At 38.5% G+C, this 57671-nt stretch carries 57 protein-coding genes and 1 pseudogene (2 of these 58 cut by a window edge); 20 read left to right on the forward strand and 38 right to left on the reverse strand.

Annotated features, from left to right (window positions below; translation table 11 throughout):
* From Q2T41_RS08910 to arfB, 3 genes are all read left to right on the forward strand, one after another.
* Positions 1–1852, forward strand: partial view of a prolyl oligopeptidase family serine peptidase gene (locus tag Q2T41_RS08910; RefSeq protein WP_304435783.1) — the 3' portion only. The gene continues 305 nt to the left of window position 1, outside the view; the window shows 1852 of its 2157 coding nt (coding positions 306–2157); its start codon lies off the left edge, out of view; its stop codon occupies positions 1850–1852.
* 87 nt (positions 1853–1939) lie between these two features.
* A complete protein-coding gene (locus tag Q2T41_RS08915) occupies positions 1940–2929 on the forward strand; it encodes an ABC transporter ATP-binding protein (protein ID WP_304435784.1) in 990 nt (329 codons plus the stop codon).
* A gap of 227 nt (positions 2930–3156) precedes the next feature.
* Positions 3157–3582 (forward strand): alternative ribosome rescue aminoacyl-tRNA hydrolase ArfB, encoded by a 426-nt coding sequence (gene arfB, locus Q2T41_RS08920; protein ID WP_304435785.1) that lies wholly within the window; start codon positions 3157–3159, stop codon positions 3580–3582.
* On the opposite strand, the gene Q2T41_RS08925 is transcribed toward arfB, so the two are convergent.
* The 13 genes from Q2T41_RS08925 to pdxA form a co-directional block, all read right to left on the reverse strand.
* The gene (locus tag Q2T41_RS08925) at positions 3579–4415 is read right to left on the reverse strand and encodes a fumarylacetoacetate hydrolase family protein (RefSeq protein ID WP_304435786.1); all 837 of its coding nucleotides are present in this window, start codon (positions 4413–4415) and stop codon (positions 3579–3581) included. The two genes, arfB and Q2T41_RS08925, sit on opposite strands and share 4 nt — an antisense overlap.
* 10 nt (positions 4416–4425) lie before the next feature.
* Positions 4426–5754, reverse strand: a complete 1329-nt coding sequence (locus Q2T41_RS08930) for a GntP family permease (RefSeq protein ID WP_304435787.1) — start codon at positions 5752–5754, stop codon at positions 4426–4428.
* Positions 5755–5757: 3 nt separating this feature from the next.
* Positions 5758–7479, reverse strand: a complete 1722-nt coding sequence (locus Q2T41_RS08935; RefSeq protein WP_304435788.1) for an IlvD/Edd family dehydratase — start codon at positions 7477–7479, stop codon at positions 5758–5760.
* Positions 7480–7542: 63 nt separating this feature from the next.
* Positions 7543–8013, reverse strand: coding sequence for a 3-oxoacyl-ACP synthase (locus tag Q2T41_RS08940; protein ID WP_304435789.1), 471 nt, complete (start codon positions 8011–8013; stop codon positions 7543–7545).
* Positions 8000–8611, reverse strand: a complete 612-nt coding sequence (locus Q2T41_RS08945; protein WP_304435790.1) for a hypothetical protein — start codon at positions 8609–8611, stop codon at positions 8000–8002. Before Q2T41_RS08945 ends, Q2T41_RS08940 begins: the two co-directional genes overlap by 14 nt.
* Positions 8608–8847: a hypothetical protein gene (locus tag Q2T41_RS08950; protein WP_304437485.1), complete on the reverse strand. Its 240-nt coding sequence runs from the start codon at positions 8845–8847 to the stop codon at positions 8608–8610. Before Q2T41_RS08950 ends, Q2T41_RS08945 begins: the two co-directional genes overlap by 4 nt.
* On the reverse strand, positions 8771–9886 hold the full coding sequence (locus Q2T41_RS08955) for an NAD(P)/FAD-dependent oxidoreductase (RefSeq protein WP_304435791.1): 1116 nt from the start codon (positions 9884–9886) through the stop codon (positions 8771–8773). Before Q2T41_RS08955 ends, Q2T41_RS08950 begins: the two co-directional genes overlap by 77 nt.
* Positions 9887–9968: 82 nt before the next feature.
* Positions 9969–11321, reverse strand: a complete 1353-nt coding sequence (gene accC / locus Q2T41_RS08960) for an acetyl-CoA carboxylase biotin carboxylase subunit (protein ID WP_304435792.1) — start codon at positions 11319–11321, stop codon at positions 9969–9971.
* A gap of 86 nt (positions 11322–11407) precedes the next feature.
* Positions 11408–11905, reverse strand: a complete 498-nt coding sequence (gene accB, locus Q2T41_RS08965) for an acetyl-CoA carboxylase biotin carboxyl carrier protein (RefSeq protein ID WP_304435793.1) — start codon at positions 11903–11905, stop codon at positions 11408–11410.
* Positions 11906–11935: 30 nt separating this feature from the next.
* Positions 11936–12931 (reverse strand): beta-ketoacyl-ACP synthase III, encoded by a 996-nt coding sequence (locus Q2T41_RS08970; RefSeq protein WP_304435794.1) that lies wholly within the window; start codon positions 12929–12931, stop codon positions 11936–11938.
* Between the two features lie 235 nt (positions 12932–13166).
* A complete protein-coding gene (rpmF, locus tag Q2T41_RS08975; RefSeq protein WP_089261118.1) occupies positions 13167–13364 on the reverse strand; it encodes a 50S ribosomal protein L32 in 198 nt (65 codons plus the stop codon).
* Between the two features lie 7 nt (positions 13365–13371).
* Complete coding sequence (locus Q2T41_RS08980) at positions 13372–13902, reverse strand: YceD family protein (protein WP_304435795.1); 531 nt, start codon at positions 13900–13902, stop codon at positions 13372–13374.
* Positions 13903–14020: 118 nt separating this feature from the next.
* Positions 14021–15073, reverse strand: coding sequence for a 4-hydroxythreonine-4-phosphate dehydrogenase PdxA (gene pdxA / locus Q2T41_RS08985; RefSeq protein ID WP_304437425.1), 1053 nt, complete (start codon positions 15071–15073; stop codon positions 14021–14023).
* 60 nt (positions 15074–15133) lie between these two features.
* Between pdxA and Q2T41_RS08990 the strand changes: the two genes are divergently transcribed.
* Complete coding sequence (locus Q2T41_RS08990; protein ID WP_089261121.1) at positions 15134–15718, forward strand: riboflavin synthase; 585 nt, start codon at positions 15134–15136, stop codon at positions 15716–15718.
* Here the strand turns inward: Q2T41_RS08990 and Q2T41_RS08995 are convergent, their stop codons facing one another.
* A complete protein-coding gene (locus Q2T41_RS08995) occupies positions 15719–16804 on the reverse strand; it encodes an acyltransferase family protein (protein WP_304435796.1) in 1086 nt (361 codons plus the stop codon).
* 10 nt (positions 16805–16814) lie between these two features.
* Positions 16815–18625 (reverse strand): annotated as a pseudogene (locus Q2T41_RS09000) (sodium:solute symporter family protein).
* Between the two features lie 75 nt (positions 18626–18700).
* Between Q2T41_RS09000 and Q2T41_RS09005 the strand changes: the two are divergent.
* The 3 genes from Q2T41_RS09005 (at position 18701) to Q2T41_RS09010 (ending at position 21094) form a co-directional block, all read left to right on the forward strand.
* Entirely contained in the window at positions 18701–19222 is a 522-nt protein-coding gene (locus Q2T41_RS09005) for a TSUP family transporter (RefSeq protein ID WP_367186846.1), read from the forward strand.
* On the forward strand, positions 19195–19455 hold the full coding sequence (locus Q2T41_RS20765) for a TSUP family transporter (protein ID WP_367186847.1): 261 nt from the start codon (positions 19195–19197) through the stop codon (positions 19453–19455). The genes Q2T41_RS09005 and Q2T41_RS20765 overlap by 28 nt, the downstream gene beginning before the upstream one ends.
* Positions 19456–19570: 115 nt before the next feature.
* A complete protein-coding gene (locus Q2T41_RS09010) occupies positions 19571–21094 on the forward strand; it encodes a GH3 family acyl-acid amido synthetase (RefSeq protein ID WP_304435797.1) in 1524 nt (507 codons plus the stop codon).
* A 7-nt stretch (positions 21095–21101) separates the two neighbouring features.
* Here the strand turns inward: Q2T41_RS09010 and Q2T41_RS09015 are convergent, their stop codons facing one another.
* Both Q2T41_RS09015 and cls read right to left on the reverse strand, forming a co-directional pair.
* Positions 21102–21707, reverse strand: a complete 606-nt coding sequence (locus Q2T41_RS09015; RefSeq protein ID WP_304435798.1) for a hypothetical protein — start codon at positions 21705–21707, stop codon at positions 21102–21104.
* An 18-nt stretch (positions 21708–21725) separates the two neighbouring features.
* Complete coding sequence (gene cls, locus Q2T41_RS09020) at positions 21726–23150, reverse strand: cardiolipin synthase (RefSeq protein ID WP_304435799.1); 1425 nt, start codon at positions 23148–23150, stop codon at positions 21726–21728.
* A gap of 132 nt (positions 23151–23282) precedes the next feature.
* Between cls and Q2T41_RS09025 the strand changes: the two genes are divergently transcribed.
* From Q2T41_RS09025 to Q2T41_RS09035, 3 genes are all read left to right on the forward strand, one after another.
* Entirely contained in the window at positions 23283–23699 is a 417-nt protein-coding gene (locus Q2T41_RS09025) for an arsenate reductase family protein (RefSeq protein ID WP_144803465.1), read from the forward strand.
* Between the two features lie 85 nt (positions 23700–23784).
* A complete protein-coding gene (locus Q2T41_RS09030) occupies positions 23785–25044 on the forward strand; it encodes an AsmA family protein (protein ID WP_304435800.1) in 1260 nt (419 codons plus the stop codon).
* Between the two features lie 5 nt (positions 25045–25049).
* A complete protein-coding gene (locus Q2T41_RS09035; RefSeq protein WP_304435801.1) occupies positions 25050–25340 on the forward strand; it encodes a hypothetical protein in 291 nt (96 codons plus the stop codon).
* Between the two features lie 63 nt (positions 25341–25403).
* Here Q2T41_RS09035 and Q2T41_RS09040 read toward each other — a convergent pair whose 3' ends face one another.
* A complete protein-coding gene (locus tag Q2T41_RS09040) occupies positions 25404–25586 on the reverse strand; it encodes a hypothetical protein (RefSeq protein WP_304435802.1) in 183 nt (60 codons plus the stop codon).
* A gap of 266 nt (positions 25587–25852) precedes the next feature.
* Between Q2T41_RS09040 and Q2T41_RS09045 the strand changes: the two genes are divergently transcribed.
* Positions 25853–26899, forward strand: coding sequence for a helix-turn-helix domain-containing protein (locus Q2T41_RS09045; RefSeq protein WP_304435803.1), 1047 nt, complete (start codon positions 25853–25855; stop codon positions 26897–26899).
* Positions 26900–27059: 160 nt separating this feature from the next.
* Positions 27060–28088 (forward strand): helix-turn-helix domain-containing protein, encoded by a 1029-nt coding sequence (locus Q2T41_RS09050; protein WP_304435804.1) that lies wholly within the window; start codon positions 27060–27062, stop codon positions 28086–28088.
* Here the strand turns inward: Q2T41_RS09050 and Q2T41_RS09055 are convergent.
* From Q2T41_RS09055 to Q2T41_RS09065, 3 genes are all read right to left on the reverse strand, one after another.
* A complete protein-coding gene (locus Q2T41_RS09055; protein WP_304435805.1) occupies positions 28085–28834 on the reverse strand; it encodes an SOS response-associated peptidase in 750 nt (249 codons plus the stop codon). The genes Q2T41_RS09050 and Q2T41_RS09055 overlap by 4 nt on opposite strands.
* Positions 28835–29014: 180 nt before the next feature.
* Positions 29015–29464 carry a ferritin-like domain-containing protein gene (locus Q2T41_RS09060; RefSeq protein WP_304435806.1) on the reverse strand — a complete coding sequence of 150 codons (450 nt, stop codon included), beginning with the start codon at positions 29462–29464 and terminating at the stop codon, positions 29015–29017.
* Positions 29465–29514: 50 nt separating this feature from the next.
* Positions 29515–29763 (reverse strand): hypothetical protein, encoded by a 249-nt coding sequence (locus tag Q2T41_RS09065; RefSeq protein ID WP_304435807.1) that lies wholly within the window; start codon positions 29761–29763, stop codon positions 29515–29517.
* Between the two features lie 275 nt (positions 29764–30038).
* Here Q2T41_RS09065 and Q2T41_RS09070 point away from each other — a divergent pair, with 275 nt between their 5' ends.
* Positions 30039–30248: a hypervirulence associated TUDOR domain-containing protein gene (locus Q2T41_RS09070; protein ID WP_304435808.1), complete on the forward strand. Its 210-nt coding sequence runs from the start codon at positions 30039–30041 to the stop codon at positions 30246–30248.
* Between the two features lie 42 nt (positions 30249–30290).
* On the opposite strand, the gene Q2T41_RS09075 is transcribed toward Q2T41_RS09070, so the two are convergent.
* Positions 30291–31367 carry a DNA topoisomerase IB gene (locus tag Q2T41_RS09075; protein WP_304435809.1) on the reverse strand — a complete coding sequence of 359 codons (1077 nt, stop codon included), beginning with the start codon at positions 31365–31367 and terminating at the stop codon, positions 30291–30293.
* Between the two features lie 264 nt (positions 31368–31631).
* On the opposite strand from Q2T41_RS09075, the gene Q2T41_RS09080 reads away from it, so the two are divergent.
* Together Q2T41_RS09080 and Q2T41_RS09085 are read left to right on the forward strand one after the other, a co-directional pair.
* Positions 31632–32237: a DUF2652 domain-containing protein gene (locus tag Q2T41_RS09080; protein WP_304435810.1), complete on the forward strand. Its 606-nt coding sequence runs from the start codon at positions 31632–31634 to the stop codon at positions 32235–32237.
* A gap of 111 nt (positions 32238–32348) precedes the next feature.
* On the forward strand, positions 32349–32825 hold the full coding sequence (locus tag Q2T41_RS09085) for a Dps family protein (protein WP_089261138.1): 477 nt from the start codon (positions 32349–32351) through the stop codon (positions 32823–32825).
* Positions 32826–33034: 209 nt separating this feature from the next.
* On the opposite strand, the gene Q2T41_RS09090 is transcribed toward Q2T41_RS09085, so the two are convergent.
* The 3 genes from Q2T41_RS09090 to Q2T41_RS09100 are packed head-to-tail and all read right to left on the reverse strand — an operon-like array spanning position 33035 to position 33922.
* The gene (locus tag Q2T41_RS09090; RefSeq protein WP_089261139.1) at positions 33035–33229 is read right to left on the reverse strand and encodes a hypothetical protein; all 195 of its coding nucleotides are present in this window, start codon (positions 33227–33229) and stop codon (positions 33035–33037) included.
* 9 nt (positions 33230–33238) lie between these two features.
* Positions 33239–33586, reverse strand: coding sequence for a hypothetical protein (locus tag Q2T41_RS09095; RefSeq protein ID WP_089261140.1), 348 nt, complete (start codon positions 33584–33586; stop codon positions 33239–33241).
* Positions 33587–33589: 3 nt separating this feature from the next.
* The gene (locus Q2T41_RS09100; protein WP_304435811.1) at positions 33590–33922 is read right to left on the reverse strand and encodes a YtxH domain-containing protein; all 333 of its coding nucleotides are present in this window, start codon (positions 33920–33922) and stop codon (positions 33590–33592) included.
* A gap of 199 nt (positions 33923–34121) precedes the next feature.
* On the opposite strand from Q2T41_RS09100, the gene Q2T41_RS09105 reads away from it, so the two are divergent.
* From Q2T41_RS09105 to Q2T41_RS09120, 4 genes are read left to right on the forward strand one after another with little or no spacing between them, the layout of a single operon-like run.
* Positions 34122–35483, forward strand: coding sequence for an NAD-dependent succinate-semialdehyde dehydrogenase (locus tag Q2T41_RS09105; RefSeq protein WP_304435812.1), 1362 nt, complete (start codon positions 34122–34124; stop codon positions 35481–35483).
* A gap of 5 nt (positions 35484–35488) precedes the next feature.
* Complete coding sequence (locus Q2T41_RS09110) at positions 35489–35659, forward strand: hypothetical protein (RefSeq protein ID WP_304435813.1); 171 nt, start codon at positions 35489–35491, stop codon at positions 35657–35659.
* 36 nt (positions 35660–35695) lie between these two features.
* The gene (locus Q2T41_RS09115) at positions 35696–39424 is read left to right on the forward strand and encodes a ShlB/FhaC/HecB family hemolysin secretion/activation protein (RefSeq protein WP_304435814.1); all 3729 of its coding nucleotides are present in this window, start codon (positions 35696–35698) and stop codon (positions 39422–39424) included.
* Positions 39425–39478: 54 nt separating this feature from the next.
* On the forward strand, positions 39479–40690 hold the full coding sequence (locus Q2T41_RS09120) for a Pycsar system effector family protein (protein WP_304435815.1): 1212 nt from the start codon (positions 39479–39481) through the stop codon (positions 40688–40690).
* 13 nt (positions 40691–40703) lie between these two features.
* Here the strand turns inward: Q2T41_RS09120 and Q2T41_RS09125 are convergent, their stop codons facing one another.
* From Q2T41_RS09125 to cobA, 13 genes are all read right to left on the reverse strand, one after another.
* Positions 40704–41144, reverse strand: a complete 441-nt coding sequence (locus tag Q2T41_RS09125) for a nucleoside deaminase (protein ID WP_304435816.1) — start codon at positions 41142–41144, stop codon at positions 40704–40706.
* A 23-nt stretch (positions 41145–41167) separates the two neighbouring features.
* A complete protein-coding gene (locus tag Q2T41_RS09130; RefSeq protein WP_261375021.1) occupies positions 41168–41293 on the reverse strand; it encodes a hypothetical protein in 126 nt (41 codons plus the stop codon).
* A gap of 236 nt (positions 41294–41529) precedes the next feature.
* Complete coding sequence (locus Q2T41_RS09135) at positions 41530–42966, reverse strand: rubredoxin (RefSeq protein WP_304435817.1); 1437 nt, start codon at positions 42964–42966, stop codon at positions 41530–41532.
* Positions 42967–42977: 11 nt separating this feature from the next.
* Complete coding sequence (locus tag Q2T41_RS09140) at positions 42978–46508, reverse strand: molybdopterin-dependent oxidoreductase (protein WP_304435818.1); 3531 nt, start codon at positions 46506–46508, stop codon at positions 42978–42980.
* Positions 46509–46738: 230 nt separating this feature from the next.
* On the reverse strand, positions 46739–47401 hold the full coding sequence (locus Q2T41_RS09145) for a response regulator transcription factor (protein WP_304435819.1): 663 nt from the start codon (positions 47399–47401) through the stop codon (positions 46739–46741).
* Positions 47402–47528: 127 nt separating this feature from the next.
* On the reverse strand, positions 47529–48812 hold the full coding sequence (locus Q2T41_RS09150; RefSeq protein ID WP_304435820.1) for an alginate export family protein: 1284 nt from the start codon (positions 48810–48812) through the stop codon (positions 47529–47531).
* Between the two features lie 35 nt (positions 48813–48847).
* Complete coding sequence (locus Q2T41_RS09155) at positions 48848–49672, reverse strand: ABC transporter ATP-binding protein (RefSeq protein ID WP_304435821.1); 825 nt, start codon at positions 49670–49672, stop codon at positions 48848–48850.
* A gap of 11 nt (positions 49673–49683) precedes the next feature.
* Positions 49684–50523: an ABC transporter ATP-binding protein gene (locus tag Q2T41_RS09160; RefSeq protein ID WP_304435822.1), complete on the reverse strand. Its 840-nt coding sequence runs from the start codon at positions 50521–50523 to the stop codon at positions 49684–49686.
* 18 nt (positions 50524–50541) lie between these two features.
* Positions 50542–51642 (reverse strand): ABC transporter permease, encoded by a 1101-nt coding sequence (locus Q2T41_RS09165; protein ID WP_304435823.1) that lies wholly within the window; start codon positions 51640–51642, stop codon positions 50542–50544.
* A 32-nt stretch (positions 51643–51674) separates the two neighbouring features.
* A complete protein-coding gene (locus Q2T41_RS09170) occupies positions 51675–53060 on the reverse strand; it encodes a CmpA/NrtA family ABC transporter substrate-binding protein (protein ID WP_304435824.1) in 1386 nt (461 codons plus the stop codon).
* A gap of 258 nt (positions 53061–53318) precedes the next feature.
* Entirely contained in the window at positions 53319–54071 is a 753-nt protein-coding gene (locus tag Q2T41_RS09175) for a Crp/Fnr family transcriptional regulator (RefSeq protein ID WP_304435825.1), read from the reverse strand.
* Between the two features lie 12 nt (positions 54072–54083).
* Complete coding sequence (locus Q2T41_RS09180) at positions 54084–55511, reverse strand: MFS transporter (protein WP_304435826.1); 1428 nt, start codon at positions 55509–55511, stop codon at positions 54084–54086.
* 231 nt (positions 55512–55742) lie between these two features.
* Complete coding sequence (gene cobA, locus Q2T41_RS09185) at positions 55743–56522, reverse strand: uroporphyrinogen-III C-methyltransferase (RefSeq protein ID WP_304435827.1); 780 nt, start codon at positions 56520–56522, stop codon at positions 55743–55745.
* Between the two features lie 117 nt (positions 56523–56639).
* Here cobA and nirB point away from each other — a divergent pair, with 117 nt between their 5' ends.
* Positions 56640–57671: the start of a nitrite reductase large subunit NirB gene (gene nirB, locus Q2T41_RS09190; RefSeq protein WP_304435828.1), read on the forward strand. It continues 1485 nt past the right edge of the window; 1032 of the gene's 2517 nt are visible here — the first part of the coding sequence; its start codon is at positions 56640–56642; its stop codon lies beyond the right edge, outside the window.

Genomic DNA, 57671 nt, shown 5'->3' on the forward strand with positions numbered 1-57671 from the left:
TAAAAAAAGGGGAGATTATACCTATTTTTATAAAAATGACGGATTGCAGAACCAATATGTAGTCTACAGGGAAAAAGATGACGAGGAGCCAGAAGTTTTTCTTGATCCCAATACATTTTCAGAAGATGGGACCACTTCACTGGCAGGGTTGACCTTTACCAAGGATGGCTCTTTGGCAACCTATTTAATTTCAGAAGGAGGAAGCGATTGGCGCAAGGCAATCGTTATGAATGCCATAACTAATGAAATTATTGAGGATACTCTTGTAGATATCAAATTCAGTGGTATTTCTTGGCGTGGTAACGACGGTTTCTATTATTCCAGCTATGATAAGCCCAAAGGAAGTGAACTCTCCGCAAAAACTGACCAGCACAAGGTTTATTACCATAAACTAGGCACTTCACAACAGACGGATAAATTAATATTTGGTGGAACACCTTTGGAAAAACACAGATATATAGGAGCAAGCGTTACAGATGACAATAAATATTTGATTATTAGCGCATCTGTATCCACTTCTGGTAACAAATTGTTCATCCAAGACTTGGAAGACCCTAATGCACTATTGATTCCTATTGTAGAGGATACCTCTTCTGACAACTATGTTATTGACAATGTGGGCTCAAAGCTTTATATCGTAACCGATAGGAATGCACCCAATAAAAAAATTGTCACCGTAGATGCCAATAATCCACAGGAGGAGCTTTGGGAAGATTTTATCCCTGAAACAGAAAACGTACTTAGTCCCAGTACGGGAGGTGGCTACTTCTTTGCAGAATATATGGTAGATGCAATTTCAAAAGTTTTTCAATATGATTATGACGGTAAACTTATACGGGAGGTAAAGTTGCCGGGATTAGGTTCCGCAAGTGGTTTTGGTGGAGAAAAAGAAGATAAGGAGTTCTATTTTTCGTTTACGAACTACAATACGCCCGGATCAACCTATAAGTATGATGTTGAAAGCGGTTCATATGAACTTTATTGGAAACCTGAAATAGATTTTAATCCAGAGGACTATGAGTCTAAACAAGTGTTCTATGATTCTAAGGACGGCACCAAGATTCCTATGATGATCACCTATAAAAAAGGTCTGGAACTTAATGGTAAAAACCCAACGATATTATATGGTTATGGCGGATTCAATGTAAGTTTAACCCCCTCTTTCAGCATTACAAATGCCGTCTGGATGGAGCAAGGAGGTGTTTATGCGGTTCCTAATTTACGAGGCGGTGGAGAATACGGTAAAAAATGGCATAATGCGGGTATCAAAACTAAAAAACAGAATGTATTCAATGACTTCATTGCCGCAGCGGAATACCTTATTGCCAACAAGTATACATCAAAGGATTATTTGGCCATAAGGGGCGGATCCAATGGTGGTTTGTTGGTCGGTGCAACCATGACACAAAGACCGGATTTAATGCAAGTGGCATTGCCTGCTGTTGGTGTTATGGATATGTTACGCTACCACACCTTTACCGCCGGCGCAGGCTGGGCCTATGACTATGGTACGGCAGAAGACACTAAAGAAATGTTTGAATATCTTAAGGGATATTCACCGGTACACAATGTAAAGGCCGGTACTGAATATCCTGCTACATTGGTAACCACAGGTGATCATGATGATAGGGTAGTACCCGCCCATAGTTTTAAATTTGCGGCAGAATTACAGGAAAAACAAACAGGCACAAACCCTACCTTGATCCGTATTGAAACCAATGCTGGTCACGGAGCAGGCACTCCGGTAAGCAAAACCATTGAACAATATGCCGATATTTATGGCTTTACCTTGTTCAATATGGGATACACCGAACTGCCGAACAAAAGTGTACTTAAAGATTTTAAAGAGTAAGTTTTTTTCTAGGAATCAATAAAATATTGAAAAATCCGTTTCAAATAGAAGCGGATTTTTCAATTTTGCACATCAAAGATCAAATACATGCTACGAGTAGAAAATCTTTCCTTTTCCTATGATGATTTAGAGGTCCTGTCATTCATAGATATCCGTATACAACGCGGAGAACATGTTGCCATTATTGGGGAGAGTGGTTGTGGTAAGAGCACATTGCTCAAACTTATATATGGTCTAATGGATCTGGAACATGGTGAAATATTTTGGGAAGATGAGCAGATTCTTGGACCTGCCTATAATTTGGTGCCAGGCGCACCTTTTATGAAATATCTTTCCCAGGACTTTGATCTGATGCCCTTCATTACTGTGGCAGAAAACATTAGTCAATATTTATCCGTTTTTTATCCTGATGAGCTCAAACAAAGAACACAGGAACTTTTGGAATTGATAGAGCTTACGGATTTTGCGAATAAAAAAGTAAAGACCTTAAGCGGTGGGCAACAACAACGTGTAGCCTTGGCAAGGGTATTGGCACAAAAGCCAGAAGTTCTGTTATTGGATGAACCTTTTGGACATATTGACAATTTTTTAAAAAACAGCTTACGACGGAATATTTTCAATTACTTAAAGGAAAATAGGATTACGACTATCGTTGCTACCCATGATGTGCACGACGTTTTGCCGTTTGCAGACCGCGCCGTTGTACTTAGTAATAAAGAAGTTATAGCTAGGGCCAGACCTATGGAACTTTACCGCAATCCAAAGTCTCTCTATGTAGCTTCTTTATTTGGTGAGGCCAGCATGATCGCTATAGACGTACTGAAAACCTATGCAAACACAAAACGAAAAATTATTGTCTATGCCCATGAATTTAGGGTATCACCATCTTCAGGGTTACAGGTTACAGTAGAAAAAGCATATCCCATGGGAAGCCATTATTTAACCGAAAGCAAGAACGAAGATGGAGAAACCGTTTTCTTCAATGCAGAACAATTACTGCCCAAAGGCAAAGTGGTCTATTTAAATGTTGCCATTGAAACCATTAACCAGCGAATTCAAGAGGCCACAAAGATTTAATATTTAAGACCACATCTACTATTTAATACGTTTTGTTGTAATACACTATTTTTCAATGCAATGCGTTAGTGTCCTGAATATTAAATTTATCCCATGAAAAAATTACACTTTGTATTGGCCTTGGTTGTTTTTGCAATGCTGCTTTTACCACTGTTATAGACCATAAAAAGTCTTTGAGATATACTACTGTTCCTATTTTTCAATGAAATTTAGGAACATTTGTTTTTATGTACTTTTGTGAAAATGAAATTGTGGACCAAAATCAAATTCTTACCGAATTACAATACAAGGCTATTAGAAGTGGTGGTCCAGGTGGACAACATGCCAACAAGGTTTCTTCAAAAATTGAACTTACATTTAATTTAAACGATTCCGCCGGATTAACGGATAAGGAGAAAAAAAGAATTTTACTTAAACTAAAGAGTAGATTAACCAATGATGGCTTGTTAATTTTACAGTGCGATGAAACTAGAAGTCAGCATAAGAACAAGGAATTGGTTTTAAAGCGTTTTTTTAAATTGATGAACAGTACTTTAACCATTCCAAAACCCCGGAAAAAAAGTAAACCCACAAGATCTTCAATTGAAAAAAGACTAAAAAGCAAAAAAATAGCTTCGCTCAAAAAAGAACAAAGGAGCAAGCCCACATATTAACCAACCGTATTTACCAAACTTCCTATACCATCAATTGAAATAATTACCTCATCACCGATAGCCAGCGTAAATTCGGTTGGGGGAATAATACCCGTACCGGTCATCAATATACTTCCGTTTGGAAATGAACATTCCCTATATAGATATGCTACGATATCACCTAATTCCCGCTTTATCTGATCTATTCCAATTTCCTTTTTGAATGCGATTGTACCTGCCCTTTTGATTATTAATCCAATTTGGGTGTTTTTAGGCAGCGGGTCATAGCTTAACAATACACAAGGACCTAATGCAGCACACCCATCATACGTTTTTGCTTGGGGCAGGTACAAAGGATTTTCGCCCTCAATACTTCTAGAGCTCATGTCATTACCTATAGTATATCCAATTATTTTGCCTGTGGAAGTAATGACCAAACTCAATTCCGGTTCTGGCACATTCCAAGTTGAATCTTTCCTTATTCTCACAGTACCCCCGTTACCTACGGTACGGTGTGCCGTTGCCTTAAAGAACAATTCTGGCCGGTCCGCCTCATATACCCGGGCATAAAAACTACTTCCACCAGACTCCTTGGATTCTTCTTCCCTACCTAGTTTACTGTTATAATAGGTTACTCCACTTGCCCATATTTCTTGACTTTTAACCGGTGCTTTCAATTGGTTGAGCAGGATAGCATCCACCTCGTTAATTTTATTGCCTTCGTTCAGTTTTGAACGGGTATTGGCAATTATATGATCATCGTTTATAAACGAATCCCAATTTTCTTGTTCAAGTAAATGAAACATGGCATTTTCCTCGACCAATATTCCTTTTTGTGTATGATATACCTTCATTTAACTAAGATTATGCAAAAATTGTATAGAAAATAAATACGGCAATCGCTCCTGTAAGTCCAAGTAGACCACTACCTAAACTAAATAGCCTATACCCGGTATTTACATTCATGCCGCTCATTTGGGTCACTACCCAAAAAAAACTATCATTGGCGTGGGACACGACCGCCGATCCCGCACCAATTACAATAACCACTAGGGCCTTTTGTATTTCAGAATCAAAACCAAGCGAACCCATCATAGGCATAATAATGGATGCTGTTGTGACCAAAGCAACCGTTGAGGAACCCTGGGCGGTTTTTATGGCCGCTGCCAAAACAAATGGCAGAAAAATACCCATATTATAATCTGTCAAGGTCTGTCCCAAAATATCCGCTATGCCGGAATTCTGTAAAATTTTACCAAAAATTCCTCCCGCACCCGTAATGAGAATAATAGATGCAGCATCTTTGATGGCCTTACCTACCCAACCCGAAGAAGACAACATATCCTCATTTAATTTTTTAGGCAATAGCAGGCATAACAGGATTCCGATCAATAGGGAAATTACCGGTTCTCCCACAAAATTTATTAGTTCAACAAAACCGTTGTTTAATCCAGTTTTTACAGGATTTAGGACAGACTTCAATACAATTAGTACAATGGGGACCAAAATAGGAATAGAGGCCTTAAATGCGCTTGGGGTGTCATTTGATGCCGCTATGGTTTCCTCTGCGATTTCTATACCTGGTTCTATATAGGTTTTGGAGGCATGCTTCCTGGCAAAAATAATTCCTACGACCAATGCAATTATACTTGTTGGAAAACCAAAGGCAATTACCAATCCTAAATCTGCTTCCAAAATACCAGCTGCCGCAATAGGACCTGGAGTTGGTGGCACCATAGTGTGAGAGGCCATTAGACCTAAGCCCAAGGCAATGGCGGGACCGGCAATGGATATTTTTGCTTTTTTGGAAAGGCTTTTGTTCAATGGATGTAACAACATAAAACCACTATCGGCAAATACCGGTATAGAAACGATATACCCAATTATGCCCATGGCGGTTGGTACTCTTTTACTACCAATAATCTTTAGTACTTTTTCTGCAATGGCATATGCTCCACCCGTATTTTCCAAAAATGCACCTATAATAACGCCAAGGACTATGATCAAGCCTATTTTACCTAACGTTCCCCCAAATCCGTCATTTATGGAAACTATGATATCTGGATACGGCATACCGGCAAAAACCCCGTATAATATAGAAATGACGAACAAGGCCAAAAAAGCATGAATTTTTAGTTTGGTCGTTAATATAATAATGGCAACGACAGCAATAATGAGATAAAATATTTCCATAGTCTAGTGTAAATCTCGTTCTACTTTAGACCCAGAACCACCCACAAGAAAATCCAAATCTGCACCTTTATCCGCTTGTTCTACATGGTCAATATACATTTTAACATATCCTCGTTTTGCCAAAGGTTCCGGAGCAACCCATTCCTTTTTACGTTTGAATAGCTCTTCCAATTCTACATCTAGATGTAAGGTACGGTTGGTAACGTTCAACTCTATCATATCGCCATTTTTAACCAATGCCAAGGTACCCCCTATGGTAGATTCCGGTGAAACATGCAGAATTACTGTTCCTGCAGCTGTTCCGCTCATTCGCCCATCAGAAATACGAACAAGATCCGTTATTCCCTTTGCCAATAATTTTTTGGGAAGGTCCACATTACCTACTTCAGGCATTCCCGGATATCCTTTTGGTCCAACTCCTTTTAAAACAATAACACTGTTCTCATCTATTTCTAGATTAGGGTCGTCTATACGTTCATGGTAATCTTCCATGCTTTCAAAAACTACCGCTTCTCCACGATGGTGCATTAACCTTGGCGTAGCCGCAGATGGTTTTATAACGGCCCCTTTTTCACAAAGATTTCCTTTTAATACAGCAATACCGGCCTTTTCTTGAAAAGGTTTGTCCAAGGTGGCAATTACATCTCTCTCATAACATGTTACATCATCGTAATTATCAGAAATTTTCTTTCCGTTCACCGTATTGGCCCTTTGATGTAATAAGGGACGTAATTCTTTCATAACAACCGGCAATCCTCCCGCGTAGAAAAAATCTTCCATTAAATATGTTCCCGAAGGTTTTAAGTTCACCAACAAAGGTACCTTACTGCCCACAAGATCAAAATCTTCTAAGTTTAATTGTACCCCAATTCTACCCGCTATGGCTATAAGATGAATGATAAGATTGGTAGAACCCCCTACCGCTGCATTGGTAATAATAGCATTTTCAAATGCCTCTCTTGTCAATATTTTAGAAAGTGTGAGGTCTTCCTTAACCATTTCCACAATTCTTCTTCCGGATAATTGTGCGTGTAGCTTTTTTCTGGAATCCACAGCGGGTATCGATGAAAACCCTGGCAAGGTCAGTCCAAGGGCTTCACACATTGTAGCCATGGTGGAGGCAGTGCCCATAGTATTGCAATGCCCAATACTTCTGGCAACACAAACCTCGGCTTCGCGTATATCCTTGGTGGTATAACCCCCAATTTCCTGGCGTTCCTTTATCATCCAGTTCATGGAACCGGACCCTATTTTTTCCCCTCTAAACCTACCGCTCAACATTGGCCCTCCTGGAACCACAATGGTAGGCAGGTCAACACTACAGGCACCCATGATTGTAGAAGGAGTTGTTTTGTCACATCCCGTCAATAACACAATACCGTCCAAAGGATTGGCGCGTATGGACTCTTCCGTATCCATACTTGCCAAATTGCGAAATAACATGGTGGTGGGTTTCATTATGGTTTCGCCCAAAGACATCACCGGAAATTCCAAAGGAAAGCCCCCTGCTTCTAACACCCCCCTTTTTACAACTTCGGCAAAATCACGTAGATGACCATTGCACGGTGTCAATTCTGACCAGGTATTACAAATACCTATTACGGGTTTTCCTTCAAAATAATCATCTGGGTAGCCTTGGTTTCTTAACCAAGATCTATGCACAAAACCCATTTTATCATTACCACCAAACCACTCGCTACTACGTAATTTCTGCTTCTTATCCATATTATCATTTAGGCAATAAAACGAACCCCGGGATTAAGATAGCGAAATAATTTATACGAAAAATTAGTGAATTGTTAGTATCGTAATGGTCTTACCGTTAAAACTGAAATGTTGACCTATAGATTTCCCAAAAAGTAATTGTCCAATAGGTGTTCCGGCAGAGATACAATAGACCAACGATATACCTTGCCCATATACTCCGGCAGAAATTCCTATATAATACAGGGCCGCATCGGTAACCACCAAATTACCTAGACCAATATTTGTGCTACCCGAGTCTTTTGGAATTTTAGAAAATACCTGTTTTGTTTTTTCCAATTCTGCCAAGCGTTGGCCCAATTTTTCGCGTTCCAATTGGATCATAGCCCTACCAGTTTCGTGTTTATCTCCCGCACTACTCTTGGTCTCTGTAGTTAAAGCCGCTTCTAATTCTGTTATCTGCAAATGAATTTTATCAAATTTATCAGCCACAAATTGACCACAAAATTGATATGCATTGTCTTTTAGTTCCTGGAAATCGTTAGTTTTCTTCAACGTGGTATAAATCTGCCAATTTATAAATCAGATAATTGACCATTTGGTGGTCCTGCTCACCTGAACGCATCATTTTAAGAATTGCCCTTTCGTTCTCCGCCTTAAAATACTTCAAATCTCCAGAGCGATCTTCACTAAAGATATTCCAAGATTTTAATCCGCTCAACATGGCTTTATGGGCATTATATTTCTTGGTGATTTCCTGTGCCCTTTTTTTATAATGGCCATTGGCTAAATCTTCTGACTGTATTAATTTGTATTCGGCAGTAATAATTGCATCAGCTTTTTCCGCCTCTGTTATAATCTTAAAATAGGCTTTTGAAACCAGTTCTTGATATCTATTATCAAAATCAAGGGCAGCTCTATTATCTTCTGCCAAAGAAATAGTTTCCTCCGCGCTAGTATAAAAATCAGTAGCACCATTGCTAGCGTTGGTCATCAATGATTCTTTCCATGCCTGTGATTTTATCAATTCTTTCCAGACTTTGGCATATTCTCTTTGATAGTGTGTCTTGGACGCTCCACAGCCCCAAAGACCACAACTTAAAATGGCAGCCAACAATACACCAAGATTAAACCTAACAATTAATTTTTTCATATAGTTTCCAGTGCTTTCCACAATACATAACCTATTGTTACATATAAACTATCATAATCCGCTTGGATAAGTTGTGGAGCGCTACAATTTAGATATAATTTATAGAGTACAACGCTCTTTTGGACAAGATCAAAAAAAACGGGATGAACGGATAAACGCCTATTTAAACAAGTCTGCCAATTGATGCCCAATACTTGTTCCAATGGCAATTCCCATACCTCCCAAACGTACCCCACAGGCTACATTATCGGTCATTTTTTTAACAATTGGTTTCTTTTGAGCACCTACGCCCATAATACCGCTCCATTTCATATCAATTTCAAAAGAAGTATTGGGCAATATGACCGTTTTCAATAAGTGAATTAATTTACGTTCAACCAAATTAGTCATTCCAAAATTGGTAGTTTCCTCAGCTTTAAAATCTAAATTTCTACCTCCGCCCAAAAGAATTCTATTATCAATGTTTCTAAAATAGTAAAACCCTTCGTCTAAATGAAAAGTACCTTTTATTGTTTGTCCAAGTATAGGTTTTGTTAGTATTATTTGGGCACGGGCAGGTTGCACCTCTTCTTGTATCAATTGTTTTGCGAAACCGTTGGTAGCTATAATTAGTTTTTTAGTGTTGAATTCTATATCATTTGTACGTACCAACACATTAGTGCCTATATCCTCAAAAGAGCGCACAGTAACCGAATTGATTATCGTTATATTCTTTTTTAATACCAATTGCACCAAGGATCTCATCATGCCCCCCGTATCTATTTGCCCTTCATGCGCATGAGTGATATAATGGTCCTTTACTCCCCCAAAATTAAAAAGATTGGAAGTAATTTTGAATGCATTATCCTGAAATACAGGATGTAACAACTCATTGACCCGCTTTATCTGCTCCTTACAAGTTTGGAACAAGTCATCCCTATCTTCCAAGAAAAGTTCATGACCGCCATAATTCTGGAATCCTAATACGGTATCTCCCAAAAGGCTGCGTAATAGTTGTATTCCTTGCCATCTATTGAACACCAATTCCTGCACCTCCTGTTCTGTATGGTTTTTTAAATCCGATAGAATTTCCGAAATACTGCCAAAGCAGGCAAAACCAGCATTTTTTGTACTGGCACCTTGTGGCAGACTTCCTTTCTCCAAAACCAGAATCCGAGCCTTGGGATAGCGATGATTTAAGGCCAAGGCACAATTTAACCCTACAATACCACTTCCTATAATGGTAAAATCTATATTTGAAAACCAAGATTTACGCTCCCAGTAACTGAGGTCCATATTCTTTGTGTTTTATTGATGCAACCAAAGATCAGTAAAATAAACCATAAAAAAACTCCAACAGCAATGTTGGAGTTTTTTGTTAATCTTCTTTTGGCGGATTCATTTTCCAGTCGTTCATAAATGCCGTTGTATAATTACCGGCCAAATAATCTGGGTGATCCATCAACTGCCTATGAAAAGGAATAGTGGTCTTAATACCCTCAATTACAAATTCATCCAAGGCACGTTTCATTTTATTGATCGCTTCTTCCCTTGTCTGGGCCGTTGTAATTAATTTTGCGATCATAGAATCATAGTTTGGCGGAATGCTATACCCACTATATACATGAGTATCCATACGCACCCCATGACCTCCCGGTGTATGTAAGGTTGTAATCTTACCAGGCGATGGCCTAAAGTTGTTGTAAGGATCTTCCGCATTAATTCTACATTCTATAGAATGTAATTTCGGAAGGTAGTTTTTACCTGAAATCGGTACTCCTGCCGCAACCAAAATTTGCTCACGAATTAAATCATAGTCAATTACTTGTTCTGTAATTGGGTGCTCTACTTGAATACGCGTATTCATTTCCATGAAATAGAACTTGCGGTGTTTATCAACCAAAAATTCTATAGTTCCTGCGCCTTCATATTTTATATATTCAGCAGCTTTAACCGCAGCTTCGCCCATAGCTTCCCGTAGCTTATCGGTCATGAAGGGTGATGGAGTTTCTTCCGTTAATTTCTGATGACGACGTTGTATTGAACAATCCCTTTCAGATAAATGACATGCCTTGCCGAATTGGTCACCTACGATTTGAATTTCAATATGTCTAGGCTCCTCGATAAGCTTTTCCATATACATACCCCCGTTACCAAAGGCCGCTGTAGCCTCCGTTACGGCACTATTGAACAGCTCTTCCATTTTGTCCTCTGACAAGACGGCACGCATTCCTTTACCACCACCACCGGCAGTAGCTTTTATCATTACCGGGTAACCCATTTTCTTGGCTACCTTCTTTGCGTGTGCTACATCCTTTAATAGTCCGTCCGATCCGGGAACACATGGTACACCAGCTTGTTTCATGGTTTCCTTGGCCGTAGCCTTGTCTCCCATTTTATCGATTTGATCGCCGGAAGCCCCAATAAATTTTATATCATGCTCGGCACAAATGCGGGAAAATTTTGAGTTTTCAGAAAGAAAGCCATATCCAGGGTGTATGGCATCTGCATTGGTAATTTCCGCTGCAGCAATTATATTGGGTATTTTCAAATAAGATTCGCTACTTGCGGCAGGTCCTATACAAACGGCTTCATCAGCAAAACGCACGTGTAAGCTTTCTTCATCTGCCTTACTATACACCGCTACAGTCTTTATACCCATTTCCTTACAGGTACGTATAACACGTAATGCAATTTCTCCCCTATTTGCAATCAGTATTTTTTTAAACATCTTTTAAATTTTAAGTTCTAGGTTCCACATGATTCTTACATACCATTAAATTCAATGATATCTAACAATTATTACTCAAAATTTAGTTAAGAAGGGTCTACCAAAAACAATGGCTGATCAAACTCAACTGGTGATGAATCATCAACCAAAATCTTGACGATGGTTCCCGATACCTCTGATTCGATATCGTTGAACAATTTCATAGCCTCTATAACACAAAGCACATCACCGGCCCCAATAGTATCACCAACTTCAACAAAAACTGGTTTGTCCGGAGATGGTTTCCTATAAAAGGTTCCAATAATTGGCGATTTTATTGTAATATATTTATCATCTTCTGCCTTCTTCTTATCGGCTTCCGCAGTGCTGTCTGCAACCGGTTTTGGCTGTTCTGCCTGTATAGGTGCTGCCTGCATGGCAGGTTGGGCCATAGGCATAGTATGAACGTAAGTAGGCTCCGAGCTGCCATTGCCAAGGCTACCGGTACGTATGGTGATCTTAATATCGTCCGTTTCCAATTTTACCTCGCTTGCACCAGATTTGGCCACGAACTTGATAAGGCTTTGAATTTCTTTAATATCCATAGTAAATTAAGTTATATTGGTAGTTATATGTTAGTTGTAAGCCCATTTTAAATAAATAGATCCCCAAGTGAAGCCTCCTCCAAAGGCGGCGAACACCAAGTTATCTCCTTTTTTAATCTGACTTTCATAATCGTTTAGCAATAAAGGCAACGTAGCCGATGTAGTGTTGCCGTAATGTTGAATGTTCATCATGACCTTAGAGTCGTCCAAGCCCATTCTTTTGGCCGTTGCATCAATAATACGTTTATTGGCTTGGTGCGGTACCAACCATTTTACATCTGTTTCGGTCAAATTATTTCGCTCCATTATCTTTGCGGCAACATCTGCCATATTGGATACTGCAAACTTGAATACGGTTTTACCGTCCTGAAAAATATAATGCTTTCTGTTCTTTACACTTTCTATGGTAGCAGGCATTAGCGAACCTCCGCCTTCCATTCCCAAGAACTTTCTTCCTTTTCCGTCTGCACGCAAATACTCGTCCTGTAGGCCCAATCCTTCCATGTTTGGTTCAAAAAGTGCCGCACCGGCCCCATCCCCAAAAATAATACATGTGGTACGGTCCGTATAATCTATGATCGAGGACATTTTATCCGCACCGATCAACAATACCTTTTTATATCGCCCCGTTTCAATGTGTCCCGCAGCGGTTGAAATCCCGAACAAAAAACTGGAACAAGCTGCCAATAGATCATAGGCAAATGCATTTACGGCACCTATTTCCGAGGCAACGAACGCCGCTGTTGACGATACCAAACTATCTGGAGTTGCCGTTCCTACGATTACCAAATCTATCTCTGCAGGGTCAATATTCTTTTTTCTTATTAGGTCCTCTGCCGCCTTGATCGCTAAATATGATGTGCCTTCTCCTTCTTCCTTCTTTAAAACCCGTCTCTCCTTAATACCTGTACGCGTGGTAATCCACTCGTCATTGGTATCTACCAACTCTTCGAGTTTTTGGTTTGTCATTACAAATTGGGGAACATAGCCTCCTACAGCGGTAATAGCTGCTGTTATTTTGGTCATACTTAATTTTCTTTCTTATAAAAAAACTTAAAAAACGAGACAAAAGTCATGAAAATTAATGATTTTCAACGACTTTTTGCCCAAAGTTGTCTTGTTTTTGAAAATTTACACCCTTAATTGAAATTGCCCGTAAAACCTTAAACATTTGAAATACAAAGCACAAAAGAACAAATAAAGGATAAAAAAAGCTCCCTACTTCATACGAAATGGGAGCTTTATATTTTTAAAAAAGGTCTTAAGCCTCTGCTTCTTCAGTTTTATCTACCAAAACCTGACCTCTGTAGTGAAGTTTACCTTCATGCCAGTGAGCTCTATGATACAAGTGCATTTCTCCTGTTGTGGAGTCTTGCGCCAATGTTGGGGCTACCGCCTTATAATGTGTTCTTCTCTTGTCTCTCCTTGTTTTGGAAATTTTTCTTTTAGGATGTGCCATTTAAACCTTATTTATCCGTTAATAGTTTTTTTAATTCATCCCACCGGGGATCGTTCTCTTCTTTATCTGTTCTTTTCTCTTTTGGCCGAAGCTCATTTAACCTGTCTAAAACCTCTGACTGTAACGTGCCATCTTCTATACCAGGATGAATTCTTTTCTGCGGAACTGCCAATACCAGCATTTCATACACATACTGCGCAATGTTCAATTGGTGTTCCCCATGGGGAAGTATCAAAATTTCATCATCCTCATCATTGAACTCCTCCCCAAATTTTACAACCAGATGTAGCTCTCCATCTATAGGTTGCTCATAAGGCTCACTAGTAATATCACAATTTACATTTACCGTTCCAGATGCCTCTAAATCAAGCTCTAACATTGTACTTGATTTATAAAGCACAACGTCTAAATTGACATTTGCAGCATTGAACTCATCGTATCCAAAAGAATCAAAGAACGTATTATCAATCTGGTAATTAAAGTGGTGTTTTCCCTGCTTCAATCCTGAGAAAGGAATATTAAACTCCTTTTGCTTCATCACGTACACACTTAATTTAACAATATTGGCCCATAAAAGGCGGGTGCAAAGATACTATTATTTTAATAAAAGGCAATAGTTATCAACTATTTATCTTTATAACTTTTTAACCTTAAAATTACCGCTCTCTCTTTAATCGTTGTTTCTTTAAAACATCCTTGGTAAGCTCTTGATATTCCGTCCTGTTCTTGAAAATCTTTAACGCCATAAATACCGCCTCTTTGAAGGAACTGGCATCTGCCAAGCCTTTACCGGCAATTTCATAAGCGGTACCGTGATCCGGAGACGTCCTAATCTTATTTAGTCCTGCCGTAAAATTAACCCCCTGTCCAAAAGATATGGTCTTAAAAGGTATTAATCCTTGATCATGGTAAGCAGCTAAAATGGCATCAAATTTTTTATATCCGTCAGAACCAAAAAAGCTATCTGCAGAATAAGGTCCGTAAACCAGATGCCCCATATTGGCCATTTCCTTAATTACCGGTTTCAACACCTCATCATCTTCCTTGCCAATTACCCCATTATCCCCACTATGCGGATTTATGCCCAGCAATGCAATTTTAGGTTTGCGAATACCAAAATCTACCATGAGCGATTTTTCAATGGTGTTCACCTTATCCCTTATCAATCTTGGTATAATCGCTGAGGAGACATCCTTGACAGCTACGTGATCTGTAAGTAGCCCAATTTTTAAGGTATCGGTAACCATGAACATCAAACTTTCCCCTTCAAGCTCCTGAGCCAGATAATCTGTATGACCGGGAAATTTGAAATCATCTGATTGTATATTGTTCTTGTTGATGGGGGCAGTGACCAACACATCTATTTCACCTTTTTTAAGCGCATCTACGGCAGCGAACAACGATTTTAAGGCATATTTTCCCCCGTCTTCGGTGGCTTGTCCAAAATTAATTCTCGGTACTTCTTTCCATACATTTACAATATTCAACTTATTATCAATTGCCTTGGATGCGGAGGGTACCCCATTAAATATAATGTTAAGTCCCAACACCTTCATCTGATGGGAAACGGTTTTGTTCGATGCAAATATAACCGGGGTGCAGAAGTCTAACATTCTATTATCCTCAAAGGTTTTCAAAGCCACTTCACAGCCTATTCCATTTAAGTCTCCTATTGAAATCCCTAACTTGATTTTACTATTTTCCTCCATGATAATCTGTACCTTTGCACTGAATTTTGAATATCCAAAATTACTTAAATTAAACGACACATGTTTACTGGTATTATTGAAACATTAGGTAAGGTTACCGCTCTTGATCCCAAAGGCGGCAATTTAGATATCACCATAGAATCTACCCTTGCCCAAGACTTAAAAATTGACCAAAGTGTTGCTCATAACGGTGTATGCCTTACAGTGGTAAGCCTAACGGATACTACCTATACGGTTACCGCAATTGCGGAGACCCTTAAAAAAACAAATTTAGAATTCCTTAAGGTAAACGACCTCGTTAACCTGGAACGCGCTATGATCCTGGGGTCAAGATTAGATGGCCATATTGTTCAAGGCCATGTGGACCAAACCGGTAAATGTACCGGTGTTAAGGAAGAAAACGGTAGTTGGATATTTTCCTTTAGCTATGATGCCGCAACCGGCAACCCTACCATAGAAAAAGGATCCATCACTATAGACGGAACAAGTTTAACGGTCGTTAATTCAGGAACAAATACTTTTGATGTTGCTATAATACCGTATACCTATGAACATACCCGATTCAATACATATAAAGAAGGAACTATCGTTAATTTGGAGTTTGACGTAATAGGAAAATATGTGGCAAAATTGATGCTCAAGTAATTACACCTTGATGAAAATTTTTCTTTGATATAGAATATACCCTAATAAACTATAGAATAGGACCACACTTAACCCATATAATAACGAGGAGGTTTTTAGGGCAAGGAAATCATGGACAAATATATTCTGGAACAACCAACCATGCAATGAGGTCTCCCCTATTTTTATTTGGCCCATTACCTTACTGATAAAGCTAGAAAGAAAATAAATTACGATGGCATTGGCACCTGCATATCTAAAAATAGACCCAAATTCTAATTTTTTTACATCGGTCAAATAGTAAATAAGAGCAAGAATAAGGTTAGCCCAACCTGCGGTGACCAATACAAAGCTACTGGTCCATAAAGCCTTGTTTATTGGAAATACAATATCCCACAAATGACCTAATATCAAAAAACTGCCCCCTAGACCCATTAATATTGTAGCCTTCTTTTCTTGATCGGAGGTAAGGATCAATCCCGTAAATACTCCCAATAATGCACTGGCCATTGCAGGTATGGTACTTAGCAAACCTTCCGGGTCATAATCGGCCTTATAGTTATGGGAACCAAATACTTTTACATCTATCCAATTTGCCAAATTATTGGGTGCTCTATCTAAAGTTGAAGCAACACCTTCTACGGGAACAAAGGTCATTAATAACCAATACCCGATCAGCAATATTCCGGTAACCCAAATTAACTTTTTCCAATTTAGGTTAATGAACAAAATCGCGGTAAAGAAGAATACCACACCTATACGCTGCAACACGCCGGGAAACCTAATGTCACTGAAATTTTTAAAAAATGGATAGTGAATTAAAAATGCTCCCAAGAAAAGCCCCAACGCTACTAACTTAAAGGCCCTTATCGCAATTTTTCTATAAGCTTTGGCATCAACGGTTCTGTTTTTATAAGAAAAGGCAATAGATGTTCCTACAATGAAGAGAAAGAAAGGAAATACCAAATCGGTAGGGGTATACCCATGCCAATCTGCATGAAGGAGGGGGGCATATACATTTGACCATGTGCCCGGGGTATTTACCAATACCATGAGCAAAATGGTTGCGCCCCTAAATATATCTACCGATAAAATTCTATTGCGCATTATATCTTCATTATAGTATGTTTCCTTTTAGTTTGTTCCATGCCTTGACCAATAACAGACCGGCAACAATTGATATTACGGTCAATACCATTGCCTGTGTTGTTCTACCGTAAATCCAATACCCCGTAGCAAACATTATGGCATAAATAAGGACCACTCCCAGAAGCATGGCAGAGATGCCTGCTGGCACACTCCATTTTTCCTTTGTTCTTACGATTTCTACAGATGCATCATTGGCTTCGGTTACCACTTTGGCCCAACCTGGTCCGCCCGGCTGGATCTTTTTATAAAATCCACGTAATGTTTCATTGGATTCCGGTTGTGTCATAAAGGTTGCTATTAACCAAATAATAGTGGTCACTACTACAATAAAGATATATTCTGACCAATCTGGCAACACCCCGGTGTCCGCAGCAAATAGAAAAGCCCCTACCGGTGTAAGTTTCAATATAATGGAAATTATACCTGATGCAAACATCGCTGTAATTTCACTCCAAGCGTTTATTCGCCACCAAAACCATCTAAGGATGAAAATTAATCCGGTTCCCGCACCAAAAGCCAACAATACATCAAATAATTGAAGTGCATTTTGCAACAACAAAGCCAATACCGCACTAAATATCATTAAGACCACAGTAGAAATTCTACCTACGGCTACCAACCTTTTTTCCGAAGCGTTGGGATTGATCTGTTGTTTATAAAAATCATATACAATGTATGAAGAGCCCCAGTTCAACTGGGTACTAATGGTACTCATGTACGCTGCCACCAAAGAAGCCAAAACTACTCCCAATAATCCGCTTGGTAGTTTTGTCAACATCGCCGAATAGGCTAAATCATGACCTAATTTATCTGCAGTTACATTTGGAAAAGCTTCCTGTATACTCGCCAAATCCGGATACACGACTATGGAGGCCAATGCAACTAAAATCCAAGGCCATGGCCTTAACGCATAATGCATAATATTAAAAAAGAATGTTGCCCCAATAGCATGGTTCTCATCTTTTGCAGCTAACATACGCTGGGCTATGTAACCCCCGCCACCTGGTTCTGCGCCAGGATACCAGGAACTCCACCACTGCACCGCCAATGGGATTATAAATAAGGTAATCAATGCTTTTTTGTTACTAAAATCGGGGAGTATGTTCAATTTCTCGGTAACATTTTCATTTGCCATTAAAGCTTCTATACCGCCTACTTCCGGAATATTAACCAAATAATAAGCAGCTCCTATTGCTCCTGCCATAGCCACAAAGAACAATAGAAAATCTGTGTATACCACTCCTTTAAACCCCCAAGGGCACTAAAAGTTACCGTAATCAACCCTGCACTTACGACCGTCTGCCACGGCTCAAGCCCTAACATAATACTCCCGATCTTAATTGCTGCCAAGGTAACTGCAGACATGGTAATGACATTAAAGATAACCCCAAGGTATACTGCCCTGAATTTTCTTAAGAAACTTGCAGGTTTACCACCATATCGCATTTCATAAAATTCTAAATCAGTATTTACATTGGACTTACGCCAAAGTTTGGCATATACGAATACGGTTAACATTCCTGTAATCAAAAAACACCACCATACCCAATTTCCAGAAACACCATTGGTACGGACGATATCCGTTACCAAATTGGGCGTATCCGTAGAAAATGTCGTTGCTACCATGGATAGCCCCAATAACCACCATGGCATTGTACGTCCGGAAAGAAAAAATTCAGAGGAATTTTTACCTGATTTTTTAGATACATAAACGCCTATGCCCAAGACAAGTGAGAAAAAAACTATGATAAAGGCATAGTCCAAGGTACTGAGTTCCATAAAATGGTTTTTGGTTGATTGTTAAAGATATGTTTTTTTAGGATATTTTTGTCGCTAATACGCTAAACGTACTACGTGCTACTATCAATGACTTCTGAAATTACCCCAACCACATGGTTCCTTGCTTATGGGGCTACATTTATCATAGGATTATCCAAGGCTGGCATAAAGGGAATTGCAGTATTGAACGTAACTTTTATGGCTTTGGCTTTTGGAGCCAAGGAATCTACCGGTATGGTAGTTCCGCTATTGATATTGGCAGATATTTTTGCAGTCATTTATTATAATAGATATACCCAATGGAACTATGTTTTTAAAGTACTTCCTTGGATGGTACTGGGCCTTTTGATCGGTGTGTTCATCGGCAAGGACCTTCCCGAGAAATTCTTTAAGATAGGCATGTCCATTATTATTATCATTACCGTTTTCATGATGTATTGGTGGGACCGTAAAAAAACAAAATCCGTACCTACACACTGGGCATTTGCCAGCTCTATAGGTACCGTTGCTGGTATAACCACCATGGTTGGCAATCTGGCCGGGCATTCTCCAACATTTATTTTTTGGCCATGCGTTTACCCAAAAACCATTTTATAGGTACAGCAGCCTGGTTGTTCCTCATTATTAACATTATGAAATTGCCCTTTCATTTTTTCGTGTGGGAAACAATTTCGTTCCAATCCCTTTCCTTGAACCTCATGCTCTTGCCCGGTATACTTTTTGGGTTTTTTGCGGGAGTGCGATTTATTAAGGTTATTAAAGAAGCATTTTTTAGAAAAATGATCTTGGTCCTGACCGCTGTTGGAGCTATTTTAATAATGTTGAGCTAAACTTTCCTTTTTTATTACAGACAAAATTGAATAACGTCTGTTTATTTGAGAAACGAGTCATTCCCTACCCTATAGAACCCTTAATTTTATAGCATAATCCAGCCATATATATGCTATGAATATTATAGGTAATTTTATTAAGGGGGTCATTAACGTAACCGACAAGATTACCGGTGAGGATAACCCGGTACTAGATCAACAGCAAGTCCTAAAAACATTACTGGAAACGGCTAAGGATACCGCATTTGGCAAAGCATATAAGTTCGATGAAATACTGAACGATGAGCACATGCAGCAAACCTTTAAAAATCGCGTTCCTTATTTTGATTATAACCAAATTAATGACCAATGGTGGCAAAAACTACACGAAGGCCAGACCGATGTTACATGGCCCGGTAGCCCAGATTATTTTGCGCTAAGTTCAGGCACCACTGGCAAAAGCAGCAAACGAATACCGGTAACCAATGAAATGATCGATGCTATTAGACAGGCAGGAATAAAACAGGTGTTGGCATTATCCAACTTTGACCTTCCGGCAGATTTTTTTGAAACAGGTATCTTAATGTTGGGCAGTTCCACTGATCTGGTTGAGCACAATGACCATTTAGAAGGTGAAATTAGCGGTATCAGCGCAAGCAATATTCCCTCTTGGTTCAGCGGATATTATAAGCCGGGAAAGGAAATTGCACAAATAGACGATTGGGACGAACGTGTTGCAAAGATTGCGGAAAAGGCTGCCGATTGGGATATAGGAGCGTTAAGCGGAATTCCTTCCTGGATAGAATTGATGTTGAAAGAAGTCATAAAAAAACACAAGCTTAATAACATTCATGAAATATGGCCCAACCTAAAGGTATACACCTCTGGCGGAGTTGCATTTGGACCTTACGAAAAGAGTTTTAATGCTTTAATGGGCAAACCTGTTACCGTAATTGATACCTATTTGGCTTCTGAAGGTTTTATTGCTTTTCAAGCCAGACCCGAAACTGATGCCATGAAATTGGTGACGGACAATGGAATTTATTTTGAATTTGTTCCTTTTGATCCCGATTATATTTTGGAAGATGGTTCGTTGGCACAAGATGCCCCGTCATTATCCCTTTCAGAAGTACGCACTGGACAAAACTATGTACTGATCATTAGTACCGTAAGCGGCGCATGGCGCTACTTAATTGGTGATACCATTGAATTTACAGATGTGGAACGTGCCGAAATCAAAATTACAGGCCGTACCAAGTTTTTTCTTAATACCGTAGGTTCCCAACTATCCGTCAATAAATTGGATGACGCCCTGCAGGAGGTTATGCATACCTTTGATATTGAAATACCAGAATATACGTTATGCGCAAAAAAATATAAGGATGGTTTTTATCATACATGGTATCTGGGTACAACCGCAACCATAGACCCCAAGAAAGTGGCCAAAAAACTGGATGACTCCTTAAAAGAAGCGAATAAAAACTATACAGTAGCCCGGTCAAAGGCATTGAAAGGAGTAAAAGTATTTATGGTAGAACCAGAAATTTTCTACGAATGGAACGATGCTAATAAAAAGAAGGGCGGACAGGTAAAAATGGAGCGAGTAATGAATGAAGAGAAATTTGCCCAATGGGAAGATTTTGTGGACAAGCAAAGCTAATTAAACCTTATTCAACTATTTGATCCTTATCACGCTCTTCCACTAATAGCATTATCTCTTCTGGCGAAAGATAATAGTTTTTAATACGCTCAACATATTTTGGTGCTAACCCTGCTTTTTCAAGAATAAACTCCTTAGTGGCCAATATATAGGTTTCCATACCGTGGTTTACCGCAAACGAATCTGCCCTACGTTCCGCTTCCCTTATGTACTTTTTTGAGGTGAGGTAACTAAATCCAAAACCTATTAAATTAAAACCACTACGCTTTTGAAAATCCATGATATGTCCTAATTCATGGCCTAGCCAACCGATCATTATCTTGGCCGGCATGTCTTTGGTATAATACACAGAATCGGCAATGTTTATTTTTTCGCTGATCAATATTTTATAGGACCTATTTTTTTTTGATTTAAAAATGCTGGAGAATTTAGGTTGCGCCTGCATGGTAGATTTTTTAATGTTCTTCTTGAACTTGAATTCTATTGCAGTATCTTCCAATTCCGGATAATGTGCCAAGGCAATTTTTGCTTCTTCTTGTATTTCATTGGGTATTTTGTGCTGTGCGTTTGCCGCCATAGGTATGCCTAATATTAAAAGGAATAAAATTTTCAAGTTGTATAATTTGCTTTGTTATAATAAGGGACTGAAGAATTTGGCAAGACCTTCCAAAAATTTACTGAATGCAGATCTTTTTTTAAAGGAATCCAATTCCAATTTTACCTCTGCCTTGCAATGAGACATAAAAAATTTTTCTATCTCCCCTGCCTTTTTATCATCATATAAAATGGCGTTGGTCTCAAAATTATGCTCAAAACTTCTATAGTCAAAATTTCCTGACCCCACGGATACAATTTCACTATCTATAATAATAACTTTACTATGGGAGAAATCAGGTCTTAGATAAATATGCGTTCCTACTTCCAATAAATTTTCAAAGGTTGAAAACATGCTGTATTGTGCCAAAAGCGAATCAGATTTTCTTGGGGTAAGCAATGTTACCTTAACCCCACTAAGTGCTGCAATCCTTAACGCCTCCAAGACAGGTTCACCTGGTATAAAATAAGGGTTGGCAATACAAATACTTTCCTTGGCAATATTGATCATGGCCAAATATTGTTGCATTATTGCTGGGTATCTTGAATCAGGACCGCTTGAGATTATTTGTGCAATTGTCTCTCCCTGGGGTGCTATCTTTGGAAAATATTTATCCTGTAGCAACAGTTCTTCCTTACCTGCAAAATGATAATCCTTTACAAATATGCGTTGTAAACTGTTTACTGCCGGACCGTTAATCTGTATATGCAAATCCTGCCATATACCTAGTTCAGAAACCGGCTTCATATATTTATCGGATACATTGAACCCTCCGGTGAACCCAATTTTGCCGTCCACAATGACAATCTTTCTGTGGTTTCTATAATTTAGGGTAAACAACAGGTTCCCAAATCTTATGGGCAGGGTAGAATGCGCCTTAACACCTATCTTCCTAAACCGTTTAACGACCTTGCCCCGCATGGAATTACTACCTAATGAATCGTACAACATTCTTATTTCCACGCCTTCCTTTACCTTTTGTTGAAAAAGTTCATAAAACCGGTCAAGGAGCATGCCGTCCTCCAAAATATAGTACTGCATATGTATAAACTCCTTGGCTTCTTCTATGGCCTTGAATATGGCGCCAAAAGCTTCTTCCCCACTGTTCAACAAGATAATTTTATTGCCCTCATAAGGTGCAAAATAGCTGTTCTTCCTAATAAGCGAGGCGAGTTTATTCTGCTTGTAATCCTTAAATTCGTGAACACTTTGCTTTCCCCCTTTTAATTCTTTGTAAGTTTCTGAATATAGCCTTCGTTTTTCAGTCTGTTTTAATTTGAACAGCTTAAATTTTCGGCGATTGATACCAAAAAGATAATAGAAAAGAGGTCCCAAGAACGGTAATATTATGACCGATAATGACCAACTGATCATCTTGGTGGCCCTAGAACCATTAAAAATGATATTGATAATACTCCATAAAGTAACCGTAATATATGCAAGCCAAAAAAGAGTCGTCATTAGTACAATTTTGTTCTACAACAAGATAGTGTATTTTAAGGTGTAGCTAAACCTCTATAATCGTTTAAGATACTTTTCATTTGATACGAGTTAATTATAGAACTTAGTTGTGACTAATTTTATAAAAAAGTGATGGGAACAATTGCTATGGACAAAAAACAGATAACGCTATATTATAGCTCATTGAATTCTTTAGGGAAACAGGTAAATGCATATGTTGAATCTTCTGAAATGGAACATTTGACCATAGATATTGCCAAAACCAACGTTACCGGCACCCAATGGGCCGAACTGGCAGATGGACTGAACAAGAATATTTCCGAATTAATAGACCAGGATCATGCCGACTTTAAAAAAATATACGGTGAGAAAGAGGTCAATCTCGACAATGACGGATGGTTAAAAGTACTGGACAAGAATCCAAGTCTTTTAAAATATCCTATAGTGATACAAGGCAAAAAGTTTATTGAATTAGAAAGTGCATCGGACTTTAAGCAATATATGAAACCTGATAGTGCCGGGTTAGAGAAACCATATAAAAAAGAGTAGACATCTTACCTAGGCGTAAATTGCATTGCTAATTTTAACCTGTGGTGCCCAAAAATTCCTAACGTTAAAATAACTGGCAATTTGCATGAACAAATTTTTAAAATGGTCCATAGCGTTAGGCTTTTTGATTATTGGGGGATACTTGATCGCTCAATGGCAAATGAAAGTGCAGGTCATTGACTTTCTCAATAAAAAAATTCCAAACCATATAGATTTTGCTTATGATAACCTAACGGTCAACCTACTCAAAGGAAATCTACATTTCAATGAAATTGAAGTGGTAAGCCTTGGTAAACAGACTTCATCTTGTGAAATAATGGTTAGCGCCCAACAATTATCCATTAGCGGGTTTAGCTATTGGAACCTATTTATAAATAAATCAATACACGTAAAATCCTTACATCTATTACGACCCGACCTGAAGTTCAAAACATGTTCCACGGATAATGGCGATGGTAATACTAACCAAGCCAATCCTATAAAACTGTTGAAGGAAATATATATTGACGAGGTAGTTCTCAATTCTGGCAAGGTATCCATTTTAAATGCCAAAGAGGACAAAGAACTGTTATCCGTAGCGGCCATAGATGTTCAGCTAAATGAAATTACTACGAATCCGGAAATAATTACGGAATATATACCTTTTAGATTTTCGGATTACCATATAACCGTAAATGAGCTAAATGCACCTTTGGGTAACTTTGAACAGTTGCATATGGGCTCAATAACACTGAACAGTTCAACCATAGAGGTTGCTGACATTGTATTGAATACCACCTTGTCAAAAAAAGCCTTGAGCCAAAAAATAAGAGTTCAACGGGACCATATTGATTTACAGATTCCTGGTATTAAAATTACCGATCATACCTATAACCGGCAAAATGATACCCTACAGGTAAATTTTGCCACCATGTCCTTAAATACCCCCATTTTAGAAGTATACCGTGATAAATCCAAATTAGAGGATTTTACCAGAAAACCTTTATACGCGGAAATGCTGCGCAATTTACCTTTTCATATTAATATAGATGCAACGACCATTACTGAGGCTACCATTATTTATGAAGAAAACATTCCCAACGAAGTAAAGGCCGGTGCCTTGAGCTTTGAACAATTAAATGCATCTATAGACCATCTATCCAACATAAAGAATACTGGAGATAACGTGGATATAAACATTGAATCTGACCTAATGGGCGCCGGCAAGTTTAACTTAAATTGGAAATTCAATGTACATGACGAACACAACAGATTTGTAATTAGTGGAGGCTTGTCCAATTTTAAGACCGAAAGATTAAATGAATTCCTTACCCAAACCTTAGAACCCAAACAACAGGAACCATAGATCAAATGTATTTTACAATATCCGGTGATGATTATACGGCCAATGGAGATATTAAAATGAACTATGAGGATTTTAAGTTCCAGGTATTGGACAAGGAGCGTAAGGGGGTCAAAAAAATCCTTTCCTTTATTGGCAACCTATTTATCAATGATGGCTCCAAAGCAGATGAAGATGGGTTTCGTTATGGCACAATTTCCACAGAACGCGTACAACATAAATCATTCTTCAATTATTTGTGGATAAACCTAAAGGACGGATTGTTGGACGTTCTTACCGGAAGTGGTAAAAAAGAGTAACTATCATAATTAAAAAAGCCAGGCAATTAACTTGCCTGGCTCTTATATGCGCTATACTACGTATTAGTTGTCATCAGTTGCATCCTCAACGGCATCTTCAACTTCTTCTGCACCTTCTTCAATGCCATCACCAACATCCTCTATTCCTTCTTCCATTTTTTCTCCTGCTGTTTTTTCTTCCCTACAACTCATTGCAACGCCAATAGTCATAAGTGCAAAGACGAACATTAATATCGATTTTCTCATAATAGTGATTTTAATTAGGTTAATACTCTTAAACGATACATCAATAAAAACAATTATCAATATAGCTATCGCTCCCAGCAAAGTTGCAACAATTGACAACTATAGCTTAATGGTAAAAAAACAAATATTGACTCATCTGAATTTTAAGGTTATTAGATTGATTTACAATAAACTAAACTTTATTCCAATTGGCCGAACGAAACACTATGCCTTAAAAGCTATGTTTTTTAATCTTATATTGTGCGCATAAAATCAGGGGACAATTCATGAGCAGTAAAAAAGAACTTAAGGAACTGAATATTGTTGATGTCGTTAAGGATATTGCCGCTAGGTTGCGCATAGAGTATCAAGAAGAGAACAATGAAATTTGCCTGGATATACCAGATGAAGCCGGCACAGGACACATTAGGGCCATTAGCTTTTCTCACGGTGTAGGTTTAATGGAAGTTGATATACGATTAAAAAAAGAAGTAAGGTTTGACCTCAACAAATCCTTGGTACAACCCTTAGAGATAATTTTTAACAGGGAAAGTTCAATCTTTCATGAATTTAACGGCCAGGATAAACAGACGGAAATCATGCGGTTGGAAAGCGCTATTTTTTCCTGCAATAGCAAATATGGAAATGTATTGACCATAAAGGCAAACCAACCGGTATGCTTTTTTAATCTGGAAATCAACAGAAAATTGTTCGAGGAGAAAATTGAATCATTCTTACCGGAAATGAACGAGGACCTAGAAGGACTTTTTAGGGATGTAAACGGAATTAATCTATTTTTTCACAAAGGCCATTTTTCTTTGGATATAGCAAAATGCATAGAGGAAATCAATGAAACGGAAGATACTGGTTTTACAAAAAGTGTGTTCATAGAAGGTAAATGCTATGAAATACTTGCCCACCATTTAAGACAATATGTAGATGATACCTCTCCAGATCAAAAACGTACCATTTTAAGGCAATCTACAGTGGTGAAGATTGAAGAAGCTGCCAATATTATAAGCCAGAACTTGGAACATACCATAAGTATTATAGCACTGGCCAAAAAGGTAGGGCTTAATCAGAATACCTTGCAAAATGGATTTCAAAGTCTTTTTAAACTTTCCGTAAAAGAGTACGCCCAAAACAAACGTTTGGAAATGGCTCAACATTTAATGGAAACCACAACATTAAATTGCACTGAAATAACATATAGGATCGGCATAAACTCTAGAAGTTACTTTTCTAAATTATTTAAACAGCGCTATGCCATGACACCCAAACAGTATATGCAAAAACTTCGTACAATGAACCTGGAGAACAAGAAGACCATTTAAAACGTTCTGCCAAAAGCTTGTTGTATTACTACCCTAATAACAACTTAGCATTTATCCAAATGCGCCCAATATTGTTAATTAACATTTCATAATTGTTAAGGTAATTATAGAGATTCCCGTTCATTTGTAACACCCCCGTACCGTGTTATAAATTTTCATCATGAACGAGTTAACCATATGTAGTTCAAATGATTTTTTCTCCCAACTGCTTTATTTTTTTAATGGTGACCTGACCGAAGCTTGGGGAGAACGTCAATTTGATTTTAGCAATGATTTGGGCCATGGAGCTGTTAGAACCATAGGGTTTGATTGGGGAATTACCTTATTGGACCTTGATATAACATTGCATAAAGACATTAAAATTGTTTTTAATCAATGCCACACCCCTTTTATTGATTTTATCTTTATTTCCCAAGGTTGTTTAAAATATAGCAAGGACAATTCTGGGGAGCTTATATCATTAGAACAGTTTCAAAATATTATCTTTTCGCCTATTGGCAGCTCTCATCCCGCATTTATTTACCCTAAGGACCAAAAATTAAAAATCAATTTAATAAAGGTTTTGCCTGCAGAATACCAAAAGAAGAAACACAACAACCTCACCTATCTCAATGAATCCTTAATGCCATTGTTTACTTGCAGCAAAGAAACACAGCCTTATCTACACCTTGGGAACTTTAGTTTGCAATTGGCGGACGAAATAAAACAATTGTCCAACATACCGGATTACGGCATTCTTAGAACCTTAGCATTGGAGGGTAGGCTGTACATGATATTGTCCATGCAATTAGTTGAACATCATAATTTTACAGAAAACATGAATATGCCCGAAGCCATCTCTAAAAATGAGATTATTAAAATACATCGCTTAACAGAATATATCATAGAACACTTAGCGGACAATACTACAATTACAACCTTAAGTTCAGTGTCTGGCCTAAGCCCTAAAAAATTACAGTTAGGTTTTAAGATACTTTATTCCAAGACCGTAAATGAATACATAAGGCAGCTTAAATTGGAAATATCAAGGGACTATCTTAAAAACACGGATTTGTCCGTTTCCGAAATTGTTTACGCCATTGGTATTAAGAGTAGAAGCTATTTTTCAAAAATTTTCTTTGAAGCTTATGAAATTCTTCCTACCGAGTATAGAAAACAATTAAAAAATAAAAATACCTCACTCAATTAGATATCCGGATGTTCGTTGGGCATAAGCATACTGTCATAGGATATATCTTGATCAAACAACCCTTTTGCAATAGGGTTTGCCGTTAATTTCTTAGCATCATCTGTTTTTAATAAGTCCAAAACCTGTTCCTTTGATATTTCTGGATCTAACCAACTATCTTTCTCCGTTTTATCTATGGTCAACGGCATAAAATCTACCAGATTTTGATATTTCTTTACATAATCATTACTGGGGCCTGTAATTATTGCACAGGTTTTAAACCCATCTTCCAATACCGTATAAATCCCAGCAAGGAATAAAATACTATCATCCTCTGCCTTGATAAAATAAGGATATATTTCTCCATCTCTTAATAATGATGTAAAATAACCTGTTACCGGTATTAAACATCTTTTCTCTAGTAATGAATCCTTAAACCACAAATTTGATTGTAGTGTATTTACATGAACATTAAGGGTATTGGCCAATTTTTGAAACAGCTCCCAATCTTCTTGAAAATCACCGGGTAACATTCCCCAAATGGCCAGGGAAATGGTAGTTCGTTGCTCCATAGTAATTATAGGTATGGAAACTTCGGACAAACCGCTGACAACGACTTGTGGTTCATAAAGAATTGGATATTTAAACAGCGCACCGGCCTCGTGTTCCAATTGCTCTATTTTAGCTGTATTGGAGAGTTTATAATACATGGAAATAGCTTTTTTTATGGGCAAGGTAGATAAGAAAATACTTGACTCTTTGTTCATAAGAACTAAAAGCTAATCCATTAAAAATAAGTTGGTTAAATTAACTTTTTACATTAAAATCCGTGTGTATGACCACCCCATATTATAAAAGGATATTACTATAGACAATTAGCGAGTTACCTTTAAAATGAACAAAAAAAAGGAGGCAAAAAGCCTCCTTCTCAACTCCTAACCATCCTCTTATTTCAAATCTTCCAACATCCTTATATTGGCCAAACCGTTTTCAATGGCCTGCTTTTGACTTCTAAGCACTGTGGAAGTGGTAGAAGGTAATGAAGTATCCTTCAAAACTTCCTCATATTCTTCCAATGCAGCCTTTTCTCCTCTAATGGCCTCTTCAAGCATAGACTCCTCATCATCTAATGAAAACAATGCCTTTACGTCCATCCAAGCCCTATGGGCCTTTCCGGTAAAACTATCTCCTTTGTCAATTTTCTGACCAAAAGATTTAATTTCAGATTTTAGTTCATGTCCAAAATCATAACGTTGTTGTGCTTTGCTTTGAAAGAATGACTTCAATTGTATATGCTCTGTATTCTCGGCCGCTTTTTTAAATCCTTTTTCCGCATCATAGGTTTTTTCCAATAATGCATTTAATTTTTCTCCTACTTCTTCTGTATATGTACTCATAGTTTTTGTTTTAAATGACGTGATTGTTTGTTTATAGATGTCAATCACAATTACATCCTGTAAAATCTATTCCTGTTCTTAAAATCCTGTAATTTCTTCTTTAATTCATTGATATTCTTTGCTTCTCCTTTATTGGATCGCATCATTATATATTCCATATCAATATCGCAAAAACCCTCATCATCCCTTTCTTGCACTCGTGTAACTTCTTGTTTGTCCGCCATATAATAATCCTTGACTATTACGGCTATACATCCTGAAGCCAATAGTATTGAAACACCTGAAATTAATTCTACCATGGTATATATGTCATATTTTGATTGCTAAACTACCTCTCTTTTATATGAATTATTGCCTTGATACATTCAAGGCTTAACTCCTTTCATTTGGATTAAGTTTTCTTGTAAAAGGATTAAAAAAACAACGTGTTTTAGCGTGATATTTTTAAACAAATAAAGACCTTTATATCACAGAATAGTTCTCTAGTTTGTGCTCCTTAAATAGGATAAAATTCCATCACCGGTTCTCCAAACTACAGCGGTGATGGAATGCGCAAACCTTATAATATAAACCAATGATACGAAAAGGTACAACAGTTAAATGGTCATGGGGAAATGGTACTGCAGAAGGCAAGGTCCAGGAAACCTATGCCTCCAAAATTACCAAGACCATAAAAGGTAATAAAGTCACCCGAAAAGGGGAAGACGGCAACAAGGCATTATATATTAAACAAAAAGATGGGGATCACGTATTGAAGTTGGAAGATGAGGTTGAACGTTCCTAAAACCACCTTTTTTAAAATTTCTTCCAAAATATAGTTCAGTAATTAGAACGTCTTCTTTAAATCCGTGAACGGATCATAACGTTGAATACAACCCAATAATACTTGCTCCGCTGCTGTTTGGTATTCTTTTTGTACTTTAGAATCAATTGTCCTCAAGGTCTTAAACAGCCGTTTTTCCTCATACTCCTTAACAATAAAAGGATGTACGTAATATTTTCTACAAACGTTTCTAGTATTGCCCAATGCATCCGCAGTTCTGTCAAACGCACTAATTATATTTTTTTTGAGGATAGCCTCATCATCCGTAGGGTCGTTTTCTGCCAAGGATTCAAAGAAAATAATGGTACCGGCCCAAGTCCTAAAATCTTTTGCTGTGAACATTTGCCCACTTATTCGCTGTAGATATTCATTGACCATTCCACTTTCCACACCGGTTTTTATTCCATCTTCATCATAAAATTGAAATAGCTCCCAGCCAGGTATCTCTTCACATTGTAACACCAACCTTCGTAACCTTTTGTTATTCAAGGTTATGCTGTGTTTTTTACCTTTCTTGCCCGTAAACTCAAATTTAAGCTTGTTCTTGGTCGTCTTTAAATGTCTTGTCCTTAGCGTAGAAAGGCCATACGTCTTGTTTCTTTTGGCATATTGCTCATTTCCAATGCGTATATGGGTTTCTTCCATTAATCGTATGATCAACGCCAATACCTTATCCTTTGGCCAGCCGGTTAATTGTATATCTTCGTCCACTTTCTCTCTTATGGCGGGTAGCGCTTCACCAAATTGGGCCATCCTGGAGAATTTTGTCCTGTTTCTGACCTTTAACCATAAATCATGATACCTGTATTGTAATCTTTTTTTAAGGTCATAGCCCACCGCCTGCAAATGTGCGTTGGAAATTGATGCTATTCTTACCTCCTGCCATGCTGGTGGTATTACCAGTTTTTCTATTCGGTTAATTTCCTTCTTTTTCTTTAAAGGCTTATTCTTGTATATGTACTGAAATTTTTCTTTTTCCTTAATTCTTAAAATGGACAATTTATTGCGCTCTATATATTCTAGTTGCATGTGTTCCGCAATTTCCTGGGGATCACCTTCTATAAGTTGTGTATAGTCCATTTGCTCAATCCTTAGTTACACCATTGTTCTAAAAAAAATTGATTTAAAAAATCAATTTATGTTTAATATTTAAGATTAAAATATGAACAAAAATAACAACATCGTCTTTTCAAGAATACTTCAATCCAACGGAAAACTAACCCCATTGACTCCTTAATAATTATGCAATACCCATTTATTTTTTATAGGAGTACAATTTTAGTGGAACGGACATATTTTAAAAATTATATTATCATACCTTAACCTCCTAAAACAAACCTATTTATGAAAGGGTCCCCAATGTTGATTTGTATACCGGATATAAGCGGTTTTACCGAATTTATGAGCGAGACGGATTTTGAACTTAGTTCCAAAATTATTCCCGCACTTTTAAATCAGATAATTTATACGAACGAAATTGGTTTAAAGGTTTCAGAAATTGAGGGCGATGCCGTTCTCTTTTTTAAAACCGGCAAAATGCCATCCCTAGAAAAACTAATTCATCAATGTAGGGTATTCTATACGGAGTTTTATAAGGAATTGGACGCCTTAAGAAAGAAGCACAACGATAACGCGGATGCGGCCTCTATTCCAGATATTTTAGGACTTAAGATCATTTTACATTATGGCAAGGAAATTGCCCTTACCAAAGTTGGCAACAGCATAAAACTTTTTGGTGAAGACCTTATAGTTGCCCATAAACTTTTAAAGAACAAGGTTAAGATAAACGATTATCTACTACTGACGGAAGGCTTGGCGAACCACTATAAAGAAAACAATTTAGATGATCATTTTGACTGGGCTTCATTAAAACAAAAGTCAACATCTTACGATCATGTTGGAGAAGTGAATTACTACTACATTGATTTAAAACCCTTAATAAACCCATAGGCGCAATTGATAGTTTATAAGGTTTTAATTGCGTTGATCAATAGTGGTAATGAGTTAAGTAACAACACCGCTTATAGTTAACTTTGTACCGTTAAACTTTAAACAAAAATCATGAGCTATTTAGACATAAAATCTAAGGATATAGAACCTATAGTAGAGGAATTGAACACCTTACTTGCAGATTATAACATATATTATCAAAATTTAAGAGGATATCATTGGAACGTTTTGGGCAAAAACTTCTTTGATCTTCATATAAAATTTGAGGAATTATACACTGATGCCAGAATTAAAATTGATGAGATTGCGGAACGTATTCTAACCTTAAGACATCATCCTACCAGTGAATTTTCAAAATACTTTAAAATGTCTTCCATTAAAGAGACCTCCTCATTGATCCCTGATCATGAAATGGTCCAAAATATACTTGTACAACATGAAGCCATTTTAAAACAAATGAGCAAAGTGGTCAAAAAAGCGGAAGCTGCCGGTGATGAAGGGACCATTGATATGATCGGCGGGTATATTGGTGAAATAGAAAAAGTAAGTTGGATGCTAGATGCCTGGACCAAAGATTCTAGAGACTAAAACAATATATACCATATTAAAAACACCCCTAAATGGGGTGTTTTTAATATGTTTTATTTTAGTGTTATCCTATTTGTTTTCTAGCTACAAAATGTTTTAAATATGTATTACACTCTACAAACTTGCATTTTGGACATAACAACAATATAATGTATAAATGAGCGTCAGTTGCAGGTTACTCAAGAAAAAACACCAACGCTTTAAACAACCTACTTTACGATCTTCTTCATTAAATATAAAAACCCAAACTTTTTTACTCCGGACAAAATCGTAGAAATCCAGTTATAGGGACTTAAATCTTCCTGAACGTCATGTTTTAAGCCTTTTATTTCCTCCAAAGCAATTTGTCGCTCCAGTTTTAGTCGTTTAAGGTTATATTCTATCTCATCAAAATTTTTGTACATAAGTCTATTCTAATTAAAAAATTTGACCGAAAGTTTTCTTACGAGCAGGTTATCCAATTTTCTTCGCAACATATATGCAAGAATTACCAAGATTATAAATATCGCGGTAGCGATCAAACATGAAATTACCATGCTGCCCAATACATTTCCTAAATAGATAATGCCGGCTACGCTTAAAAAAATAAGAGCCAAAAAGCCAAGACCACCGATCACAGCCATTTTAAGCAACATACCAGTGGTCATGGTCAATTGTTGAAACACTTTAAGTCTATAATACTCTTGAGTTTTCTTATAGTAAATTTCGCCTACATCAATTGCTTTATTAGATGTATCGTTAAGTGATTCAATAATTCCCATTAGTTATGATGTTTTCTGCAGTTTCTTATTCTTTGACTTTAGCTCTGCCAATTTCCTTTCTAGCGTAGATATAACGTCTTCCGTCTTATAACTTAAATCCGTTACCAGAGATTCAACTCGTGTATCCAAGGATTGTTTCTCATCCAAAACTTTGGAGGCTACCCTATTTTTAAGTTCCACTGCACTTTCGGTCAAATTATTTTTGGTTGCGGCAGCTTGGTCCGCAATCATTTTTCTGGTGTTCTCACCTTTGTCCGGCGCATAAAGAATTCCTAATGCGGCCCCTATGGCAGATCCTGCAATAATGGCCAATAATGTATTTCCGCTGTTATTCATGATATTGTTTTTATTTATCTATTTTTTTGATTTTGAACAATCGACATCGTTCCTTACAAAGGTCATTAAATCAAGGGGATAACCTTGACTCAAAACCATTAAATATTAACGGTAACCAAATGATTAAAAGGGTTAAAAGGGTTAACATTTAAATGAAACGCATTAAACCCTTTTTACTGGAACATCTAGTTTTGTAACCATGAAAAAGAATACTTCAACAAACCCATATAACGGTGAACCAATTAATTCCTATAATAGGGACACCCAGGAGAGTTTGGACATAAAACTGCAAAGTTCCTTATCCGTTGAAAACCAATGGCAAGAAACTTCCATTAAATCAAGGTCTAAGTTACTTTCCAAAGTTTCCTCGTTATTGGTTGAACGCAAGGAGGTCTATGGCAAACTTATTACCCAAGAAATGGGAAAGCCTATTGCCCAAAGTATATCAGAGATAGAAAAATGTGCTTGGGCCTGTGATTTCTATGCTACCAATGCAGAGGATCTATTGGCAGATGAACTTATTGAAACCGATGCAAGTGAAAGCTTCATCAGCTATGACCCTTTAGGATGTATATTGGCCGTTATGCCATGGAACTATCCTTTTTGGCAGGTAATACGTTTTGCGGCACCTACACTGACGGCAGGCAACACCGCACTCTTAAAACATGCGGCCAATGTTTCCGGCTGTTCCAAGGCTATTGAACAATTGTTTCTTGATGCAGGTTATCCTGAAGGATGCTTTCAAAGTATTATCGCAGGTCATGAGGAAATTGAACGATTAATCGCCAATGATCACGTTAAGGCGGTTACCTTGACCGGGAGCGAAAAAGCGGGTAAATCCATAGCTAAACTGGCAGGTGAGCACCTTAAAAAATCAGTTTTGGAATTGGGTGGCAACAATGCCTGTATTATATGGGAAGATGCCGATTTAGAAACTCATTTAGACACCATGGTAATGGCACGTATGCAAAATACGGGTCAAAGTTGTATCGCCGCAAAACGATTCATCGTATGTGAAGATATCTACGATATATTCATGGAGCAATTTATCGCAAAAGTAAAGGATTTAAAATCTGGTGACCCCATGAAGGACGATACCTATATAGGGGTCATGGCCCGTGAGGATCTCGCAGAAACATTACAACAACAAATAAATGACTCCATTGCCATGGGAGCAAAGATTGTACTTGGCACCGAAAGGAGCGGGGCATATTTTTCACCTACCATCATTACCGATGTTACGCCAGACATGCCCGTTTTCAAAGAAGAGACCTTTGGACCCGTTGCCGCTATTATAAAAGCCAAGGATAGAGCAGAAACATTGGCGTTGGCTACAGATTCAAGATTTGGTTTGGGTAGCATGTTGTTTACACAAGATATAGATGCTGCATATTCCGTTATTTCCAATATTCCGGACGGTACATTCTTTGTGAACGATATGGTAAAATCTGACCCTAGATTACCTTTTGGTGGCACAAAGGCATCGGGTTATGGTAGGGAGTTATCAAGAGAAGGAATATTGGAGTTTGTCAATAAAAAAACAGTATACATTAACAAATAAAAGCTATGAAAAAAGAAACTGAAGAAACAAAATTTGTAAAAGAACCGGAAGATGAAACAAGGGAATTCATCTTACAGAAAAATAAAAAAACTAAACTAGGGGCAACTATAGTCATTGCATTCCTTGTTCTTCTTATAATCGGGATTATTGTATCCAATGTATTTTTTACGAATTAAATATACTACGACCAAAGTATTCACTAAAATCATTTTATGACCAAACGACCATATTCAATTCAGTGGCAAAATTATAAATTCTCTTTTGTTCTTGGCTCCTTGCTATTGCTTGCATCATGTGCAACTTTTAAAGAGCATCAGGCCGCTGATTTGGACGATATCCTTGCGGATAAAAAGATTACGCATTCGTTCTATATTGCTGGTGGGTTGGGTAATTTTTCCGCTACCCCAAATGACAATCTTTTAAAGCAATTTAAAGAGGAACTAACTAATGCCCCAAAAAACAGTACGCTAATTTTTACGGGGGATAATATTAGTCCAGAAATTAAGAATTGGAATACCGATAGTCTTCTTATTCAACAACAATTGTTATTGTCCGCCAGCTTTAAGGGAGAAACGGTTTTCTTGCCGGGAAATAATGAATGGAAGAGTTATGAGTTGGATAAAATTGAAAAAGTTGAAAACTTACTGAAAGAAGTCAATAGGGAAGACACAAAGGTAGATCCCAACAACGGTTGTCCTATAGAACACAAGGTCATTAATGATGATTTAGACCTTATCCTCATAGATTCCAAATGGTTTGTTTCCAATTGGTCCAGGATAGAGGATATTAATAGTAAATGTACCGACATTATTACCCGTAGACGCTTTATGGAAGAGCTTGAAGGGTATATTGGTGACGGACAGGGCAAAAATATCGTAATTGCCATGCACCATCCGGTTTTTACCAATGGTATTTATGCCGGCAAAACTACCATTAAGGACCATATGAAACCACTACCTCTGGTAGGTACGGTTAAAAATGCGGTTATGGACCTTGGGGCTTTTAATCCTGAACATGTGAATTCCAGAAGGTATAATTATCTAAGGATTGCAGTAAGTGCTTTGGCACAGGCCAATGATCGTATAACCTTGGTTTCAGGCCATGAGGAAAGTCTTCAATTGCTTGAAGGAGGTGGTTTACATCAAATAATTAGTGGCTCCCTAGGTTCCAAAAGTGCTACAAAATTAGGTCCTGGTAAAATTACCGCAATAGGCGGGTCCATAGATTTCAATGGCAAATATGCGTATGGAGACCGTGGTTTTGCCCGTTTGGATTATTTTGAGGATGGCAGTTCCAAGGTTACTTTTATATCCGAAAATAACCTAAAGGAGAAAAAAACATTTGCCGTTCTACCACAATTTAAAACCAAAAAACAGTTTACGGATTTTGCAGAACCATCGGATACCAATGTTTCTACCAACATATTGGAGGACCCAGCGGATTATTCCAAAAGTGGATTTTATGAATTTTTATGGGGCAAGCGTTATCGTTCCTATTACGGTCAACCGGTCAATGCCCCGGTAGTTGAACTAGACACATTGTACGGAGGGTTAAAAGTAGTTAAGGAAGGTGGCGGCCACCAGTCTTTCTCCTTACGCTTGGAAGACGCCAACGGCAAACAATACGCTATGCGCTCCCTACGTAAAAGTGCGCTCAAGTTCTTAAAATTTAAGCTACCCGGTATTTCATACAATACCGCAGACTATCAAGATACTTGGGCAGAAAAAGCCATCTCGGATTTTTTTACCACTGCACATCCGTATATGCAATTAGTGGTAGATCCTTTGGCCAATTCCATAGCCATCAACCACTCGGACACCGATCTGTTCTATGTGCCCAAACAAGAGGCGCTCAAAGAGTACAATGAAGATTTTGGAGATGAACTTTATTATATAGAAAGGCGCCCATCAGAAGAACAGGCCAATTATAAAGGGTATAGAAGGACTATTGATGAAACGGGCAAGGTGACCGATTATGAAAGTACTACGGATATGCTCGAAAAAATAAAAAGTGACGAATCTTATACGATCGATGAAAAAAACTTGATCCGTGCACGAATTTTTGATATGCTCATTGGTGATTGGGACAGGCACCAAGATCAATGGCGTTGGATCGAATATGAAAGTCCGGATGGAGAAAAGGAATTTATGCCCGTACCCCGTGATCGAGACAATGTATTTCCAAGATTTGATGGCAAGGTCATACCATTTATAAATTGGTTTGTGCCCAATTCAAGAAACTGGGAAACCTATGATGAGGATGTGGACAACGTAAAATGGCTAAACCTATCTGGAAATAGGCTAGATAGAACCTTACTTACTTCTTATGGTCCAGAGGTATGGGTAGAGGAGGCCAAGGCCATTCAAAAAGGTATGACGGCAGAGGTCGTTGAAAATGCATTTAAACGTCTTCCTGTAGAGGTACGGGACGAGACTTCTGAATATATCAAAAAGAGTTTGTTAAAACGTTTACAAACCTTGCCGGAAGTTGCAAGGGAATATGCCACCTACCTCAACAAAATCGTTGCGGTTAGGGGTACCGAGAAAGATGATATTTTTACCATAACCAGAATGCAGAACGGTGAAACCAAAGTTGTGGTAAAACGACTTCTATCCGATGAAAAGAATGAATTAATGTATTCCAGGACCTTTGACCCGGACATTACCAAGGAATTATGGATATACGGCCTTGGGGACGATGATATCTTTGTTGTTGAGGGTACGGAAAAAACCCGTATCAAGTTAAAAATAATTGGTGGTTATGGTGAGGATATATATACCATAAAAAACAAAAAGCAGGTTCATGTGTACGATTGGGAACATGAAAAAATATCCTTTGAGGAAGAAACTCCAAAAAATTTACTTTCGGATAATTACAAGACCAATACCTTTCATTTTAGATTCTTTGAACCTAATTCCAATATTTTAGTGCCCAATGCAGGATTTAGAACGGATGATGGTGCTTTTGTAGGTATTGCGAACACGTATACCAAAAATGGCATCAATGGAAATTCCTTTAGACAAAAACATAGGGTAAGCGCCAATTATTTCTTTAATTTCCAAGCAGCGGAAGTTGCATATTCCGGTACATATGGCAGTATCTTTCCTGGTTGGAACTTGGAAGTGGATGCCTATTTTACCAATGATCGCTACGTAAGCAACTTTTTTGGTTATGGTAATGAAACCTTAAACGACGAGGACAATCTAGGTAGGGACTTCTACAGGGCCAGGATACAACAGTTTAAGGCAAGTGCAGGTTTGGCCTATTACAGTTTACGGTTTAAGGCATTATATGAATCGTTTAAAGTAGCGGACAATGAAAACAGATTGTTTAATCCCGCCAATTTGAACAATGCGCTCTTTGATAGCCAAAAATATGGTGGTGTGGAACTTACAGGTGAGTATGATCGTGATGATGCTGGAGATTTTCCTACCAAGGCCATTTATTTTGGCTTTGCCGCAGGTTATAAAATGAACCTTGATCTTAGTGCCAATAAATTTGGATATGCTTCTTTAAAAGTAGGTTTTGACCACAAATTGGAACCCTCCGGTCATTTGGTTTACAGTACCATGGCAGAATATAAAGGATTGTTTGATTATGATACGGTATTTTTCTACCACACCCCTTCCCTAGGAGGCCGTAACGGCTTACGAGGATTTAGGGACGAGCGGTTTACCGGCAAATCCTATTTTTATCAATCCTCTGACCTTAAGCTAAAGGTTAAACGATATGTTACGGCTGTTTCCCCGGTAACAATTGGTGTTTATGGAGGTTTTGATTATGGTAGGGTATGGCAACCGGATGAAGATTCCAATGTTTGGCATACCTCTCAAGGTGGTGGGCTTTGGATCAGTAGCTTAAAGGCATTGACATTCAATTTGGGTTATTTTAATTCAAAGGAAAGTAATTTGATTCAAGTAGGATTTGGTCTATCATTCTAACAAATAGATTTTAAATTCATACCTTAAAAACCTCATTATGATAAAAACCTATCCATGTCCTCAATAGTTTCAAAGGCAGCACGTTTTGTTAGCGATAAATTGGCGTCGGACACCAATCCTAATTACCTGTACCATAATTTACGCCATACCCAACGTGTGGTCAATAGTACCAAAGAGCTAATTGAAGGGGAGCATATTGGCGAAGTGGAAGAGGAAGTTCTATTATTGGCAGCGTGGTTTCACGATTTGGGGTATACTGTTTCATACAGTAACCATGAGGAAAACAGTTGTGATATGGCCAGGGATTTCTTAACCGAACATGGGTGTAGTAAAGAAATACTATCCCAGGTTTGTAGCCTGATCATGGCCACGGAAAAGGAATATGAGCCCAAAACAATACTTGAGCAGATAATGCGCGACGCAGATTCTTCCCATTTTGCCGAGAAAGATTTTTTGGCTACCTCAGAACTTTTGCGCGAAGAGCTCGAGTCTTTAGGTATTGCCCAATATTCCTTGGTAGATTGGCGAGAGGAGAATATTAGGCTATTACGTACCAAGCATAGGTTCTATACGGATTATGCCTTGGAAAACTGGCAACAGGGCAAGGATAAAAATATCAAGAAACTGATAAAGGACAAGAAAAAGAACAGTAAACTAGCCAAGAAAGAGCGATTAAAAGCTAAATATAAAGGAGAATTACCCGATAGGGGTATACAAACATTGTATAGGGTAACCTTAAGAAATCATTTAAAATTAAGTGATATTGCAGATACCAAGGCCAATATCCTATTATCCGTCAACGCAATTATCATTTCTATGGCATTATCCAACCTAATACCTAAACTGGATAACCCGTCCAATGATTATCTCATTTATCCAACATGCGTATTCATAACGTTCAGTATCGTATCTATGGTCATGTCCATCTTGGCCACTAAACCAAATGTTACTTCAGGTCAGTTTACAGAAGAAGAGGTTAACCTAAAAAAGGTCAACCTTTTATTCTTTGGGAATTTTCATAAAATGAAGTTGGAACAGTATGATTGGGCAATGTCCCAACTCATAAAGGACAAGGATTATATTTATAGTTCCCTGACCAAGGACCTCTATTTTCTAGGTATTGTCTTAGAACGTAAGTATAGAATTTTACGGTGGACATATACCGTATTCATGATCGGCATGGTACTGTCAGTAATCGTTTTTGGAATTGCACTAAAATTCTACGGTCCAGAAAGGGTATTGGAGCTACCGGTCATGCAACCGTAACCATCCATTATGGTTATTGCCATACTTTAACGGCCTCTTCCGCCATCAATTGTTCCAGATTAAATTCTTTGTACCGTGCTTCTGTATTGGAGTCATAAAACATATTGGAGTATATGAATCCATGTTCTTTGGCATCTTGTGCAGAACTGCCATAATATACTTTTTTGAATTTGGCCCAATAGATTGCCCCAAGGCACATCATGCAAGGTTCACAGCTGGTATACAACGTACAATCCTTAAGTGTTGTTGAATTCAATTTTCTACATGCTTCTTGAATCACTAAAAGCTCCGCATGCTGAGTACAGTCGGATAATGCTTTGACCTTATTGAACCCTTCGGCCACAACGGTACCATTCCTTACAATGACCGCACCAAAAGAACTACCTCCGTTTTCCTTGCCAAGTTTGGCCAGTTCAATGGCCCTTTGCATATAACGGTTCGCGTTATCGTTCATTTTTTATACTGTAGTATGCAAATCTATTTATCAAGTGCCAAAAACACAAAACATAAGATAATGCCTATAGCAGCAATAACTATGGTGAATTTTATGGCTTTTTCAAGAGCGGTAACTTTCTTGGATTCGTCTATATTTACTCTGGTCATAGGTGGTTATTTTACGGTTGATATGTAACAAAATTATAGTCAACCATTTAGACTTTTTGACTGTACAAAGTAAATTGTTGCCTGTATTAAATATACGTTAACTTATTGACATAATGTAAGATAAATCCTATTTATTGTAAGAATGGTTGTGAATATTGTACTTCTAGATTCTTTGGATACCTCCTATCAATGGTATATAGTTAGGCTATCAAAACACTATTAAAGCCTTTTTTCGCTTATATAAACTGTATCATGGATTCCTTGAATCTACTTTTAGGAGCATCGCACACCGGGCAAGAATAAGTTTCCTTAATATCCAAAAATTGTGTTCCTGCCGGTATTCCATTAATTTCATCACCCAATGTTTCATCATATACGGTAAAACAGTCCGTACATTGAAAAATGCTCCGTTCCTTATCCTGTACTTCAACTTGGGCAGTTTCTTCTTCATTGACCACCGTACCCAATTGTTCAAAATACATTTTACTCAACTCCATTAAAAGACCGGGAAGCTCAATTTTATCAATATCCTGGGCGTAGGTAAGATAATTTTGGCTATTGGGGTCAAAATGCTCAAAATGTAGCACATTGTAGGTTGGTCTTACCTCAAATTCCTGTACCAATGTCGGCAAATTATTTTTCTCTATAATTACCGATGCAAAATGAGATCGTTTACCAACTTCATTACTAATACCAAAGGTAAGACCATAAGTACTAATGTCATTTTGGTCAAAACTACGTACCAAATATTTCTTCAGCTCCAGCGCCTCCCCATCATCTATAGGAACATGCCAGTTCATCTCTAGCTGTGAATGCCTTACATTGATTCCCCTTTTACCTAAAAACCGTTCCAGTTCCGGTCTACTGGATTTTTTGATTCCTTTTACAACAAAGGACTTCCAAGGGGTAATGCATATTTTACCAATGCTGTTGTCCAAGCAAAACCCACAGAACTCTTTTAGAAAGGAGAGGTCATATTTGTTGTTTCGCCAATAAAGCCCTAGCCAATAAGAGTCCAGTCCCATTCTGTTCATTCCCTCGTAATATGGAAAAGTTTGAAAAGGCACCTTAAGCTCTTTCTCCATGGTTTTGTTATTGGTTTCAAGATTTTTGTTCATGATATAAAACAACTCGTCCACATCTGCTATATCTTCCTGAAACTCCTCTATTTGCATTGAAACCGAATTAATATCCCAACTATAGATCAATACAGGATAAAAGGCGGCGGACTTCCAATGGGGAAGCTTTATATTTAAATACCAATAATCTTCACTTTCCGAAGCAATAAAATTAAGATTGCCATTAAATATGGGAACCAAGCGCTGTTTGGGATCCGTGATGTTGATCTTGAGTTTGGGCTGAAAATCAAAACCTTCCAAAATATACAGGTAGGTAGAGCCTTTTAACCAGTGGGTCATATCAAAAATATCTGCGGAAACATAAGAACTTACAATGTTTTGAAATGACCGCTCCCCAATAATATCCGTATTGAATTTTGAAATGCTTTCCAGTTGCTCTTCCTTGGCGTCCTTTAACGGAAATAAAATATCCTGTCTTGAACCAAAATTAACATGGGTCAGCCCAGCGGACTCCAGCATGGTAATAATGTCCTTTAATTCTCCCGGTGAGGTTACGCCACCTTTGATCAATATTCTATGAAGATCATCGTTCATAACATTATTGCTTAATTTGCCAGTACAAGTTGACCCTTTAATAATTCCTTTATTTCAGGTTTACAACTACCGCACCCAAGACCGGCGCCCGTTTCTGAACATAATTTGTTGAAATCGGTACAGCCGCCGTGAATGGCGTCGTTAATATTACCTTCTCCTACCTGACTACAAGAGCAGACCAGTTTACCTTTTAAAGGTGTGGACGTAGTGGCTCCCCTTAATAATTCGTCCCTTTTTTCGGATAGTTCAATTTCTTCTTCTATAAGTCTCTTGAACTCCGCAAATTCATTTTTGTCCCCCATTAAAATAGCCCCTTTCAAGGTATCGTCCTTAACAATGCATTTTTTATAAAAACGTTTGCTTACATCCATCAATATAATTTCCTCATAAGTGGAATCTCCTATGGGAGCATTTACCATACCTATACTACAGAGATCAAGGTTTTCAAATTTTAAAATATTCATTAATACCGACCCATTGTATATACTGCTAAAATCCCCTAGGATAAAATTGGCGGCTATATCTGCCTGTTGCTCTGCAGCGGATGTTATCCCAAAAAGAGAATTGTTGTATTCCGCAATTTCCCCCAAGGCAAAGATAGAAGGGTCTGTGCTCTGTAAATACGAATTGACCACCACACCTCTACGTGTTTTTATACCGGTCTGTTTGGCCAATTCTATATTTGGCCGTGTACCTATGGCATAAACAATGGCATTGCATTGAATGGTACGCCCTGTCTTTAAGTTTACCAAAAGGGTATGCTTTAACCCTTTATCCTCAAAAACGGTACTAACTTCATTATCAAAATATAGATTGATGCCCCTTTCAGAAACATCTTCTGCCAATAACCGACTTGCCACACTATCCAATTGCCGTTCCATTAATCTTGGTGCACGCTGAATGATACTGATGTTGATGTCTATTTTTTTGAGTGCCGCGGCAAGTTCCAGGCCCAATAGACCACCGCCCACGATCACCACATTTTGTTCTTTTGCAGGCAAGCCAGTTTCTAAAAGGTATTTTCTCAATTTATCCGCATCTCCCCGTTCGCGCATCGTAAAACGACCTGGTAGCTGTATCTGCACATCACTTGGTATAAAAGCCCTACTACCCGTTGCCATGATCAATAGGTCATAGGAATGCTGAACTCCCATACTATCCGTAACCTTCTTATTGGTACTATCTATACTATCTATACCTATACCCGGGTGCAGTTCCACATCAAGTTTTTGCAATTCTCCTTCCTTTAATTTTTCCAAAGCCTCCCAAGACAGTTCATCACTTACATATTCCGGCAATAGTACCCGGTTATAGAATGGGTCTTTTTCCTTGGAAAAGACATGAAGGGAATCAATTGAGTTCTTTTCCCTATAGGATTGTATAAATCTATACGCAGCGGCTCCTGCACCAATGACGATGATGTTCTGTCTTACTTTTTCAAATTTGGTGACCTCTACAGCACAATACTTAAAATCTGGCTCCTTGGAAACCGGATCTACCAAATCATTGGTAAGGTTGTTGGCCCTGCCAAAATCATTGTTCAATACTTTGCCCCAGTGCATGGGCAAGAATACCACGGATTCCTTTATATCATAGTTTAATTGAACCTTTACCTGTACACTGCCCCTTCTGCTCCTAACCACTGCAATGTCTCCTTCCTTGATCTTTCTCAGATAAGCATCTACCGCGTTCATTTCCAAATAAGGGTGGGGAATATGGGTCAGCAGACGTTTTACCTTGCCCGTTTTTGTCCTAGTATGCCATTGATCCCTTACTCTGCCGGAATTTAATATCAATGGGTAGTCCCCATTGGTCTCTTCAGATTTATTATATAGTGTTGAAGGCGCGTTGAAATGGGCCTTTTTATCGTTTGTAAAAAACTTAAGGTCCGTAAATAGTCTTGGTGTACCCTTGTGTTTTTTGTGCGGAACAGGCCATTGAAAGCTTCCTTCGTTGATCAGGCGTTCATATGATAATCCAGAAATATCTATTTCCGTTCCTTTTGTCAACAGGCAATGTTCATCATAGACTTCACTACTGTTTTTATAATCAAAACCATGGTAACCCATTGCCTGTGCAAATCGCCATAAAATTTCCACGTCCGGAAGGGCTTCGCCCGGGGCATCTATTACTTTGGGCAAATAACTGATTCTTCTTTCCGAATTGGTCATGGTACCTTCTTTTTCCAACCATCCAGCGGCCGGTAGCAATAGGTCTGCATATTTAGTGGTCTCGGAATTATGCGAAATATCCTGTACCACTACAAATTTTGCGTTTTTAAGAGCCTTTTCAACCTTTTTTACGTTGGGCATACTAACAACAGGATTGGTACAAATAATCCATACGGCCTTCATTTTTCCACTCTCAAGGGCATCGAACATTTCCGTAGCGGTATACCCTGGCTCTGGTTGTATCTCTCCACCGCCCCAAAACTCCGCAACTTCCTTTCTGTGTGCCGCATTCGCCAAATCCTTGTGTGCGGCCAATAAACTAGCCATACCGCCGACTTCCCTGCCACCCATTGCATTTGGCTGTCCCGTAAGGGAAAAAGGACCACAACCGGGTTTTCCAATTTGTCCGGTCAATAGCGATAGGTTCAATAGCGATACATTCTTTGCCACACCGATCACACTTTGGTTTAGTCCCATGGTCCACATACTAATGAACTTTTTGGCATTACCTATATATTCGGCAGCCTTACGGATATCCGATGCGCCAATGCCACACCTTTTCGCGGCCTCATTAATACTAAGCGCAAATGCCGTCTCCTTCACCGCGTTATAGTTAACGGTATGCTTTTTAATAAATGCCGTATCTATTTTACGTTTTTCTATGAGCCTCCGTGCAATGGCATTGAATAATATTACATCCGTTCCGGGTAAAATTTGTAAATGAAGATCGGCGCCCGCGCAAGTTTGCGTTTTTCTGGGATCTACTACAATGATCTTTACATTTGGATTTTCTTCCTTATGCTTTTCAAGCCTGCGATACAAGATGGGATGGCACCAGGCAGGATTTGCACCGGCAATTAAAAAACAGTCCGCCAATTCTATATCCTCATATGAAATAGGTACAGAATCCTCCCCTAAGGTCTTTTTATAGCCCACCACGGCAGAACTCATGCACAGCCTGGAATTGGTATCGATATTATTGGTGCCTATAAACCCTTTCGTTAACTTATTCACTAGATAATATTCCTCTGTAAGGCATTGCCCGGAAACATAAAACCCAACACTATCCGGACCATGTTTGGCAATGATACTTTTAAATACCGCAGCAGCACGCTCAAAAGCCGTGTCCCAATTTATTCGTTGTAAAGGATGATTGCGACTCCATTTCATTTCTGGATACATAATACGATCTGTCGTATCCTGAGCTACATAATTAAGGTTACGCCCTTTTGTACAAAGCATACCCTTATTTGAAGGATAGTCCGGATTTCCGTCTACGGAAATTGTACCCTTATTGTCCACATTGACCAACATACCGCAGCCAACCCCGCAATACGAACAAATTGTCTTATGTGTCTTTTTTATACTCATGGTATATGAAATGAGATGCAGTAGATAATTCTTATGCAAATTAAAAAAAGTACGTATAAATACGTACTTTTTTATCGTAATTGTTCGGCATTAAATCGTTTATTTCGCAATTAATATGATCAATTGTTGAGATTTAAACAATTCGCTGTCCATAAAATGGCTCGTTGAACTTTTATTGTTGCACTACTATGCAAATGGTTTAGTAAGACAATATGTTGGTAACAGCCTTATTAAATCAAATTATATTTCTGTGATTTTTTAGAAAGGTCTATCAGGTTTTTCACATCCATTTTACGCATTAAATTAAAACGGTGGGTTTCAATAGTTCGCTTGCTATTTTGAAGTTTTTCCGAAATCTGTTGATTGGTCAGACCTGAGAGAACAAGTTCTAGAACTTTAAGCTCTTTATTGGTAAGATCAAACACATTTTCCCCTTTGGCCTTTGGCGATTCCTCTTTGACCAACGGCTTGTTGGCTCCCAATAAATTATTGACCAGTACATTACTTATATCTCCACTAAAATACTTTCCGCCATCCCTTACCGTATGTATGGCTTTTATAAATTCCGTTTTGTCCGTATCCTTAAGCAAATAGCCATTGGCCCCGGCACTGATGGACTTTAAAATATATTCTTCAGAATCATGCATGCTCAATATAATGCATTTTACATCGGTATTGGTTTTTGTGAGTTCCTCTACCGCATCTATACCGTTCATAACAGGCATTCGTATATCTATAATCAATAAATCTGGGGTTAGTTGACCAACCATTTCTATGGCTTCCTTACCGTTTGATGCCTCTCCTATAACCTTTAAATCACTTTCAGACTCCAATAAAGAGCGTATACCATCTCTCACCAAAGCATGATCATCAACCAATACAATTCTCGTCATTTCACTTAAAATATAGGTAATTATACGTAATACGCTAAATTACATATATTTTTACATATGAAAATATGGTCCATACACTCTTTGTTGCATGGACCATTTGCTTTTTATTCATTCTGTATTGAAAATACTATTCCTTTGAGGTGTTCAAAAATTGTGGCTTTATCGTCAATTGTACCCATGCCCAATTTTGACTACTTGCCGCAAGGTCTTCAGAAATGCCCTTAAGTTCATACATACCGTCCGCTGCAAAAAGTTGTGAATATCCTATGGCCAAACCATAGCCGTTGAATCCTTTTGAGAATACCACATCTATTTCCGTTCCCAAAGATTTTTCGCCGCTGGGCAAATCCTGTTGCCCACTAAAATTCAATGCCTTTACCAACAAACTAGATTTGTTCCCTAAATTAAACTTGGCACTGGCATGGATATCGGTTAAACCTACACTATTTGCATGGTTGCCCACATAGAAGTAATCCATAAATCCATTAAATTTATGATTCGTGCCATAAAGGGGGAAAAAAGCTTCGGTCTTATCAGTAGTATCGGTTTTGTTACCACTGATTATTTCAGTCCCCAATCCTAACATAATCTTGTCACTGGCTTTGTAGCCCAGTTCCAGCCCCAGTAAATAAGCTCCGCCAACTTTTACACTGTTCTGTCTTTCCCCTGTCTGTAAAAACAAATTGGCACTGGCATTGAACTTCCCTTCCTTAAAGGCTAAATGAGTACCTAAGGTCTGTAGGCTACTTATCCCGTCTGCCACACCTTGGCCATCAAAATTTTGAAACCCGTTATTGAGCGCCAGAAAACTAGCCGAAAAACCTGTCCACTGTTGTTTGGCATAAAGATATTGCATGGTTTTATACGTAAAGAACCCTGCTGTATTATATGCCGTACCAACCGATTGAAAGCCTGTAGGGTTATCAAAATCCTGACTAAATGCCAAACCTACATCAAGTAAAAATTTATCTTTCTTATATTTCAACAATGCGGCATCATGGTTTCTACCTTGCTGTGCCCAATCTAACCCGCCAAATATGCGTTGGTCATCATATGAAATGATTTGCCTTCCCAGTTTAGTGGACCAACCTTTTCCCAAGTTAATACTGGCCCAAGCTTCAAAAACCGCAAAGGAATCATTTTGGTCATCTGGTAAAATTTGCCTGTTCTCCCCCCATACCATTACATCTTGTATACTCAAATAAAACTGGTAGGCATCAAGTGCATAAGCGGCGTTTAATCTAGCGCGTGTAGAAATGGCAAACCCGGCATCTGCCTCATCTGCTATTAATGTGCCAAAACCATGTCTGTATTCCGTTCTTGGCCTAAACTGCCCATCTAATGTAAATTGTGCATTAATTGTATTGATGGCTATAACCAAAAAGGCAATAATTACGTATTGTTTTTTCATATTCTAATTCTTTAAATAATAAAAAGTGTTGCTGGTTAGTGTTCTAAAAAGTCTATTAAATGTTTACGATAGGTGTAGTAATCCTCATGATCCAAAACAGATTTCCTTGTTCGTGGCCTATCAAAATCTATAGCGAGTATGTCGCCAATTTTGGCCCTTGGCCCACTGGTCATCATAACGACACGGTCCGCAAGAAATATGGCTTCGTCAACATCATGTGTGATCATAACGGCGGTAATTTTTTCTTTATTCCAGATTTCTATGAGGATATCCTGAAGTTCTCCGCGGGTCAAGGAATCTAGCATTCCAAAGGGTTCGTCCAATAACAATACTTTTGGTTTTATGGCAAATGCGCGGGCAATACCTACCCTTTGCTGCATACCTTGAGAGAGTTCAGATGCCTTTTTGTGAAAATCCTTTTCAAGGCCTACCTTTTGCAAATAGTGTTTTGCAATATCATGTCGTTGATTTTTTGTGGCGTGTGGAAATACCTGATCAACGCCCAAAAGCACATTTTGCAATGCGGTCATCCATGGCATTAAACTTGGTGCCTGAAATATTACCCCACGGTCAGGCCCCGGTCCGGTAACAGGTTTTCCCAGCACGGATATATTTCCTCCGGAAATAGGGTTCAACCCAGCTATCATGGACAACATTGTAGTTTTTCCGCAGCCGGAATGCCCAATTATAGTGACAAATTCCTCCTTTAATATCTGAAGGTTCAAATCCTCTAAAACCACATAATCGCCTTTTGGCGTAGGATATACCTTTTTAAGCTCAGATAGGTCCAACATAACCTTGGACGGATACACAATACCGTTTTCAGTATAGGTTTTATTTTGTTCTATTAGTGTATTCATTTTTTTGATTTTTAGGCTACAAAGCTTTTGGGAAGTATATCCGGTAATACATATTCCTCTTGTGAAACCGTTTTCCTTTGATTTCCAATATCCATAAGATATGCTATGATTTCATTCCTGGTTTTCTTGTAATTGGGATTGTCGTTCATTGCTGTTTTATCGCGTGGCCGCTCAATGTCTATTATAAATTCCGGACCAAGTGTTGCATTTGGGCCCGGCTTAAGTGGAATTATACGATCTGCCATATAAATACCCTCATCCACATCATTGGTAATCAATAGTGCGGTACGCTTGTCCTTACTCCAAATGTTCAGGATTTCATCTTGTAGGTTTCCACGGGTCAAAGCATCCAATGCCCCTAATGGCTCGTCCATGATAATCATCTCCGGATTCATGGCCAAGGCCCTGGCCACGGCAACACGTTGCCTCATACCCCCTGATAATTCCTTGGGCCTTTTATTGATCGCCGGACTTAGACTTACCATGGCGACATAATCTTTTACCCGTTGCCTCAAAGCCATCTTATTCTCCTGGGGAAATGCTTCCTTCACGGCCATATAAATATTTTGGCCCACGGTCAGCCAAGGCAAAAGCGAGTAGTTCTGAAAAATTACACCTCGCTCATGGCTGGTGCCTACAACAGGGGCCCCCTTAAAAAGTACCTCACCGCTAGTTGGCTTTAAAAGCCCATTGATAAGATTTACCAATGTTGTTTTGCCACTGCCGGTAAAACCTACTATAGCAACGAACTCACCCTCTTCTATAGTAAGGTTAATGTTAGAAAGTACGTTCGTAACATTGTCGCCATAGCCGTAACTCTTATAGATATTATTTAATTCTAAATATGCCATTTGCTTTGAATTTTTTGGTTAGGCCATTTCATTCTTGTTGAACGACACTATATTTTGTACCGATAACATTATTCTATCCAACAGAAAACCAATGATGCCTATGACGAACATGGCCACGATAATCTTAGCATTGGAATCATTGGCGCCATTTTGAAACTCCTCCCAAACAAAAAGACCCAATCCCTGACTCTGTGCCAAAAGCTCAATAGCTATCAATACCATCCAAGCTACCGATAGGGTAATACGCAAACCGGTAAATATTAATGGGAGGGAAGACGGCAAGATTACTTTAAAGACTTTTTGGAATGTACCCAATTTCAGTACTTTGGCCACATTGATATAATCCTTGTCCACTGACGATACCCCCATGGCCGTATTGACCAATGTGGCCCACATGGCACATAACCCCACACTGATAAAGGAAATGACAAAGGCATTGTCAGAACTATCCCCAATGTATAGTGTCTTAACGATCATGAAAACCAGGAGGTACCATACTACGGGTGATACCGGTTTGAACACTTGAATAAACCAATTGAACGCACTACGCAACGATGGACTTAAACCAATGATAATGCCAATAGGTACGGCAATAAGGAGTGCTAACAAAAATCCTGCAAAAACCGTTTTTATACTTGTAAGGACAATATCAATAAATGATGCCCTACCTGTATATACTATAGCATCTTTGCCTTGGGCAATCAACTTTGCATTGGTATCTGCCATTTTCTCCACAAATGCGGCCTTATCTGCCGTAATTACTTTGTGATCGGCGATCAACGATTGCAAGGACCCCCATACCTGTAATGGCGAAGGCAGCGTATTGGGCTGGCAACTACTGTCCCCAGATTCTATACAGGCACGTTCTACTGCGGCCGCTTCCTCACCTCTTTCCGTCAGGGCCTTTTCAATTTTATAATTGGCCTCTTTATTGTAGAGCGCTTTTGACCCTAATTGCCAAAGCGCCAAGAACAATAGTATGGAAACTAAGGTAATCCCCGTTTGTTTCAATGACGAAAGCACCTTGGTCTTATTAAAACTCGGGGTTATTTTTGCAATGAAGGATCGTAAAAACGCAACTCCCTGTCCTTCTTTTTTTAATACGATTTCCTGCTCCATATTACTATAATTTTAATTCTATTTGTATGCTTTTAATCTTTGTTACCAATGGAAAAACTATTGATATACCCTATTGGGTCTTTTGCGTCGTAAGATGTGCCATCTATAAAATCTGTTGTAGCAGGCTTATACCCATCGGTGTTAGGGATATCGCTAGCCGGTATTTGCCCTTCCGCAACCAATAAATCCGCCGCTTTTTTCCATATATCCGGACGATAGATGTCCTTGATGGTCTCACCGTACCAATCTGCTGATTTGCTTTCCGGAATTTGACCCCATCTACGCATTTGTGTCAAGAACCAAATACCATCTGAATAGAAAGGATATGTGGCATTGTATTTATAGAATACATTGAAATCCGGCATTTCCCTTTTATCTCCTTTTTCAAATTCAAATGTACCGGTCATTGAATTCGCAAGAACCTCTTCCGGTGCACCCACATATTGCGACATAGCAAGGATTTTTACCGCTTCTGCCCTATTAGAAGGTTCATCTAACCATTTTCCCGCCCTGATCAATGCTTTGGTAACCGCAATGGCGGTATTGGGGTTTTGCTCAACAAATTGCTTGGTCATTACAAATACCTTTTCAGGATTGTTCTTCCAGATATCATAATTGGTAGTAACCGGCACCCCTATACCTTTAAAGACCGCTTGCTGGTTCCAGGGTTCGCCTACACAGTATCCATAAATGGTTCCAGACTCTAAGGTTGCGGGCATTTGTGGCGGTGGTGTAACGGATAGCAATACCTCTGCATCTATTTGTCCCTGAACATTGTCCGCGGTATACATACCTGGATGAATGCCTGCTGCAGCCAACCAATAACGAATTTCATAGTTATGGGTAGAAACCGGGAATACCATACCCATTTTAAAGGGCTTACCACTATTTTTATATTCGGTAATAACGGGTTTGAGTGCATCTGCCTTAATAGGATGAATAGGCTTTCCTTCATTATCCGCAGGAACATTTGGTTTCATTTTGGACCAGACATCATTGGATACCGTAATGCCGTTTCCGTTCAGGTCCATTGAAAATGGTGTTACCAATTCCGCCTGTCTTCCAAAACCAGCACCGGCAGCAATAGGTTGCCCTGCCAACATATGGGAACCATCTAACTGACCATCTATGACACGGTCCAATACATTTTTCCAGTTGGACTGCGCCTCTACCGATACAAATAAACCTTCATCCTCAAAAAACCCTTTTTCCTTGGCAATGGCCAAAGGTGCCATGTCTGTCAATTTTATAAATCCAAAGGTCAATTGTGGTTTTTCAATTTCCAGCATTTTAGTCTTTGATACTGGTGATTCTTCCTTGGCTTCTACAGCATTCTTCTTTGCTTCCTTTCCTCCGCAAGCCATTAGCACTAATGCCGCACTTGCCAGTAATGATGCTCTTTTTACAATGTTCCTCATAGTGTACAAAAATTTAATTCTACGTATTTATACTTATACATGACAAATATATACGTATCGCTAATTGTAGCCTATGGGATTACCTAGGTTTGAACCTCTTTTTACACCATATCCTTACATGGCAAATAACCATGAACAAAACTGATAATTCACAGGTTATCATTACAAATCATTAGTTTATAAGGACTTATGTGTCTTGATTTGGAATTAAGAATAATTACTTAGGAAATGTGATGGACTAAAAATTAATACGTAGTACTAACTGTCCAAATAGAAGTTATGCTCAGAAATTTCATTTTGTAGCATAGGAATGTCCAATAAGCCGATTCTTTTTCCTTTAGTGGCCACCAACCCTTCTTTCTTAAGGGCGGACAAGGTTCTAATAACCTGCTCTTCCGTAGTTCCGGCATAATTGGCATATTCCCTCCTACTTAATACTATAGCGGTATACCCATTGTTTTGACCAAACTTTCTGTTGATATATAATAAGGTATCTATGACCCGCTCCCTTACGGTCATCTGTGAGAGCGATTTTACCCTTATCTCACTTCTATTAAGCTCATTGGCATAAAACAACATAAGATCATAGGTAAGCTCCGGACTAATCTTCAATATTTCTTGCAATAGGTCTTTAGAAAAATAACACAAAGAACTATCTACCAATGCCATGGCGCTTATTGGATATGTCTCTTCAGTACCAAAACCGCGGTGACCTATAATTTCTCCAGGTGTGGCAAAACGAACAATCTGTTCCCTGCCCAACAAACCCGTTCTTACTACTTTTACCTTACCGTTCAAAAGAAAAAACAGACCGGTTACGGAAGCGCCTTCCATTATAAACTGTTGGCCCTTTTTACATTTTATCTCTTTACGCGATTTTATCAGCTCACTTATTGCCGGATTAGATACATGTTTCCGTACAAGACAATTAGTGTTTGTGCATCTTGTACATAAGTTACCCGCTTTAGCGCTACTCCTTTTATAATGTATGTGGTGTACAGGTAAATGCATGATGTATCCTATTTAAGCTTTAGTACCCAAAAATTTGGAAGGGGCAGATGCTGAAATGGCCGTCTCTGTCTGTACGCTTTTTTCATCTACGGTTGAAAATTTTATGGCCAGGCTAGCCAATGCGGCTAGAACAACAAAGCCCCCGATCATGAAATATCCGCTGGAAACCGCATTGGATGCCGCAGCGGCTTGGGCTGCGCGCATGGCTTCTTCCCCAAGACCTGTACTTGAGGCCAATGCATTTGTTTCTGCCATGGCAGATTTTGATTTTAACAATAACGCTGCAAGAAAGGCTCCTACATTTCCTCCCGCACCAACAATTCCGGATATAGAGCCAATGGCCTTTTTATTGATAAACGGCACTACTGAAAACGTTGCCCCTTCTGCCATTTGAACGGAGAGGCTAAAGGCTATAAGAAAGATGATACCCATAGTAAAACTGGTGGTCAATGAAAAAATGGACAACATAAGTCCTTCCAATGCTAATATTATGGTCAAAAAAATAACCCTGCCCCGTAACCCTTTTAGTCGGCCAAATCGGTCGCCAAAAAAGCCTCCTAGAGTACGAGCAAAAATATTCATCAAGGCAAATGATAAAACCAAATTACCTGCCGTACTTCTAGTGAGGCCAAATGTATTCTGCAAATAATCGTCCATAGTACCGTAGACGGTCAGTTCCATACCAAAAGATGCTGCATATACAATAAAAAGGATCCAGACCCTGTAATCCTTCAACACATTTTTAAAGGATTCCTCATCTTTCTTTAGGGTAGGCATTTTGCCCAATTTTTTCAATTCACTAAAATTCCCTTCGGGGGTATCTTGGGTAAAATAATAATATATGACCCCCATAGTCATGGCAATGATTCCTGCAATGACCATGGCATAACGCCAAGCGACCTCATCTGCAACCCCAAAGCTAACTACGGCCGCAGCAATTAAAGGCATTCCCAACCGGTTGGCACCTCCGCCAAGATTTCCCCAGCCTGCAGAAGTAGCATTTGCCGTGCCTACAATATTAGAGGCAAACATAATTGATGTATGAAATTGAGTGATTACAAAGGATGCCCCTATAAAACCTATAAATAATCTACAGATCAAAAACTGTGCTGGCGTTTGTACAAAGCCAATAAGTATTACAGGTATGGCCCCTAAAATCAATAAATAGGTATAGCATATTCTTGGACCATACTTATCACATAATTTTCCGATTAGCAATCTGGCAAATACCGTTCCCGATACGGCCAAAATTATGGAATTCCATTTCTGATTTGGGGTCAATCCCAAATCCTTGACCACATCTGGCATAAAAGGTACAATGCCAAACCAAGCAAAAAAACATATAAAAAATGCAATTGATGTTATCCAAAACGTACGTATAGGCATACTTTTTATATTGGATAAATCCATGGTTGTTGATTTGTTAGAATTGTTGTCCATAAGATGCTAATTTTACGTTATACGCAAACCTACTATTATTTATACGTAATTATACGTAGTTTTATGTTAATTTTACTAGATACTACGTACTTTTATGTATTTCAAAATTCATGTAGGCACATATTATGGTTTTATCAATAGTAATATCAATTTTCCTTAGCTCTGTTAATACATGCCAATGTTTTTCATAAAAATCCCCGTAAACACAAAATATAATTCAGGGAGAATAACCTAATAACCAGAATATAATACCCGTTGCACCTCTTCCTCAAAAAATGCTGGATGTTCCGCTACCACATCCCCAATTACAATAATACCCGGCATGTCTATCGATATACGGCCTACATAATCCTTAATGGTACCCAAGGTTGCCACTATACATTGCTCGTTGCCCAGGGTGCCATTTTGAATAACGGCTATTGGCGTTAACGACCCCCTGTATTGATTGACCTCATCTACTATTTGAACCAATTTCTTAATGCCCATTAAGACGACCATTGTGGTAGATGACCGGGAAGCATATTCAAGATCTTTGGAAAACGAACCATCTTTCATTGTAGCCGTCATTACCCAAAAGCTACTACTTACACCTCTTTTGGTCATAGGTATACCTTGACCGGTTGGTACCGCTAGCGAACTTGAAATACCGGGTACCACATAAACAGAAATACCAAATGCTTCCGCATAGGCTATTTCTTCATTTGCCCGTCCAAAAACAAAGGGGTCTCCCCCTTTTAAACGCACAACATGACCATATTGTAATGCATATGCCACCAAAAGTTCATTGATCTCTTCTTGGGTGTGAGAATGTTTTCCACAACGTTTACCTATGTATATTTTAGGAATATCACTACGTAGTTCTTGCAACAGGTCATTACTTACCAATGCATCGTATAAAATTACATCGGCTGATTGCAAAACCTTCATTCCCCTTAATGTTATCAAGTCTTTTGCTCCCGGTCCAGCGCCTACTAAACTTATTATTGCTTCTTTTTCAACCTCCATTCCCATAGTATTAAGTATTAATAATTATCAATTTACTAACAATAGTACGTAATTATTTCGATAAAATTAATACATTTATACGTATTTATACGTAATATTGTTACGTAGCTAAATTATAATCCTATGAAAACTATAATTGTTGTGGGCAACGGAATGGTCGGATATAAATTCTGTGAAAAAATTGCCGACCGTATTAAAGGCAAAGCGTTTAAGGTGCTCGTTTTTGGTGAAGAACCCCGTGCCGCCTATGATCGTGTTCATTTAAGTGCTTTTTTTGGCAATAGGGATGCCAAAGCATTGGAAATGGCTCCTATGGAATGGTATGCACAAAATGGCATTGAGCTTATTATTAACGAAAGGGTTACGGATATCCATAAAACAAAAAAAACCATAACTACCGCCAACGATAAGGAATTTGCTTATGATTACTTGGTATTGGCTACAGGTTCCGCTCCCTTTGTACCGCCCATTAAAGGGGTCGAAAAAAAAGGTGTTTTTGTATATAGGACCATTGAGGACTTGGAAGCCATGCTGGATTATGCGGAAGAAATAAAACAAAGAAAACCCAATGGCAAAGCGGCCGTGCTAGGAGGTGGATTACTAGGCCTGGAAGCCGGTAAAGCGGTCATGGACATGGGCTTGGAACCACATGTAGTAGAATTTGCACCAAAATTAATGCCTAGGCAGTTAGATGCAAGAAGTAGTAATGTGCTACAACTTACCTTGGAATCTATGGGTATTTCCATTCATACGGGCAAAGCCACCAATAGCATTCTTGGAAATGGCGCCATTACAGGTATGGACTTTGGTGAAGATGACACACTGGAAGTTGATATGTTAGTTATTTCGGCCGGTATACGTCCAAGGGATGAGTTGGCCAAAACATGTAACCTAGAGTTGGGGATTAGGGGCGGTATCGTCGTTAATGATAAAATGCAGACATCTGACCCCTACATCTATGCTATTGGGGAAGTGGCCCTGTACAACCAAATGATATATGGATTAGTAGCTCCTGGGTATGAAATGGCAGAAGTAGCGGTAAATCAAATATTACGGGCATCTGATGTGGTCATGAAACGGGAAATAGATATGTCTACCAAATTAAAGCTTATTGGTGTGGATGTAGCCAGTTTTGGAATTCCTTATATGCCTTCA

Origin of the sequence: Maribacter confluentis, assembly GCF_030505015.1 — a bacterium.
GTDB classification, from domain to species: domain Bacteria; phylum Bacteroidota; class Bacteroidia; order Flavobacteriales; family Flavobacteriaceae; genus Maribacter; species Maribacter sedimenticola.

Excerpts from the sequence above, each read along its gene's own strand:
- Q2T41_RS09075 (WP_304435809.1), bottom strand. The coding sequence starts at position 31,367 with ATGGACTATACACAACTTATAGAAGGTGATCCCCAGGAAATTGCGGAA.
- Q2T41_RS09145 (WP_304435819.1), bottom strand. The coding sequence starts at position 47,401 with ATGACGAGAATTGTATTGGTTGATGATCATGCTTTGGTGAGAGATGGT.
- Q2T41_RS09120 (WP_304435815.1), top strand. The coding sequence starts at position 39,479 with ATGTCCTCAATAGTTTCAAAGGCAGCACGTTTTGTTAGCGATAAATTG.
- cls (WP_304435799.1), bottom strand. The coding sequence starts at position 23,150 with ATGACGACTCTTTTTTGGCTTGCATATATTACGGTTACTTTATGGAGT.
- arfB (WP_304435785.1), top strand. The coding sequence starts at position 3,157 with ATGTACTTTTGTGAAAATGAAATTGTGGACCAAAATCAAATTCTTACC.
- Q2T41_RS09155 (WP_304435821.1), bottom strand. The coding sequence starts at position 49,672 with ATGAATACACTAATAGAACAAAATAAAACCTATACTGAAAACGGTATT.
- Q2T41_RS09040 (WP_304435802.1), bottom strand. The coding sequence starts at position 25,586 with ATGAGAAAATCGATATTAATGTTCGTCTTTGCACTTATGACTATTGGC.
- Q2T41_RS09055 (WP_304435805.1), bottom strand. The coding sequence starts at position 28,834 with ATGAACAAAGAGTCAAGTATTTTCTTATCTACCTTGCCCATAAAAAAA.
- Q2T41_RS08915 (WP_304435784.1), top strand. The coding sequence starts at position 1,940 with ATGCTACGAGTAGAAAATCTTTCCTTTTCCTATGATGATTTAGAGGTC.
- Q2T41_RS08990 (WP_089261121.1), top strand. The coding sequence starts at position 15,134 with ATGTTTACTGGTATTATTGAAACATTAGGTAAGGTTACCGCTCTTGAT.
- Q2T41_RS08925 (WP_304435786.1), bottom strand. The coding sequence starts at position 4,415 with ATGAAGGTATATCATACACAAAAAGGAATATTGGTCGAGGAAAATGCC.
- Q2T41_RS08945 (WP_304435790.1), bottom strand. The coding sequence starts at position 8,611 with ATGAAAAAATTAATTGTTAGGTTTAATCTTGGTGTATTGTTGGCTGCC.
- Q2T41_RS09030 (WP_304435800.1), top strand. The coding sequence starts at position 23,785 with ATGAACAAATTTTTAAAATGGTCCATAGCGTTAGGCTTTTTGATTATT.
- accC (WP_304435792.1), bottom strand. The coding sequence starts at position 11,321 with ATGTTTAAAAAAATACTGATTGCAAATAGGGGAGAAATTGCATTACGT.
- Q2T41_RS09010 (WP_304435797.1), top strand. The coding sequence starts at position 19,571 with ATGAATATTATAGGTAATTTTATTAAGGGGGTCATTAACGTAACCGAC.
- Q2T41_RS09175 (WP_304435825.1), bottom strand. The coding sequence starts at position 54,071 with ATGCATTTACCTGTACACCACATACATTATAAAAGGAGTAGCGCTAAA.
- Q2T41_RS09160 (WP_304435822.1), bottom strand. The coding sequence starts at position 50,523 with ATGGCATATTTAGAATTAAATAATATCTATAAGAGTTACGGCTATGGC.
- Q2T41_RS09135 (WP_304435817.1), bottom strand. The coding sequence starts at position 42,966 with ATGAACGATGATCTTCATAGAATATTGATCAAAGGTGGCGTAACCTCA.
- cobA (WP_304435827.1), bottom strand. The coding sequence starts at position 56,522 with ATGGGAATGGAGGTTGAAAAAGAAGCAATAATAAGTTTAGTAGGCGCT.
- Q2T41_RS09100 (WP_304435811.1), bottom strand. The coding sequence starts at position 33,922 with ATGAATAACAGCGGAAATACATTATTGGCCATTATTGCAGGATCTGCC.
- Q2T41_RS09125 (WP_304435816.1), bottom strand. The coding sequence starts at position 41,144 with ATGAACGATAACGCGAACCGTTATATGCAAAGGGCCATTGAACTGGCC.
- Q2T41_RS09025 (WP_144803465.1), top strand. The coding sequence starts at position 23,283 with ATGGGAACAATTGCTATGGACAAAAAACAGATAACGCTATATTATAGC.
- Q2T41_RS09170 (WP_304435824.1), bottom strand. The coding sequence starts at position 53,060 with ATGAGGAACATTGTAAAAAGAGCATCATTACTGGCAAGTGCGGCATTA.
- rpmF (WP_089261118.1), bottom strand. The coding sequence starts at position 13,364 with ATGGCACATCCTAAAAGAAAAATTTCCAAAACAAGGAGAGACAAGAGA.
- Q2T41_RS09095 (WP_089261140.1), bottom strand. The coding sequence starts at position 33,586 with ATGGGAATTATTGAATCACTTAACGATACATCTAATAAAGCAATTGAT.
- accB (WP_304435793.1), bottom strand. The coding sequence starts at position 11,905 with ATGGATATTAAAGAAATTCAAAGCCTTATCAAGTTCGTGGCCAAATCT.
- Q2T41_RS09140 (WP_304435818.1), bottom strand. The coding sequence starts at position 46,508 with ATGAGTATAAAAAAGACACATAAGACAATTTGTTCGTATTGCGGGGTT.
- Q2T41_RS08970 (WP_304435794.1), bottom strand. The coding sequence starts at position 12,931 with ATGACCAAAATAACAGCAGCTATTACCGCTGTAGGAGGCTATGTTCCC.
- Q2T41_RS09110 (WP_304435813.1), top strand. The coding sequence starts at position 35,489 with ATGAAAAAAGAAACTGAAGAAACAAAATTTGTAAAAGAACCGGAAGAT.
- Q2T41_RS09090 (WP_089261139.1), bottom strand. The coding sequence starts at position 33,229 with ATGTACAAAAATTTTGATGAGATAGAATATAACCTTAAACGACTAAAA.
- Q2T41_RS20765 (WP_367186847.1), top strand. The coding sequence starts at position 19,195 with ATGCGTTTACCCAAAAACCATTTTATAGGTACAGCAGCCTGGTTGTTC.
- Q2T41_RS09150 (WP_304435820.1), bottom strand. The coding sequence starts at position 48,812 with ATGAAAAAACAATACGTAATTATTGCCTTTTTGGTTATAGCCATCAAT.
- Q2T41_RS09065 (WP_304435807.1), bottom strand. The coding sequence starts at position 29,763 with ATGGTAGAATTAATTTCAGGTGTTTCAATACTATTGGCTTCAGGATGT.
- Q2T41_RS09070 (WP_304435808.1), top strand. The coding sequence starts at position 30,039 with ATGATACGAAAAGGTACAACAGTTAAATGGTCATGGGGAAATGGTACT.
- Q2T41_RS08930 (WP_304435787.1), bottom strand. The coding sequence starts at position 5,754 with ATGGAAATATTTTATCTCATTATTGCTGTCGTTGCCATTATTATATTA.
- Q2T41_RS09130 (WP_261375021.1), bottom strand. The coding sequence starts at position 41,293 with ATGACCAGAGTAAATATAGACGAATCCAAGAAAGTTACCGCTCTTGAA.
- pdxA (WP_304437425.1), bottom strand. The coding sequence starts at position 15,073 with ATGGAGGAAAATAGTAAAATCAAGTTAGGGATTTCAATAGGAGACTTA.
- Q2T41_RS08955 (WP_304435791.1), bottom strand. The coding sequence starts at position 9,886 with ATGGACCTCAGTTACTGGGAGCGTAAATCTTGGTTTTCAAATATAGAT.
- Q2T41_RS09085 (WP_089261138.1), top strand. The coding sequence starts at position 32,349 with ATGAGCTATTTAGACATAAAATCTAAGGATATAGAACCTATAGTAGAG.
- Q2T41_RS09035 (WP_304435801.1), top strand. The coding sequence starts at position 25,050 with ATGTATTTTACAATATCCGGTGATGATTATACGGCCAATGGAGATATT.
- Q2T41_RS09180 (WP_304435826.1), bottom strand. The coding sequence starts at position 55,511 with ATGGACAACAATTCTAACAAATCAACAACCATGGATTTATCCAATATA.
- Q2T41_RS08935 (WP_304435788.1), bottom strand. The coding sequence starts at position 7,479 with ATGGATAAGAAGCAGAAATTACGTAGTAGCGAGTGGTTTGGTGGTAAT.
- Q2T41_RS09080 (WP_304435810.1), top strand. The coding sequence starts at position 31,632 with ATGAAAGGGTCCCCAATGTTGATTTGTATACCGGATATAAGCGGTTTT.
- Q2T41_RS09115 (WP_304435814.1), top strand. The coding sequence starts at position 35,696 with ATGACCAAACGACCATATTCAATTCAGTGGCAAAATTATAAATTCTCT.
- Q2T41_RS08980 (WP_304435795.1), bottom strand. The coding sequence starts at position 13,902 with ATGAAGCAAAAGGAGTTTAATATTCCTTTCTCAGGATTGAAGCAGGGA.
- Q2T41_RS08995 (WP_304435796.1), bottom strand. The coding sequence starts at position 16,804 with ATGCGCAATAGAATTTTATCGGTAGATATATTTAGGGGCGCAACCATT.
- Q2T41_RS09105 (WP_304435812.1), top strand. The coding sequence starts at position 34,122 with ATGAAAAAGAATACTTCAACAAACCCATATAACGGTGAACCAATTAAT.
- Q2T41_RS09045 (WP_304435803.1), top strand. The coding sequence starts at position 25,853 with ATGAGCAGTAAAAAAGAACTTAAGGAACTGAATATTGTTGATGTCGTT.
- Q2T41_RS09165 (WP_304435823.1), bottom strand. The coding sequence starts at position 51,642 with ATGGAGCAGGAAATCGTATTAAAAAAAGAAGGACAGGGAGTTGCGTTT.
- Q2T41_RS09050 (WP_304435804.1), top strand. The coding sequence starts at position 27,060 with ATGAACGAGTTAACCATATGTAGTTCAAATGATTTTTTCTCCCAACTG.
- Q2T41_RS09060 (WP_304435806.1), bottom strand. The coding sequence starts at position 29,464 with ATGAGTACATATACAGAAGAAGTAGGAGAAAAATTAAATGCATTATTG.